General features: G+C 45.8%; 59 protein-coding genes (2 of these 59 only partly in view). 24 read left to right on the top strand and 35 right to left on the bottom strand.

The features are described from left to right. The 3 genes in view from acs to ACOBQJ_RS08540 are tightly spaced (at most 39 nt apart) and all read right to left on the bottom strand, a layout consistent with a single transcriptional unit that may run on beyond the window. On the bottom strand, positions 1–699 hold the start of the coding sequence (acs, locus tag ACOBQJ_RS08530) for an acetate--CoA ligase alpha subunit (protein ID WP_421071324.1). Its footprint begins 1,407 nt before the window's first position; the window shows 699 of its 2,106 coding nt (coding positions 1–699); its start codon is at positions 697–699; its stop codon lies beyond the left edge, outside the window. A 39-nt stretch (positions 700–738) separates the two neighbouring features. Continuing rightward, the gene (gene gltA / locus ACOBQJ_RS08535; protein WP_421071325.1) at positions 739–2,157 is read right to left on the bottom strand and encodes an NADPH-dependent glutamate synthase; all 1,419 of its coding nucleotides are present in this window, start codon (positions 2,155–2,157) and stop codon (positions 739–741) included. Beyond that, positions 2,157–3,035 (bottom strand): sulfide/dihydroorotate dehydrogenase-like FAD/NAD-binding protein, encoded by an 879-nt coding sequence (locus ACOBQJ_RS08540; protein WP_421071326.1) that lies wholly within the window; start codon positions 3,033–3,035, stop codon positions 2,157–2,159. The genes gltA and ACOBQJ_RS08540 overlap by 1 nt, the downstream gene beginning before the upstream one ends. Positions 3,036–3,425: 390 nt before the next feature. Here ACOBQJ_RS08540 and ACOBQJ_RS08545 point away from each other — a divergent pair, with 390 nt between their 5' ends. From ACOBQJ_RS08545 to ACOBQJ_RS08595, 11 genes are all read left to right on the top strand, one after another. After that, positions 3,426–5,381 (top strand): sigma-54-dependent Fis family transcriptional regulator, encoded by a 1,956-nt coding sequence (locus ACOBQJ_RS08545; protein ID WP_421071327.1) that lies wholly within the window; start codon positions 3,426–3,428, stop codon positions 5,379–5,381. 487 nt (positions 5,382–5,868) lie between these two features. Further along, positions 5,869–7,308 (top strand): 4-hydroxyphenylacetate 3-hydroxylase family protein, encoded by a 1,440-nt coding sequence (locus ACOBQJ_RS08550; RefSeq protein WP_421071328.1) that lies wholly within the window; start codon positions 5,869–5,871, stop codon positions 7,306–7,308. 5 nt (positions 7,309–7,313) lie between these two features. Next, entirely contained in the window at positions 7,314–7,622 is a 309-nt protein-coding gene (locus ACOBQJ_RS08555) for a hypothetical protein (RefSeq protein WP_421071329.1), read from the top strand. Between the two features lie 33 nt (positions 7,623–7,655). Beyond that, a complete protein-coding gene (locus ACOBQJ_RS08560) occupies positions 7,656–8,576 on the top strand; it encodes a CoA transferase subunit A (protein ID WP_421071330.1) in 921 nt (306 codons plus the stop codon). Between the two features lie 18 nt (positions 8,577–8,594). Then, positions 8,595–9,455: a CoA-transferase subunit beta gene (locus tag ACOBQJ_RS08565; protein WP_421071331.1), complete on the top strand. Its 861-nt coding sequence runs from the start codon at positions 8,595–8,597 to the stop codon at positions 9,453–9,455. A 63-nt stretch (positions 9,456–9,518) separates the two neighbouring features. Then, entirely contained in the window at positions 9,519–10,286 is a 768-nt protein-coding gene (locus tag ACOBQJ_RS08570) for an SDR family NAD(P)-dependent oxidoreductase (protein ID WP_421071332.1), read from the top strand. 60 nt (positions 10,287–10,346) lie between these two features. Continuing rightward, positions 10,347–11,537 (top strand): thiolase family protein, encoded by a 1,191-nt coding sequence (locus ACOBQJ_RS08575; RefSeq protein WP_421071393.1) that lies wholly within the window; start codon positions 10,347–10,349, stop codon positions 11,535–11,537. Between the two features lie 26 nt (positions 11,538–11,563). Further along, entirely contained in the window at positions 11,564–12,406 is an 843-nt protein-coding gene (locus ACOBQJ_RS08580) for a 3-hydroxybutyryl-CoA dehydrogenase (protein ID WP_421071333.1), read from the top strand. Between the two features lie 17 nt (positions 12,407–12,423). Next, positions 12,424–13,203 (top strand): enoyl-CoA hydratase-related protein, encoded by a 780-nt coding sequence (locus tag ACOBQJ_RS08585; protein ID WP_421071394.1) that lies wholly within the window; start codon positions 12,424–12,426, stop codon positions 13,201–13,203. After that, positions 13,169–13,342, top strand: coding sequence for a hypothetical protein (locus tag ACOBQJ_RS08590; RefSeq protein ID WP_421071334.1), 174 nt, complete (start codon positions 13,169–13,171; stop codon positions 13,340–13,342). Before ACOBQJ_RS08585 ends, ACOBQJ_RS08590 begins: the two co-directional genes overlap by 35 nt. 122 nt (positions 13,343–13,464) lie before the next feature. Beyond that, entirely contained in the window at positions 13,465–14,040 is a 576-nt protein-coding gene (locus tag ACOBQJ_RS08595) for a DUF1097 domain-containing protein (RefSeq protein WP_421071335.1), read from the top strand. A 142-nt stretch (positions 14,041–14,182) separates the two neighbouring features. Here the strand turns inward: ACOBQJ_RS08595 and ACOBQJ_RS08600 are convergent, their stop codons facing one another. After that, on the bottom strand, positions 14,183–16,234 hold the full coding sequence (locus tag ACOBQJ_RS08600) for a thioredoxin domain-containing protein (protein ID WP_421071336.1): 2,052 nt from the start codon (positions 16,232–16,234) through the stop codon (positions 14,183–14,185). A gap of 132 nt (positions 16,235–16,366) precedes the next feature. After that, positions 16,367–16,501: an ATP-binding protein gene (locus ACOBQJ_RS08605; RefSeq protein WP_421071337.1), complete on the bottom strand. Its 135-nt coding sequence runs from the start codon at positions 16,499–16,501 to the stop codon at positions 16,367–16,369. A gap of 318 nt (positions 16,502–16,819) precedes the next feature. Here ACOBQJ_RS08605 and ACOBQJ_RS08610 point away from each other — a divergent pair, with 318 nt between their 5' ends. Together ACOBQJ_RS08610 and ACOBQJ_RS08615 are read left to right on the top strand one after the other, a co-directional pair. Further along, positions 16,820–17,341 carry a CBO0543 family protein gene (locus tag ACOBQJ_RS08610; RefSeq protein WP_421071338.1) on the top strand — a complete coding sequence of 174 codons (522 nt, stop codon included), beginning with the start codon at positions 16,820–16,822 and terminating at the stop codon, positions 17,339–17,341. 147 nt (positions 17,342–17,488) lie between these two features. Further along, positions 17,489–18,055: a CBO0543 family protein gene (locus tag ACOBQJ_RS08615; protein ID WP_421071339.1), complete on the top strand. Its 567-nt coding sequence runs from the start codon at positions 17,489–17,491 to the stop codon at positions 18,053–18,055. Positions 18,056–18,266: 211 nt separating this feature from the next. Here ACOBQJ_RS08615 and ACOBQJ_RS08620 read toward each other — a convergent pair whose 3' ends face one another. Then, a complete protein-coding gene (locus ACOBQJ_RS08620; RefSeq protein ID WP_421071340.1) occupies positions 18,267–20,582 on the bottom strand; it encodes a PAS domain S-box protein in 2,316 nt (771 codons plus the stop codon). Between the two features lie 464 nt (positions 20,583–21,046). Here ACOBQJ_RS08620 and ACOBQJ_RS08625 point away from each other — a divergent pair, with 464 nt between their 5' ends. Beyond that, positions 21,047–22,357 (top strand): S8 family peptidase, encoded by a 1,311-nt coding sequence (locus tag ACOBQJ_RS08625; RefSeq protein ID WP_421071341.1) that lies wholly within the window; start codon positions 21,047–21,049, stop codon positions 22,355–22,357. 16 nt (positions 22,358–22,373) lie between these two features. Here the strand turns inward: ACOBQJ_RS08625 and ACOBQJ_RS08630 are convergent, their stop codons facing one another. Together ACOBQJ_RS08630 and spoVT are read right to left on the bottom strand one after the other, a co-directional pair. Then, on the bottom strand, positions 22,374–22,820 hold the full coding sequence (locus ACOBQJ_RS08630) for a CBO0543 family protein (protein WP_421071342.1): 447 nt from the start codon (positions 22,818–22,820) through the stop codon (positions 22,374–22,376). A gap of 80 nt (positions 22,821–22,900) precedes the next feature. Beyond that, positions 22,901–23,437: a stage V sporulation protein T gene (gene spoVT / locus ACOBQJ_RS08635; RefSeq protein WP_421071343.1), complete on the bottom strand. Its 537-nt coding sequence runs from the start codon at positions 23,435–23,437 to the stop codon at positions 22,901–22,903. A 124-nt stretch (positions 23,438–23,561) separates the two neighbouring features. Between spoVT and ACOBQJ_RS08640 the strand changes: the two genes are divergently transcribed. Next, the gene (locus ACOBQJ_RS08640; protein WP_421071344.1) at positions 23,562–24,086 is read left to right on the top strand and encodes a hypothetical protein; all 525 of its coding nucleotides are present in this window, start codon (positions 23,562–23,564) and stop codon (positions 24,084–24,086) included. Between the two features lie 62 nt (positions 24,087–24,148). Here ACOBQJ_RS08640 and ACOBQJ_RS08645 read toward each other — a convergent pair whose 3' ends face one another. From ACOBQJ_RS08645 to ACOBQJ_RS08655, 3 genes are all read right to left on the bottom strand, one after another. Continuing rightward, the gene (locus ACOBQJ_RS08645; protein WP_421071345.1) at positions 24,149–24,352 is read right to left on the bottom strand and encodes a cold shock domain-containing protein; all 204 of its coding nucleotides are present in this window, start codon (positions 24,350–24,352) and stop codon (positions 24,149–24,151) included. Positions 24,353–24,598: 246 nt separating this feature from the next. Further along, positions 24,599–24,844 carry a thioredoxin family protein gene (locus tag ACOBQJ_RS08650; RefSeq protein ID WP_421071346.1) on the bottom strand — a complete coding sequence of 82 codons (246 nt, stop codon included), beginning with the start codon at positions 24,842–24,844 and terminating at the stop codon, positions 24,599–24,601. A 118-nt stretch (positions 24,845–24,962) separates the two neighbouring features. Further along, complete coding sequence (locus ACOBQJ_RS08655) at positions 24,963–25,793, bottom strand: AraC family transcriptional regulator (RefSeq protein WP_421071347.1); 831 nt, start codon at positions 25,791–25,793, stop codon at positions 24,963–24,965. Between the two features lie 217 nt (positions 25,794–26,010). Here ACOBQJ_RS08655 and ACOBQJ_RS08660 point away from each other — a divergent pair, with 217 nt between their 5' ends. From ACOBQJ_RS08660 to ACOBQJ_RS08670, 3 genes are read left to right on the top strand one after another with little or no spacing between them, the layout of a single operon-like run. Further along, positions 26,011–26,451: a C-GCAxxG-C-C family protein gene (locus ACOBQJ_RS08660; RefSeq protein ID WP_421071348.1), complete on the top strand. Its 441-nt coding sequence runs from the start codon at positions 26,011–26,013 to the stop codon at positions 26,449–26,451. A 60-nt stretch (positions 26,452–26,511) separates the two neighbouring features. After that, entirely contained in the window at positions 26,512–27,327 is an 816-nt protein-coding gene (locus tag ACOBQJ_RS08665; RefSeq protein ID WP_421071349.1) for a CoA transferase subunit A, read from the top strand. A 1-nt stretch (position 27,328) separates the two neighbouring features. Beyond that, on the top strand, positions 27,329–28,057 hold the full coding sequence (locus ACOBQJ_RS08670; protein ID WP_421071350.1) for a CoA-transferase subunit beta: 729 nt from the start codon (positions 27,329–27,331) through the stop codon (positions 28,055–28,057). 114 nt (positions 28,058–28,171) lie between these two features. Here ACOBQJ_RS08670 and ACOBQJ_RS08675 read toward each other — a convergent pair whose 3' ends face one another. From ACOBQJ_RS08675 to ACOBQJ_RS08685, 3 genes are all read right to left on the bottom strand, one after another. Further along, on the bottom strand, positions 28,172–30,373 hold the full coding sequence (locus ACOBQJ_RS08675; protein WP_421071351.1) for an adenosylcobalamin-dependent ribonucleoside-diphosphate reductase: 2,202 nt from the start codon (positions 30,371–30,373) through the stop codon (positions 28,172–28,174). Between the two features lie 127 nt (positions 30,374–30,500). Continuing rightward, the gene (locus ACOBQJ_RS08680; RefSeq protein WP_421071352.1) at positions 30,501–31,667 is read right to left on the bottom strand and encodes an aldo/keto reductase; all 1,167 of its coding nucleotides are present in this window, start codon (positions 31,665–31,667) and stop codon (positions 30,501–30,503) included. Between the two features lie 336 nt (positions 31,668–32,003). After that, positions 32,004–32,291, bottom strand: coding sequence for an ArsR/SmtB family transcription factor (locus tag ACOBQJ_RS08685; RefSeq protein WP_421071353.1), 288 nt, complete (start codon positions 32,289–32,291; stop codon positions 32,004–32,006). Positions 32,292–32,668: 377 nt separating this feature from the next. Here ACOBQJ_RS08685 and ACOBQJ_RS08690 point away from each other — a divergent pair, with 377 nt between their 5' ends. From ACOBQJ_RS08690 to ACOBQJ_RS08705, 4 genes are all read left to right on the top strand, one after another. Continuing rightward, positions 32,669–34,144, top strand: a complete 1,476-nt coding sequence (locus ACOBQJ_RS08690) for a sigma-54 interaction domain-containing protein (RefSeq protein ID WP_421071354.1) — start codon at positions 32,669–32,671, stop codon at positions 34,142–34,144. A gap of 423 nt (positions 34,145–34,567) precedes the next feature. Then, the gene (locus tag ACOBQJ_RS08695) at positions 34,568–34,936 is read left to right on the top strand and encodes a DUF6864 domain-containing function (RefSeq protein ID WP_421071355.1); all 369 of its coding nucleotides are present in this window, start codon (positions 34,568–34,570) and stop codon (positions 34,934–34,936) included. A 32-nt stretch (positions 34,937–34,968) separates the two neighbouring features. After that, on the top strand, positions 34,969–36,090 hold the full coding sequence (locus ACOBQJ_RS08700) for a C45 family autoproteolytic acyltransferase/hydolase (protein WP_421071356.1): 1,122 nt from the start codon (positions 34,969–34,971) through the stop codon (positions 36,088–36,090). A 22-nt stretch (positions 36,091–36,112) separates the two neighbouring features. Continuing rightward, positions 36,113–36,508, top strand: a complete 396-nt coding sequence (locus tag ACOBQJ_RS08705; protein WP_421071357.1) for a hypothetical protein — start codon at positions 36,113–36,115, stop codon at positions 36,506–36,508. Positions 36,509–36,626: 118 nt separating this feature from the next. Here ACOBQJ_RS08705 and ACOBQJ_RS08710 read toward each other — a convergent pair whose 3' ends face one another. The 17 genes from ACOBQJ_RS08710 to ACOBQJ_RS08790 all read right to left on the bottom strand — a co-directional run bounded on the left by ACOBQJ_RS08710 (position 36,627) and on the right by ACOBQJ_RS08790 (position 51,390). After that, positions 36,627–37,496, bottom strand: a complete 870-nt coding sequence (locus ACOBQJ_RS08710) for a hypothetical protein (protein ID WP_421071358.1) — start codon at positions 37,494–37,496, stop codon at positions 36,627–36,629. Between the two features lie 85 nt (positions 37,497–37,581). Then, on the bottom strand, positions 37,582–38,325 hold the full coding sequence (locus ACOBQJ_RS08715; protein WP_421071359.1) for a class I SAM-dependent methyltransferase: 744 nt from the start codon (positions 38,323–38,325) through the stop codon (positions 37,582–37,584). Positions 38,326–38,551: 226 nt separating this feature from the next. Next, positions 38,552–39,292 (bottom strand): Qat anti-phage system TatD family nuclease QatD, encoded by a 741-nt coding sequence (gene qatD, locus ACOBQJ_RS08720; protein WP_421071360.1) that lies wholly within the window; start codon positions 39,290–39,292, stop codon positions 38,552–38,554. Between the two features lie 25 nt (positions 39,293–39,317). Beyond that, the gene (gene qatC / locus ACOBQJ_RS08725) at positions 39,318–40,691 is read right to left on the bottom strand and encodes a Qat anti-phage system QueC-like protein QatC (RefSeq protein WP_421071361.1); all 1,374 of its coding nucleotides are present in this window, start codon (positions 40,689–40,691) and stop codon (positions 39,318–39,320) included. Positions 40,692–40,694: 3 nt separating this feature from the next. Next, a complete protein-coding gene (gene qatB, locus ACOBQJ_RS08730) occupies positions 40,695–41,261 on the bottom strand; it encodes a Qat anti-phage system associated protein QatB (RefSeq protein ID WP_421071362.1) in 567 nt (188 codons plus the stop codon). A 62-nt stretch (positions 41,262–41,323) separates the two neighbouring features. Further along, entirely contained in the window at positions 41,324–41,524 is a 201-nt protein-coding gene (locus ACOBQJ_RS08735) for a hypothetical protein (protein WP_421071363.1), read from the bottom strand. Next, positions 41,521–43,461 carry a Qat anti-phage system ATPase QatA gene (gene qatA / locus ACOBQJ_RS08740; protein ID WP_421071364.1) on the bottom strand — a complete coding sequence of 647 codons (1,941 nt, stop codon included), beginning with the start codon at positions 43,459–43,461 and terminating at the stop codon, positions 41,521–41,523. The genes ACOBQJ_RS08735 and qatA overlap by 4 nt, the downstream gene beginning before the upstream one ends. A gap of 442 nt (positions 43,462–43,903) precedes the next feature. Next, the gene (locus tag ACOBQJ_RS08745) at positions 43,904–44,506 is read right to left on the bottom strand and encodes a superoxide dismutase (protein WP_421071365.1); all 603 of its coding nucleotides are present in this window, start codon (positions 44,504–44,506) and stop codon (positions 43,904–43,906) included. A 95-nt stretch (positions 44,507–44,601) separates the two neighbouring features. Continuing rightward, a complete protein-coding gene (locus tag ACOBQJ_RS08750) occupies positions 44,602–45,192 on the bottom strand; it encodes a Fe-Mn family superoxide dismutase (RefSeq protein ID WP_421071366.1) in 591 nt (196 codons plus the stop codon). Between the two features lie 105 nt (positions 45,193–45,297). Then, on the bottom strand, positions 45,298–45,987 hold the full coding sequence (locus tag ACOBQJ_RS08755; protein ID WP_421071367.1) for a response regulator transcription factor: 690 nt from the start codon (positions 45,985–45,987) through the stop codon (positions 45,298–45,300). A gap of 2 nt (positions 45,988–45,989) precedes the next feature. Then, the gene (locus tag ACOBQJ_RS08760; RefSeq protein ID WP_421071368.1) at positions 45,990–47,558 is read right to left on the bottom strand and encodes an MASE3 domain-containing protein; all 1,569 of its coding nucleotides are present in this window, start codon (positions 47,556–47,558) and stop codon (positions 45,990–45,992) included. Between the two features lie 302 nt (positions 47,559–47,860). Next, positions 47,861–48,679, bottom strand: a complete 819-nt coding sequence (locus tag ACOBQJ_RS08765) for a hypothetical protein (RefSeq protein WP_421071369.1) — start codon at positions 48,677–48,679, stop codon at positions 47,861–47,863. Between the two features lies 1 nt (position 48,680). Beyond that, positions 48,681–49,541 (bottom strand): epoxyqueuosine reductase, encoded by an 861-nt coding sequence (locus ACOBQJ_RS08770; RefSeq protein WP_421071370.1) that lies wholly within the window; start codon positions 49,539–49,541, stop codon positions 48,681–48,683. A 246-nt stretch (positions 49,542–49,787) separates the two neighbouring features. Then, positions 49,788–49,928, bottom strand: a complete 141-nt coding sequence (locus ACOBQJ_RS08775) for a hypothetical protein (RefSeq protein ID WP_421071371.1) — start codon at positions 49,926–49,928, stop codon at positions 49,788–49,790. Positions 49,929–49,969: 41 nt separating this feature from the next. Beyond that, the gene (locus ACOBQJ_RS08780; protein ID WP_421071395.1) at positions 49,970–50,722 is read right to left on the bottom strand and encodes a M48 family metallopeptidase; all 753 of its coding nucleotides are present in this window, start codon (positions 50,720–50,722) and stop codon (positions 49,970–49,972) included. Positions 50,723–50,821: 99 nt separating this feature from the next. Continuing rightward, entirely contained in the window at positions 50,822–51,073 is a 252-nt protein-coding gene (locus ACOBQJ_RS08785) for an FmdB family zinc ribbon protein (RefSeq protein WP_421071372.1), read from the bottom strand. 47 nt (positions 51,074–51,120) lie between these two features. Beyond that, the gene (locus tag ACOBQJ_RS08790) at positions 51,121–51,390 is read right to left on the bottom strand and encodes a TIGR04076 family protein (RefSeq protein ID WP_421071373.1); all 270 of its coding nucleotides are present in this window, start codon (positions 51,388–51,390) and stop codon (positions 51,121–51,123) included. 273 nt (positions 51,391–51,663) lie between these two features. Between ACOBQJ_RS08790 and ACOBQJ_RS08795 the strand changes: the two genes are divergently transcribed. After that, a complete protein-coding gene (locus ACOBQJ_RS08795) occupies positions 51,664–51,861 on the top strand; it encodes a hypothetical protein (RefSeq protein ID WP_421071374.1) in 198 nt (65 codons plus the stop codon). A 37-nt stretch (positions 51,862–51,898) separates the two neighbouring features. Here ACOBQJ_RS08795 and ACOBQJ_RS08800 read toward each other — a convergent pair whose 3' ends face one another. The 3 genes from ACOBQJ_RS08800 to ACOBQJ_RS08810 form a co-directional block, all read right to left on the bottom strand. Next, positions 51,899–52,897 (bottom strand): tetratricopeptide repeat protein, encoded by a 999-nt coding sequence (locus ACOBQJ_RS08800; RefSeq protein WP_421071375.1) that lies wholly within the window; start codon positions 52,895–52,897, stop codon positions 51,899–51,901. Between the two features lie 87 nt (positions 52,898–52,984). Then, the gene (locus ACOBQJ_RS08805) at positions 52,985–54,907 is read right to left on the bottom strand and encodes a diguanylate cyclase domain-containing protein (protein WP_421071376.1); all 1,923 of its coding nucleotides are present in this window, start codon (positions 54,905–54,907) and stop codon (positions 52,985–52,987) included. Between the two features lie 3 nt (positions 54,908–54,910). Continuing rightward, complete coding sequence (locus ACOBQJ_RS08810) at positions 54,911–56,077, bottom strand: FIST signal transduction protein (RefSeq protein ID WP_421071377.1); 1,167 nt, start codon at positions 56,075–56,077, stop codon at positions 54,911–54,913. A gap of 184 nt (positions 56,078–56,261) precedes the next feature. Between ACOBQJ_RS08810 and ACOBQJ_RS08815 the strand changes: the two genes are divergently transcribed. Beyond that, positions 56,262–57,002, top strand: a complete 741-nt coding sequence (locus tag ACOBQJ_RS08815; RefSeq protein ID WP_421071378.1) for a histone deacetylase family protein — start codon at positions 56,262–56,264, stop codon at positions 57,000–57,002. Between the two features lie 262 nt (positions 57,003–57,264). On the opposite strand, the gene ACOBQJ_RS08820 is transcribed toward ACOBQJ_RS08815, so the two are convergent. Next, positions 57,265–57,671, bottom strand: the 3' end of a protein-coding gene (locus ACOBQJ_RS08820) for an MFS transporter (protein WP_421071379.1). The gene runs 709 nt beyond the window's last position; the window shows 407 of its 1,116 coding nt (coding positions 710–1,116); its start codon lies off the right edge, out of view; the stop codon is at positions 57,265–57,267.

The following is a 57,671-nucleotide window of genomic DNA, read 5'->3' on the forward strand; positions in this document are numbered from 1 at the left end:
TTTCTTCGTGGCCCGTCTAGTTACTTCAAGAAAGCGGGGACCGTCAACTATATCTTCAAGATAGCACAAAATAACTTTAGTATAAGGATCATTGGCGGCATCTTCGATAAAATCAATTTCAGAGAGGTCTGCCTTGTTTCCGAGGCTGACTACTTTACTATAACCTAGCCCGACAGAACTACTCCAGTCCATTATTGCCAGGAGCATGGCGCCGCTCTGGGAGATTAGGGCCATTTCTCCTTTTTTGGGAAACATGCCGGCAAATGAGGCGTTGATGGGATTATAAGTATCCATTATACCCACACAGTTTGGCCCCAGCAGGCGCATACCAAATTTACCGCAGATTTCAATCAGTTTCTTCTCTATATCCAGTCCCTCTTTACCAATCTCCTTAAACCCAGCTGTTATGACGATTATAGCCTTGACTCCTTTTTGGCCACAATCCTTTGCCGCCGCCAGCACATGTGCCGCCGGTACTGATATAATGGCCATATCCACTTCACCGGGAACGTTGTTTATATTGGAAAAACAAGCCATTCCCTCAATTTCACTCTCTCTTGGGTTAATTGGATAGATTATCCCCTTGTAGCCGCTGTCTATTATATTCCTTACAATTGCGTTACCGATTTTGCCTGGTGTTTTTGAGGCACCGACCACGGATACGGATTTAGGCGCAAAAAAGCTAGTTAAATCGGACATTGCAAAAAATCACCTCTATTTAAAAAAAGAATTACAGTCTCAATATTTTCCGGTCAAATACGCATGTATGGATTTGGCTGCGGTCCGTCCGGCGCCCATGGCCAGAATCACAGTGGCCGCGCCGGTTACCACATCGCCACCCGCATATACGCCTGGCTTGGAAGTAGCTCCTGTTGACGGATCGGCTACAATATTGCCCTTTCTGTTTAGCTCCAGACCCTGCGTGGTCCTGGGCACCAGTGGGTTTGGGCCCTGGCCTATGGCTACGACCACGGTGTCAATATCCATAAAATATTCAGAGCCCTTGATGGGAACGGGACTGCGACGGCCGGAGGAGTCCGGCTCGCCCAGTTCGCACCTGATACACTCCATCCCGGTCACCCAGTAGTTGTCGTCATAGGTAATCCGGGTCGGATAGGTTAGAAAAGCAAACTTGACGCCTTCTTCTTCGGCGTGCTCGACTTCTTCATGGCGCGCCGGCAGTTCCACTCTGGAGCGACGGTAAACTATCCAGGACTCTTCGGCGCCCAGGCGCAAAGCCGTGCGCGCGGAGTCCATAGCCACGTTGCCGCCACCAAGTACAGCCACTTTCCGGCCCACCCGGATCGGGGTGTCGCATGCGGGAAAGCGGTAAGCCTTCATCAAGTTGGTGCGGGTGAGAAATTCATTGGCTGAATATACCCCGCAAGCGTTTTCGCCCGGTATCTGCATAAAATAAGGAAGCCCCGCGCCAGTGCCGATAAATACCGCATCAAAGCCTTCTTCTTGGATTAGCTCGTCAACGGTGGCAATCTTGCCTACTACTGCATTAACCTTTATCTCTACACCGAGCTTTTCCAGGTTCCCCACTTCAGACTGAACCACGGCTTTGGGCAGCCTGAACTCCGGTATGCCGTACATGAGCACGCCGCCGGCCACGTGAAGGGCTTCAAATATGGTTACTTTATGGCCCAGCTTGGCCAGATCCGCGGCGCAGGTAAGCCCAGCTGGTCCTGAGCCTATTATGGCTACTTTTCTTCCGGTGGCGGGGGTTCTGTCCTGTACCCGGACTCCTCTGGCCAGCTCCCAGTCGGCGACAAAACGCTCGATCCGGCCTATGCCCACGGGCTGGTGCTTCCTGCCCAGGGTGCAGTATTTTTCACACTGGTTTTCCTGTGGACAGACGCGGCCGCAAACGGCGGGCAGAGCGTTCTTTTCTTTAAGCTTGCTGGCGGAACCGGCAAAGTCACGGCCGGCGGCTAGCTTTATAAACGCCGGTATGTCAACTTCTACGGGGCAGCCCTGGCGGCAGGGCTCGTTTATACACATCAGGCACCGGTTGGCCTCAGCCACAACTGCTCCTTCACTGTAACCCAGGGCCACTTCGTTAAAGTTTTTGGCCCGCTGGGCGGGGTCCTGAGCCGGCATGGGGTTTTTCCAGGGTTTGATTTTTCTCTTTTCCTTATTAGCTTCGGACATTAACTGTCACCTCCGCAATTGCAGCTGCACTTGTGAGCGCCCTGGCTGTTGTACCTTTCGAGGGCGGTCTGTTCTTTCGGCTTGTATATAACTGAGCGGCGGGCCATTTCATCGAAATCTACCTGGTGGCCGTCAAACTCCGGTCCGTCAACACAGGCAAACCTGGTCTCGCCGCCTACACTCACACGACAGCAGCCGCACATGCCGGTGCCGTCTACCATAATTGAGTTAAGGCTGACGAAGGTTTTCAAATTGTACTGTTTGGTAAGGCCGCACACGGCGCGCATCATGGGCAGGGGACCTATTGCCAGGCAAAGGGCAATATCGCCTTTTTCCTCAATTACTTCTTTTAGCAGGTCAGTAACAAAACCTTTACGCGCGTAGGATCCGTCATCGGTAATTACCCGCAGTTCGCTGCAGGCCGCGCGCATCTTATCTTCCCAGAAAAGCAGCTCTTTAGTGCGGGCGCCGATAATGCCTGTCACTTCATTTCCAGCTTCTTTCAGGGCTCTGGCAATGGGATGAACGGGGGCGACTCCCACGCCTCCCCCGACACAGGCGATACGTCCGTATTTTTCGATGTGGGAAGGCAAGCCCAGCGGCCCGACAAAGTCCTTAATAAAGTCGCCCTCGCCCAGAGCGCCCAGCTCTTTGGTGGTTTTCCCGACTTCCTGGAAGACACAGGTAATGGTGCCTTTTTCCCGGTCAAAATCGGCGATAGTCAAAGGGATTCTCTCGCCCTCTTCGTGGATGCGCAATATCACAAACTGCCCTGCTTTTGCTTTTTTTGTCACCAGTGGCGCCTCTATTTCAAACATGTTCAGTGTGGGCGCCAGTACTTCTTTTCTTAAAATCCTGTACGTTGTAACCACCTCCACACTTTTTTAAGCATTAACAGTTATCTTGCAAAAACATTGCCATTAGGTTTTGCGAGCTTTTGTTAATGTGTCGGGTTACTTTCTTGAAAAGTCAAAAAATGGCCCGTACCGTATGACTTGGACATATGTGCTTCAGTTTTCCAAGAAAGACTAAGCAGTCAAGGGAGGTAAATTAATCTTAACTATAGAAAGCTATAAAACACACTTTATATCTGCTGCCCGGTAACTCTGCTTTCCAGGAACACATGTATGATAATATTCTGTAGGTTTTAGTTAAAAAGCAAAGTTCCAATTAATCGGCTGCAAAAACGAATTATACCTTTACTGAAATTGTATATGGACAGTGTTTTTCAAATACATTGACAAGATTTTGAAGGGGAGTTTCTATTCATGCCACATGAACAAGCGGGATTACGAAATGCCTGGAAGTCTTTTGTTAATGGAGACAAAAAAGATATTACAACTGTAAGGCCCGTCATACAAAAATCATGGGAACGTTGTCAGCTCTTAGGGGTTAATCCGTATCAAAAAAAAGTCCCCAAAGTACTTGGCAGCGAAGCTCTCAAAAAGCTTATCTATAAGAATATGGATTGGCTGAAAATTGCTTTTCCTGTGGTGGAATCATTATATAAGTTTGTAGCAGGGTCTGGTTTTGTAGTTACAGTGGCTGACCAAAATGGCTATTTACTTAAAGTTATTGGCGAAACTGAAGTTGTTGAAGCGATTGCTCATGGGAATTTTATTCCAGGATCGAATTGGAGTGAGGCCAGCGCCGGTACAAACGGTGTAGGCACACCGCTAATTGAGGGGATACCTTTACAAATCTTTAGTTTTGAACACTATTGTATTTGTTCCCACCGCTGGACATGCTCGGCAGCACCAATTCGCGACCCGGATGGGAGAATAATTGGTGTGCTTGATATGACCGGTTCCTATGAAAAAGTCCATCCACATACTTTAGGCATGGTAGTAGCAGGCGCAGAAGCTATTGAACGTCAGATTAAAATGCAAAGAGTTTGGCAGGAACGGGACATAGCCAACAAATTTCGGGAAACTTTAATGGAGTCGATTTCAGAAGGTATCCTGGCGATAGATACGAGCCACAAGATTATTCATATTAATAGTGCAGCTAATCTTCTATTGGGTGTAAGCCAAGAACAATCTGTTGGAAAAGCCATAACGGATATTATTGACGCCAGAACAGATGATTGGAGAGAAATCATAAATGGTCAGAAGTTCATAACAGATATGGAAGTTAATACCGCCACACCGTTTAAAGACAAAAAGTTGCGCCTTACTGTAACTTCCCGCCCCATCCGCAGAGACGGCAAATGTGAAGGAGTCGTAATCGTCTTGAACGAAATAACCAGGGCCCGTAGATTAGCCCAAAGGATGAGTGGGTCGGTTGCGAAGATGACATTTGATGATATGATAGGCAAAAACCACGATTTCAGGGATTCCTTAAAGTTAGCCAAAGCTGTGGCCATCAGTGACTCAACAGTGTTATTGCTTGGGGAAAGCGGTACCGGCAAGGACATCGTGGCCCAGGCTATTCATAACTCCAGCAGCAGAGCGAAAGGCCCTTTTGTGGCTATCAACTGCGGCGCTATCCCCCGGGATCTTATAGGGAGCGAACTCTTTGGTTATACGGAAGGCGCTTTCACGGGCGCCAAAAAGGGAGGAAGTCCGGGCAAGTTTGAACTGGCTGATGGAGGAACCATTTTTTTAGATGAAATCGGTGACATGCCTACAGAACTACAAACCAACCTTCTTAGAGTAATAGAGAATAAGTCCATTAGCCGTATCGGAGGCACATCGGTAATACCTGTGGATGTGCGGATAATAGCAGCAACAAACCGGGAATTAGAAAAAGAGATAAAATTGGGAAATTTCAGGGCGGATTTGTATTACCGATTAAATGTAGTTACCGTCTGCATGATCCCTCTCAGAGAAAGACAAGACGATATTGAGCTTCTTTTTTTATATTTCCTTGAGAAGTTGGGCAAGCAAATGGGAAAAGATATTATTAGGGTAGAAGATAAAGTATGGGATTTGCTAAAAGCCTATTCCTGGCCTGGTAATATACGTGAGTTGCAGAATGTCGTAGAAAGAGCTCTACATCTGAGTGTCGGTCCGATATTATTGCCAGAACAACTGCCGGAAGAGATCAGGCAGCCTATAAATAACATAAAGAAAGGACTAATGCCCGTTGAAGATTTTGAAAAGCAGGTAATAATACAATTGATTGAAGAGTACCATGGCAACCTCTCCCGCGTAGCTGATCATTTAAATGTTGCCAGGACTACTTTATATCGGAGGATGGCTAAATATGGAATAAGCAAGTGAATACATTACATTGCTGTTAAATGCGTACAGGCTTTCCTTTTATATCTTAATGTATTGTTGTTAAATAATACATTGTAGCGTTTATGGACAGGTAAGCTGCCCCTGTATACCGGCCGGAACTGATCACCTATTCGGGGTAACTGGATACTCTTTCCGAAGGAATGTGAGTACCTGGTTTTGAGCCAAACTTATAAAGCCGCCTGCCATCAAACCTTTGCCACTCACCCGGTTCGAGTTTCTTATCTCACCACGTTTAATGAACGCCCTTTGGTCGCGGTCCTCTTATTAGGATCGCGATTTTCTTTTTTAGAATGTCGTTTTCATCCCGCCGGTCCTGGTTTTCTCATTTAACCATCTCCATAAAAAAACCTCCTGCTGATTAAATTTCACCAGAAAACCGTTTCAGCGGCTTAATTACGTGTTTCACAAAAGTGGAACGTGTCTTGCTAATAATAATTAAAAATTTAATCCAGGAGGAGATTTGGCTATGATGAATGGTTCTGAGTACATTGAGAGCCTGCGCAAACTCAATACGAAGGTATATGCCTTCGGAGAGGAAGTAAAGGACTTGGTGGATAATCCTTTGTTCCAGCCTCACATCAACTCAGCAGCATTAACCTATGACATGGCACATGATCCCATGTTCGAGGATCTGGTAACAGCTGTGTCTCACCTTACCGGCAAGAGGATAAATCGCTTCACACACATTCACCAAAGCACCGAAGATCTTGTTAAAAAAGTAAAAATGTTGCGTATGATTGCTCAGCGTACTGGTTCCTGTTTCCAGCGGTGTGTTGGATTTGATGCATTAAATGCTGTATATACGACGACTTATGACATGGATAAGAAACTCGGGACAGATTACCACAAAAGACTAGTAGACTTTCTATTATATGTCCAGGAAAACGATGTTATGGTGGCCGGCGCCATGACCGATCCCAAGGGTGACCGCAGCTTACGTCCGTCCAAACAAGCGGATCCGGATCTTTTTGTCCGTGTAGTTGAAAAGAATGAAAAAGGAATTGTCATCCGCGGCGCCAAGGCCCACATGACCGGTATTGTAAATTCCCATGAGATGCTTATAATGCCGACCACAGCTTTGACTGCGGAGGATGCTGAATATGCTGTGTCTTGTGCTGTACCTGTAGACGCCCCCGGTATTATTCACATATTCGGCCGTCAGAGCAACGATTCACGAAAAGCCGGTAAAATTGACCAGGGCAATGCACGTTTCGGAATTGTCGGAGGAGAAGCTCTGACCATTTTAGAAGATGTTTTTGTCCCATGGGAAAAAGTATTCATGTGTGGTGAGTGGGAATTTGCCGGCAGCATGGTAGAATTTTTTGCCTCATACCACCGTCAGAATTATGGCGGCTGTAAAGGTGGCGTAAGTGATGTGATCATCGGCGCTACGGCAGCCATAGCTGATTATAATGGGGCCGCTAAAGCATCTCATGTAAGGGATAAGGTCACGGAAATGATCCATCTTACTGAAACCCTTTATGCCGGTTCTATAGCCTGTTCAGCGGAAGGACGACCGACTCCTTCAGGAGCCTATTTTGTTGATCCTATGCTGGCCAACATTACCAAACAAAACGTTACGAGATTCATTTACGAGATATGCCGTTTAAGCCATGATGTCGCTGGCGGGTTCATCGCAACATTGCCTTCAGAGGATGATCTGTTCAGTCCGGAAATAGGACATTATGTTGATAAATATTTCAAAGGTGTAGCAAATATCCCCTCAGAAACCCGGTTTAGGATGGCCAGACTTATAGAAAATATAACCGCGGGCACAGCCTTAGTCGAAAGTATGCATGGCGCCGGCTCACCTCAGGCGCAGCGCGTAATGATTATGCGTCAAGGCAATGTGGAACAGAAGAAGAAATTAGCCAGGGATTTGGCGGGAATACCTGATAATAGCTAACAGCCATGACCCGTAAACTAAGGGTCGGTGTAAAATATTGCGGACACTGCAACCCATATATTGATGGCCCTGCATTAGTCCATAATTTAGAGCAACTGGTTCAAAATGTGGAATTGGTTAGCTGGGATAACCCGACATATGATGTTCTCTTAATGGTAAGCGCATGTATGTCAGCCTGCCTTAGCCGGCCATCCTTCAACGGTCCCTGGATAGAGATTGTTGTAAATGAAATAAGGAAATATCAAGTGACCGATGGTAGTCCAGCAGAGCTTTTTCTAAAAGTTCTGCTGGATGAAGGGATAAAAGCGCAATAAAAAATATGCAGAAAATGGTGAGAAACAGAAATCATGAACTCAAAGAAAAAAACAGATAAAAGAATGACTTTAAAAGAAGCCATCGCAACCTTTCTAAAGGACGGAGATACCATTAGCTTTAGTGGAATGGGAGGCGCGCAGTGTGTAGCTCAAACCCATGAAATTATACGGCAAGGCAAGAAGGATTTGACATTAATTGGTGATAGTCCCTGTGAGGCCGGCGATATGTTAGTTGGCGCCGGGGTTTTAAAACGTATGGAGATTGCCTGGTGCTCATATGCAGTTGCCGGCTTGGCATATAACTTCAGGCGGGCTATAGAACAAGAAATTCCTAACCGTGTGGAACTGGTGGAGTACTCAAATTTCACCATAGGATTGCGGTTTTTGGCAGGCGCTTTAAACTTGCCTTTCATGGCCACTAAATCCTTACTGGGTTCTGACCTGCCAAAATATAACGCAAGCATTAAAACCATGGACGATCCATATACAGGAGAAAAAGTAGCCTTGGTTCCCGCAGCTAAACCAGATGTTGCTATTGTCCATGTCAGCAGGTCCGACAAAAGAGGTAACGCTCAAACGTTTGGTTTTTCTTCAAATTCAGAAAACTTGGTTCGGGCTGCTAAATATGTAATAGTAACCTGTGAGGAAATTGTTTCTACCGATGAAGTGCGCCGGTGCCCCAATCTTACTATTGCGCCGGAGTATGCGGTAGATGCCGTGGTGGAATTACCATTTGCTTGTCACCCCTGGAATATGCCTTATGCTTATGCTTATGATATTCCGTTTCATATGCAGCAACTGGCCGTTTTTAAAACACGTGAGGGGTATCTAAAATGGTTGGAAGAATGGTGCTTCAGCGTGGGAGACTGGAATGGATACTTGAAAAAAGTTGGATGGGACCGGTTGGAAAGGCTGCGTAAAGTAGAAAAACGATTCACGCATGTTAACTATTAGGGAATGAGGGAAAGCGTAATGAACAATAATGGCACTGGATATAACCTTCAGGAACTGCTGGTGGCGGCTTCCGCAAGGGAAATTAATGATGGTGACGTGGTTTTTGCCGGAGTGGGAGTTCCGTTGTTAGGTGCTCTCGTGGCTAAACTAACCCACGCGCCGAACCTGATTATGGCTATGGAATCAGGCAGCATAGGACCCTTTCCTTACCGAATCATACTGGGTATCGGGGACAATTCCTGTGTTGAGAACTCTATCTGTACTACTTCCCTGTGGCGACTCTTCTCAGACCAACAGTGTGGTTTTTTTGATGTGGGAATGATTGGCGGCGCTCAAGTTGATAAATACGGCAATCTAAACAGTACAGCTATTTATGGTGAAGGTGACTATCATAGACCTGCGTCAAGATTGCCGGGCAGCGGCGGGGCAAACGACATTGCAAGCTCGGCCAGAAGAACCATCATTACTTTGCCCCTAGAAAAAAGACGCTTTCTTGAAAGGGTAGATTACATCACTTCTCCCGGCTACATTGACGGATATAACTCACGGGAAAAAGCAGGTTTGCCCAGTGGGGGTCCGGCATCGATTATCACCAATAAATGTATATTCCGTTTTGACCCGGAAACCAGGGAAGCATACCTGGATAGCTTGCACGAGGGGATAACCGTAGACGAAATTAAGGCGAATGTGTCATGGGATCTAAAGGTGGCCCCTGTTGTTAAAACAACTCCTCCGCCCACTGATGAGCAGCTTATTATAACCCGTATTGTGGACAGGGCTGGGATTTATACTAACGGTGGTCTTAAAAACCTTACTTTTGAAAACTATATGGATCTTTTAGAAAAATCCCATGATGATTTGCAGTTATTTTTTAAATAGCGGTCAGTTAATTCGTTAATTGATGTGATTCAAGTCCAAATAAATCAATACAAAGGGAGGATTATGATGGATGTTTCATCATTTAGCTTAGAAGGCAAGGTAGCGCTGGTTACCGGTTCCACGAAAGGAATAGGTTATGGAATCGCTATGGGACTGGCTAATGCCGGAGCGGATCTGGTAATTGTCAGCCGTCACCAGGCTGATTGTGACCGTGTAGCCGAGGAAGTTCGAAGCAGGTTGTGTGATGCTATTGGTATTGCCACAGATATAACCAAAAAAGACCAACTGGAAGCATTAATAACAAAAACTATTGCCCAATATGGCCGAATCGATATTCTAGTGAATAATGCGGGTACTGCTATTACTAAAAAAGCGGAAGACCTTACAGAAGAGGATTTTGACAGGGTAGTAAACCTCGACCAGAGGGCAGTTTTTACCATGTCTCATGCTGTAGGCAAAGTTATGATCAAGCAGGGCGGCGGCAAGATTATCAATATTGCTTCCATCCTCGGGTTGGTGGGTGATCGCCAGGTACTGCCTTATTGTGTAGCCAAGGGTGGTGTTATCCAAATGACCAAAGCCCTGGCTTTAGAATGGGCTAAGTATAATATTCGGGTTAATGCCATTTGTCCGGGTTATGTCATTACTCCGATGAATGAGGCTGATTTGAAAAATGAGAAGATTTACAATCACATTATTAAAAGCATACCGATGCGACGTCTTGGACAAGTTGAAGATATATCGGGTGCAGCGGTATATTTAGCCTCGGACGCCTCCAATTATATGACCGGACAACACCTGGTTATTGATGGAGGATGGACTGCCCAATAACAATTAGTTAATATTAGCAATCAAAATTTAAAGAGGTGTTAAATTTTGGCTGGTGCTCATGTGCAAAAATTAGAAAATGTCTATATCGTTGGTGCTGCCCGAACTCCTATTGGGGATTTTTTGGGTACTTTAAAGGACATTTCAGCGGTAGACCTGGGAGTAGTTACAGCACAGGCTGCTATGGAGCGCGCTGGTGTAAAGCCGGAACAGGTGAACGATGTAGTAGCGGGGATGTGTTATAAACAGGGAGTAAAAGGTAACCCGGCCCGACAGATACAATTAAACAGCGGAATCCCGGTGGTCGCCCCTGCTGCGACCATAGACCAGCAGTGCGGTTCTGCAATGCGTGCACTTGAAATCGCAGCTAATCAGATCATGCTCGGGAAATCCAGCGTGAGCCTGGCTGTGGGCATTGAAAACATGTCTCAAGTGCCCTACCTGTTAATGGGGGCGCGCACAGGATACCGCATGGGTCAGGGTCAGGTAGAAGATGCGCTGCTTTATGATGCGTTAAATGACGCGTTTTTCGGTTATCATATGGGGGTAACTGCCGAAAATCTGGCAGAAAAGTACGGTATTACCCGTCAGGAACAAGATGAACTGGCCCTATTAAGCCACCAGCGTGCGGTAGCTGCCATTCGTGAAGGAAAGTTCAAAGAGGAAATAGTCCCTGTCGAAGTCAAGATTAAGAAGAAGAAGGTATTATTTACAACCGATGAACACCCCAGAGAATCCGCCTCCTTGGATAATCTTGCGAAACTTCGGCCGGCATTTAAAGACGATGGAACCGTAACAGCCGGAAATGCCAGTGGAGTAAATGATGCCGCGGCGGCAGTCATTTTGATGTCAGAATCAAAGGTATTAGAAACAGGCGTTAAGCCATTGGCAAAAATTATTGCCACCGCTTCCTACGGGGTGAATCCTGAAATTATGGGAATCGGGCCTGCTTACGCTATTCCCAAAGCACTGGAGCTTGCCAACTTAGAACTAAACGATATTGATTATTTTGAAATTAACGAGGCCTTTGCCGCTCAGTTCCTTGCAGTTAACCGTAAGTTAAGACTAAACATTGACCGTGTTAATGCAAATGGATCCGGTATTGCCCTGGGCCATCCGGTTGGATGCACAGGTATCCGCCTTATTGTCACTCTTCTTTCAGAGATGCGCCGGAGGGGAGGACAATTCGGAGTAGCATCTTTATGTGTCGGCGGCGGGCCCGCAATGGCCACAGTTGTTGAAATGGTTAATTAACTTATTAAAGAAGGAGAAGGATAAATATGGAAAGGATAATGGTTTTAGGAGCCGGTACTATGGGCTCTGCTATCGCTCAGGTAGTGGTCCAAGCGGGATTCTCCGTTACCTTATGTGATGTGGAAGACCGCTTTGTACAGAAGGGCCTGTCCAATATCGAAAAAAACTTAAAGCGCCAGGTAGATAAGGGGAAAATGGCAGCCCGGGATAAAGACGCTACTCTTGAGCGTATTAGTACTACTGTTGATTTAAATTGCGGGGCTGATAACGACCTGGTTATTGAAGCGGTTATCGAGGATCAAAAACTGAAGACAGAAATCTTTAAAGAATTAGACCGAACCATGAAAAAAGGGGCCATTCTGGCTAGCAATACCTCAGCATTAAGTATCAGCGCCCTGGCCGCTGCCACCTCCCGGCCGGATAAGGTTATTGGTATGCACTTCTTTAACCCTGTCCCAGTTATGCAGCTTGTGGAAGTTACCAAAGGACCTGCTACCAGTGAAGAGACTTTTATTTTAATTAAAGCTCTGTTAGAAAAACTCGGAAAAACTTTGGTAACAGTTAATGAAGCGCCGGGGTTCATCGTAAACCGCATGTTAGTCCCCATGATCAATGAGGCGGTTTACACACTCATGGAGGGTGTGGCCAGTGCCGGGGATATTGATACGGCGATGAAACTGGGCGCCAACCATCCGATTGGGCCTTTAGCCCTTGGTGACATGATCGGCCTTGATGTGTGTTTGTCAGTTATGGAAACTTTATATGCTGAATTTGGAGATCCTAAATATCGCCCCTGCCCTCTTTTAAGAAAGCTGGTTCGTGCCGGATACCTGGGGCGTAAAACCGGAAAGGGATTCTATTCCTATTAATCTGAGAGGTGAAAAAAATGCCAGTGCATCTTGAATGTACAGAAAAAACAGCTGTAATACGCTTTGATAACCCCCCCGCCAATTCACTGAGTGCAACAGTATTAAAAGAGCTTCGGAGTAAGTTGAAAGAACTACAATTAAAAATAACTGCTGGGGAAATCAGGGCCGTGGTAATTACCGGCACGGGGCCGAAATTCTTTATAGCCGGAGCAGATATTAGCCGTTTCCCCGAATTAGATTCAAAAGGCGGTTATGAATTAGCCCGGGAGGGACAAGTAATTTTTGAGGAACTGTCTTGTCTGCCCTGTGCTACAATTGCTGCCATTAACGGATACGCCTTAGGGGGCGGGATGGAGCTCGCTATGGCCTGCGATATACGTTTGGCGTCAGCCAATGCCCAACTTGGACAACCTGAAATAAACCTGGGGCTGATTCCCGGTTACGGCGGCACCCAGCGATTGACGCGTTTAGCTGGGACGGGGATAGCCAAGGAACTCATTTTTACCGGTAGAAACATCTCAGCAGAAGAGGCTCTGCGTATTGGAATCATCAATCGGGTAGTTACGGAGGGCGAGGTTTTGGATGAGGCTTTAAAACTGGCTAAATCTATCGCCGGCAAACCCCCCTTAGCATTGCGGGCGGCCAAAGAAGCAATAGATAAAGGTCTTGAAATGACATTGGCTATGGGTGTAGAAGCTGAGGCAAAACACTTTGGCGATCTTTTTTCAACGGAGGACCAAAAAGAAGGGGCCAGGGCTTTCCTTGAAAAAAGAAAACCTCAATTTAAGGGTATTTGAGTCAAACGGGATCCCTGAAACCCATCAGACAAATTATGCAAATCTCCTGCCCCTTAAAATTATAACTGCTGCCAGGGATAACCTGCAATTTTACATGCCAGACAGGGTCATATACTACAAAAAGGAGGGACGTAAATAATTTTGATTACGCCGTTTGTTTGGAGTGCTGGAGGAGCAAGGTTATTGCAAAAAGGCTGTACTGTGCAAAGTCAATATTAAAGCTGTTTAGGCAAAGGGGTGATTATTGACCGTACCTTGTAGGTGTTTATAAAGGTAGTAAAAACCATAAAAAAAGGAGATGAATTTGTGGATAAGAAATATTTATGGACCTGGAGTGTTTGGATTGGTATAATGACTTTTATTTATGTATTTATCTATGCTTTACTGCCAGCATTCGCAACTAACGTTCTTTGGATGACTTTCGTGGCTCTTCCTATATTCTTCGGTGGCGGCGCGCTTGTAAAAGAAATTCCTCATTACTTTTGCAGTGCTGTTGCCGGTGTTCTTTGGGGTTGGCTTATGCTGCAAACTGCCGGTTTCATGACCCAGGCTGGAATTAATGCTGCCCTCTCCCTAGGTTTTGCAGTTGGATTTGGTACATTTTTAGCTATCGGGATCCATATGATTCCACTGGGTAATACATTGCTTGGCAAGGTAACAATTGTTTTTGGATCTGCCGCTATGTGTTTTGCAACCGGAGGAGAAAACCTGGTAACGGTAATCGGCACTCTTCTCGGAGGCTTAGTTTTAGGGGCGATTTTCACTGTGGGTGGAGACCTCCTTCAGAAATACGTTTTCAATAAAAAGGCTGAAGATTTAGAAGAGGTTAAGGCCTAATTAAAAATGTGATACATGTTCATGAGGACACCTCTCCTTTTGGAATGGTTGTGGCTAACTCACCAATTCCAGATAAAGGATCGGTGTCCCTCTTTTTTTTGCTATATAGTTTTGTGCCTCTTTAGCAGTATAAATGTATAAGTTATTGCTGAAGCGCTTCAACAAACTGCCGGTGGTCTGTAACCGGCGCCTGGCAGGCATAGTTTTCACAAATATAGGCGGCTGCTTTCCCATCGACTAAGCGCTGCTCCTTCAGGAAAGGGACCAGCTTTTCAATCTGCCGGCCTGCTTCACCTTCCGGGTGATAAGCCACCACCGTGTTCGGCATAAAGGTCTGGCTGACGGCCCTTAACATCGCCTCAGTATCTGCGTCTCCCGCTCTCCCGGCAATTACAATCCCGCGGGCGGGGCCGAGCAAGAGGTCAACTCCCATCAGGAAGTGAGTGTATCCCCACGGGTAATCCCCGATACTTCCCGCAAACGCTTTCACCTGCTTTTCAGCCATATCCGCGAATGACTGGCCGGCAGTCAAAAGGGCCAGTCGCAGCAGGTTAACCAGCGCCACCGAGTTGCCGGACGGCAGCGCCCCGTCATAAATTTCCTTCGGGCGGGAAATAAGCTGCTCCGCGTCCTTACCATTAAAGAAAAACCCCCCGTTTTCTTCATCCCAGAAGAGATCGATCATCTGACCGGTAAGTTCAATGGCTCCCTCCAGGTGGGTTGCGTCAAACGTGGCTTCGTACAGTTCCAGCAGCCCCCAGGTTAAAAAAGCATAGTCGTCAAGATACGCCGGGTAGGCTGATTCTCCATCGCGGTAACGGGCCAGCAGCCTGCCGTCCGCCCGCCGCATTTTATTAAAAATGAATTCAACAGCGCGTGCCGCCGCATCCCGGTAAACATCTTCACCAAAAACTGCCGCCCCCCTGGCCATGGCGGCGATCATCAGTCCGTTCCAGGAAGTGAGGACCTTATCGTCCTTGTACGGGTGCACCCGTTTTTCACGGGCCTGGAAAAGTTTCTCCCGCATAGATTCGTTATAAACGGCAGTTTTCTCTGCTGCTAATTCCCCGGCTTCGTCAAACGTTGGAGCTGCGATCAGGTTAGGGATGCTCCGGCCCTCGAAATTGCCTTTTACTGTTATGTCAAACAAACGGCAGTATGTTTCGCCATCCCGATCACCTAAAATTTCTTTAATTTCAGCGGGAGACCAGACATAAAATTTCCCCTCCTCACCTTCGGAGTCAGCATCTTCCGCTGAATAAAAACCACCTTCGGGAGAGGTCATGTCTCTCAGTATGTATGTGAAGATCTCTTTTGCCGCCCTGGCGTACAGCTTCCGTCCCGTTGCCTGGTAACCTTCTATGTACGCCAGTGCCAGCAGCGCGTTGTCATAAAGCATCTTTTCAAAATGAGGGACCAGCCACTGCTTGTCGGTTGAATAACGGGAAAAACCATAACCGATATGGTCGTATATCCCGCCCCTGTACATATGCTCAAGAGTGAGTTCCACCATATCCAGGGCTTCCTTATCACCGTTGCGCTTCCAGTAGCGCAGGAGAAAGGCCAGGTTATGGGGAGCAGGAAATTTAGGCGCTGTCCCGAATCCGCCGAATCCATTATCAAACATTCCTCTGGCTTGAAAAAACGCTTTAAGCAGAGTTTTTCCATTCAGCTCTTTACCTTGATCATCGCTTCTTTCTGTAAAAACAGAAAGGCTCACCTTTTCGGCGGTTTCAACCAGCAAATCCGTGTCCTGCCTCCACTTTTCACTTACCTGGATCAGTATTTCCACCAGGCCTATCCTGCCCCATTTTTCATGCTTGGGAAAATAAGTTCCCGCGTAAAAAGGTTTTTTATCAGGAGTCATTAAAATGGTTAGCGGCCACCCCCCCTGACCGGTCATGGCCTGGCATACAGACATATAGATATGGTCTATGTCCGGCCGTTCTTCCCGGTCTACCTTTATGGATACGAAGTTATTATTGAGGATTGCAGCTACTTCCTCATCTTCGAACGACTCTCTTTCCATGACGTGGCACCAGTGACAGGTAGAATATCCCACACTTAGAAAAATAGGGCAGTCCCTTTTCTTTGCTTCTTCAAAAGCCTCATCAGACCAGGGATACCAGTCTACGGGATTATTGGCATGTTGGAGCAGGTAAGGACTTTTTTCTTTTAACAGTCTGTTAGCCAAGAGCTAACCTCCCCAATTTATCTTGAAACATTATGGTTATTGTAACAAATAAAACTGATTATTATTAAAAATAGCACAAATGACCCAATATTTGAGCCTGTGCTGATTTGCTTAAACCCATATCACACCCTCTTAACCTTTAAATCTTACAAAGAAGGTCGTACCCTCCGTTCCTGTATCAATGTCAATCCTGGCGTTGTGCATTTCCGCTATGCTGCAACAGACAGCCAACCCCAGGCCAGTGCCATTATCTTTATCCTGTTTCATGGCATCTGCCTGGAGAAGAGGAAATGCTGCCCTGGTATCACATAATATCTTGTTTATTCCATGGATCACAAGACGCGCTAGAATCGTTTCTAATGCGTTAAAATTCTGCGGGCAAGGTATTATTGGTATATATTACCTTTTTATCCTAGGTGGGCTTGGTGATAGTTTGGCAATCTAGACCGCTAGCCGTCACCCTGTCCCTGGCAGCTGTGAGAGCGGTCAAGTTATTACCATATATTTAATCAAGTAAAGTAAAACACTATTAAAAATGTTTTTACAGGAAATACTAATTAAGCCACATAATATTGAGGTGTTCAAATGGATTTTAATATCTTGAAATTAGCTGAAATAAATTTAATAGCTGCCTTTCCCTTCTTAGCAGCTGCGTGGAAATGGGGTGACTGGCGTAACTGGCGAAGGTACTATCCCACAGTTCTGTTTTTTATAGCTATAGACTTTGCATACGGATATATAACCAAGAATCAACCACTCTGGCAATTCGAATCACTAGTAATAACGAGTACTTTCAGTTTTATTTTCGTTGCATTGGTTGGACAACCACCTGCGATATTCCTCTTTTTGTCTCTTTATCCAAATAAATTACATAAACAAATTGGATATATTTTAATTTGGGTTGCGATTTTTTCAATAATTGAAATAATAGCTTTCAAGATTGGCTCAATTTCGTATCAAAATGGTTGGAATATTTGGTTTTCAATTTTATTTAACTGTATTATGTTTACCATAATTCGTCTACACTACAAAGAGCCATTGCAAGCATGGATTATTACCATTGTTCTAGCTGTTATAATAATGTTTCTTTTTAACATATCTCTTTAAAAACATTGGAAAAATATACTCATTTCTAATATTTATTGTAACCTATTTAATAAGTTTTCAAAAAATATAATATAGAAGGCCTTGATATTTAAAACTGTAGTACCCCAATCAATATTTTTTATAACCAAAAGGTGGTAAATTAAGAATATGTTTAATTCAGTTATTAATCACCCTCTTTGGGGAAAACAGATAGAACTTCGTGCTGCTTTAAGAGATGTTAATATGGATCATTACTTGCAAAATAATGTATTTACTTTTTCTTGGTGGTTATCCTTAATTTTTGTTATCTTAGTATGGTGCATATGGTGGAAACGTGTTGATAAGTATAGGTTATTGGAAATAGTTTGTTATGGTCTTTTAGTTTCGGTTGTGGTAATAATCATAGACATACTTGGCGTTGAATTGGTATTATGGGGCTATCCTAATATGTTAATACCACTTATGCCCCCTTTATTTTCAGCCGATATCGCTTTATTGCCTGTAACATACATGTTAATATATCAATATTATGCTGAATGGAAAGAATTTTTTATAGCTATTTTAATCACCTCCTTTGTTTTGGCGTTTATCGGAGAACCAATAGCTATATGGTTAGAGCTATATGAAATGAACAATTGGAAACACTTATATTCCTTCCCAATTTATATTATCATCGGTCTTTCACTAAAATGGGTTGTGATTAAAATAAATTTAAAACAAGTGAGTTATAAGTAAAAAAATTATTCAAGCCCTCCTGTTCGTAACCAATTTGCCTACCAGTCGGTCGGCTACGCTAACGCTTCGTATCTACGATCTTTACATAATGGCGCATTATCCGTCGATCTGCTCCCGCAACAAAGATGTGATCGTTTGATGAAATAAACGATCAACCGATAAAAGGAACTCCCTATATTTATTTACTGTAAAAAATTTACCTCAATACCTTTTATTCTTTAAATCTAACAAAGAAGGTAGTCCCCTCAGGTCCTGTGTCAATTTCAATCCTGGCATTGTGCCTGGCTGCAATACTGTAACAAACAGCCAGCCCCAGGCCAGTGCCGTTATCTTTGGTTGTAAAAAAGGGTGTCCCAATTTTCGCAATGACTTCTGGGACTATTCCGCTGCCCTGATCTGTTACAGCCAGGACTACCATATCGTCCTCCTGGAATGTTTTAATAGTCATTAAACCGCCTGGCTGCATGGCATCCAGCCCGTTTCGGACAAGGTTAAGGATCAGCTGCTGGACCTCATTTCTATCAATCTTGATATGGGGAATGTCACCGAGTACCAACTCAATGTTTTTATCCTGTTTCATGGCATCTGCCTGGAGCAGAGGAAACACTGCCCTGACCTTTTGATTAAGGCTTTGACTCTTTAATTCAACAGCCTTATTTTTAGCCAGAGATAGAAACTCTGAGATAATCGAATTTGCCCTGTCAAGTTCCTCCACCATTAGGTCCATTATGTCCCTATCCTGGTCATACCTTTCTTTTTCCTTAAGCAGCTGCAGAAATCCCTTAACCGTGGTCATGGGGTTTCTGACTTCGTGCCCTATACCAGCCGCCATTTCGCCGACCAGGTTCAACCTGTCTAATCGCTCCAATTCATACTGGTATGTTTTAAGCTCGGTTATATCATTCTGGATGGTAATCAAACACTCTTCACCGTCCAGATTTACTTTCCCCCCCGTGAACATTACATCAAATACCCTGCCATCCTTATTCCTCAGCTTTAATTCCTTGTTATAAACTTCTTCTTCATTAAGTTTTTTTAACATTTCAGCCCTATCACCATCACCAGGATTAAACCACAAGTTTAGTTCAACAGTTGAGCGCCCAATGACTTCTTCCTCTGTAAAACCGTTTTTCTGTAAAAATACTTTGTTAGCCTTTTTAATTTTCCCCTCCTTTAAAGAAGTAATTAATAACGAATAAGGCGCATGATCAAACGCTATGGCGAAAAGTTCCTGGGATTCACGCAAAGCCTCTTCAGCTTTTCTTCGTTCGGTTATATCAACTGCGGAAATAAGTGAAAATTTCTCGCCATTTATATCTAAAATATCGATAGATGTAAGGAAATAACAAGCCTCTCCTGATTTTTTTATTATTTTTTCTTCATAATTCCTTATACAACCATATTCAAGAAGAATTTGCTTTATTTTTTGTCTTACTATTGGCTCGACCCGTATACCCAGTTCTTTAGTAGTTTTACCGATCATCTCTGCCCTTTTGTAACTAATGGAATTTGCCCATATATTGTTAACATCAACATAAGTGTCATCATCGAGCCTTGTAATAGCCATCATCGTCTGATTATGGTAAAAGGCCTTGGAGAACTTCTCTTCAGATAAACGCAATACTTCTTCCGATTTCTTGCGTTCCGTAATATCCCGAACTATTATACTGGATAAAATACGGCCATCCTTATCTTTAAACAGGTTTGAAGTAGCCTCGCCAGGAAATTTAGTCCCATCCTTTCTAATCAGTGTAGCTTCGGTATTAAAGCATCCTGTTTTTTCTCTTCCCTGAACAGCCATAATAACCCCCGGGTCGTTCATGTCAACAATTCCGTTCCTGCCAACAGCACACAACTCTTCTTCTGTTCTGCCAAACATGAGACAAGCCGAGGGATTGGCTGACAGTATTGTCCCGTCTGGAACTGTTAATAAGATACCGTCAATGCTGTTATCAAAGATGCTTCGATAGCGTTCTTCACTTTCACATAGTTTTTCTTTAGTTCTGACATGTTCGGTTACATCATTTAGAGTAAAGATCAATGATTCCACCTCTCCATATGAATCCAGGACAGGCACAAGTGTCCAGTCCCAATATGTAGTCCCCCATTCAGGATGGTCGGTGTAAACAAATGGCCTTGCCCAGGCCTTATAGCTTTCTTTTGTCATGACGACCTGATCAAAGATTACTTTTACGTCGGAAGGGTAGAATTCAAAGTGGTTATGGCCAGGAAAATCAGAGACTTGTCGGGAAAATGCTTTAGCGTATACATCGTTAACGCAGATAAAGTTGTAGTTACTGTCCAGAATAACAACTGCGAAGATTTTGTTGTCAAAGAGGGCTTCAAAAGTATTTTTGTCTTTGTTTCTTATATCAATTTCTGCTTTAAGCCTTTTTATCTCCGCTTCAAGCCCTTTGACATCTGGCTTATTATCCTCGGTTGATTCGGTGCTGTACTGGTTCACTGTACTTTCATGTTCGCCACTTTCCATACGCTGCACAGGATTTTTCTCTTCTGTTGTGGCCAAATTATTCATCCTTTCGGTCAATATTTATGCCGTTTCTTGTTATTAAACAGATTTTATATATTTACCTTTGGGAATCATGTCGCTTTGTGTCACATGCTAAATATTTTTACATTAAGTTAAGACTTTAAAACAAAATAGGAAGCCCTTAAAGGAACTTCCCAATATTCCATCAACTTTGCTATGATAATGGTTTGGTTGCCTTACTATTATGCGTATAGGAAAAATGAATAGTCAAAAGTGGCTGCTGGCAGGCGCTTTATGTGATACTGAAAATAAAATTAAATTCAAATAAACAAAATGCGAGGGAGCTAAACAGCTCTCTCGTTTCGTTATATTGACAGGTGTCCACTTACTGTGAACTTTAATTTTACATGACAGAACCGGACGCGGTTGAGTGAACTTTTTTGCAGGGCAGCCATATTATGGCATATGAAGGAATAATGGAAAAAACCGGAGGGATGCTTATGATATTCAAGGAATCAGGCTGGATCCGCTCCCACGCCGCCCGGTTATGCCCACAGACAAAGAAGGCAGCGCTGAAGTGGTATCGCCCGGTTAAATATTTGCCCTGTTTTTTGTATAAACCCTTTAATTATTTAAGACAGCGATTTTACAAAATACCGGTTATTGTCCAGGCAGCAGAAACCCGACAGGGAGAGCACTCTTTTAAAGACCTGGCGGTTTGGGCAAACTGCCGGGTCCACCGGGAACTCCCGCTGATTAACTCGTTTGCCACTAAAGTGACAGCGGGTCAGATGGAAAAACTGCTGCAAAACAATCTCGTCAAGAAAATATGGTACGACCGGGAAGTGAAGGCTGTCCTGGACATGGCGTCCTCGACCGTCCGGTCTGCCCCCCTATGGGAGCGGGACATTACGGGCAGGGGAATAGTGGTAGCTGTACTGGACACGGGTATTTATGCTCACCCCGATCTCGGCGGTCGGATTGTGGGGTTTAAAGATTTTGTCAAGAACAAAACAAACCCTTACGATGACAATGGTCACGGCACTCACGTCGCCGGGGACATCGGCTCTGACGGAAGTCAATCCGGTAATCTCTACCGGGGTCCCGCTCCCGATGCAGGCCTGGTCGGAGTTAAGGTGCTGGATAAAGAAGGCACAGGTACTCTTTCGACAGTTATTGAAGGTATCCAGTGGTGCATCGACAACAAGGAATCACTGGGCATCAGGGTGCTGAGCATGTCCCTGGGCACTACAGCCATAGAGGCTTATAACGACGACCCGGTCTGCCAGGCGGTGGAGAAAGCCTGGACAAACGGTATCGTGGTCTGTGTCGCGGCCGGAAATGACGGGCCGCAGCCAAAAACTATCACTTCTCCCGGCATTGATCCCCTGGTCATTACTGTGGGCGCGGTAGACGATATGGATACGCTTACCTTGGACGATAACCAGGCGGCCTGGTTTTCCAGCAGGGGGCCTACCATTGACGGTTTTATTAAACCGGATGTACTGGCGCCGGGAGTAAACATAATATCACTTCGTTCGCCAGGATCGACTCTTGATAAGGAGAATAAGAAATCAAGGATCAGCAATTGGTACATTCCGCTGTCCGGCACATCAATGGCCACACCTGTGTGTGCCGGTGTGGCGGCGCTGATGCTGCAGATTGACGGTACCCTGCCGCCGGACCAGGTAAAGAAAAGGCTTATGGAAAATACAAACACACTTGTCAGCCTTGATCCGAATATTCAGGGAGCGGGGGTAATCGACGCTGTAAAAGCTGCAAATGCGGGCGCAGGACAAAAAAACAAATAGATTAATGGGATGACGGTCAAGAAAGCTTTTCAAACCTGAATAACCTGTGGTAGTAATAAAACAACGCGAATAACAACCAGTCCGCCAGGTAGGAGCACCATATATTCCACCACTGGTGATATATCAACCTGCCTGTCCTGTCATAAAATAATTCCAGACTAATTGCCGCGCCGGTCCAGACAAACCAGTATGCAGCCATGCGCCAGAATGTCTGCCGCTTCGGCAGCCATTGGATAAACAGGTAAGTCACAACTACAAAAACACCTATATCATTGGCCAGGTGTATGCACATGGGATTCCAGCCCAGATATTGCCACAGTGGGTAGTACTGCCCAAGCATGTCGGTAAGACATCCGAGAAATGCAGCCAAAAAACACACTGGGAATATTTCTCGCCAGCGTTTTTTATCCGAAAAAATTATCCAAACAGCCCAGCTTATAAAAAAAACAACAAGGTGAAACAATTGACAGTCACCCCTGAAGGGACGTTGTTAGCATACAAAATGCCTGTAAAAAGCAGAAGCCCCTCCAGGGGGCTTCCCTTTTAAGACTCCATTTGTTTTGCCAGGAAACCCGCGGCAGTTTCGGCTAGTTTGGTTTCCAGGTTGCCCATCTGCACGCCGGCCTCCTTGGCAGCGATTATGACGGCGCCTAACGTGTCCCCTTCAGCTATAATCGGGGCTATAACTGCAGAATTAAAACTGACATCTTCGTCAATAGTAAGGTAACAGGGCTCATTAAAAACAGCCATCTTCCTGTCGGCCATTACTTTTTCGACGTCAGGGCTTATCTGCTTGTTCATTAGCTGTTTCTTAGGCGCGCCAGCTATTGCGATAATCGTGTCCTTGTCCGCGATACAGGAGATGTGACCCAGTGATTCGTTTAGAGAATCCGCATATTCGGAAGCAAATTCCCCCAATTCCCCGATGGGGGAATACTTCTTCAATATGACTTCTCCTTCCCTGTCAGTGAAGATTTCAAGAGGATCTCCTTCCCGGATTCGCATTGTCCGCCTTATTTCCTTCGGTATCACCACTCTACCAAGATCATCGATACGACGCACGATCCCTGTAGCCTTCAACCTACTTCACCCCTTTTTATTAGTATGCTTACCCATATATGCTTATTCGGATCCATTGAGGCCTTTAAGAGGATTTTTTCGCTTCATCCAGAATGAATACGTATCAAAAACCAGGAGACTTACCATGGTAAAAGAAACTTCTGTTTTAGAAAAATCTGCCCGGTGCCTGTCAGCAAAGTGTCACTTCTTAAAGTTCTCAAAATGCTCATCCCTGGACGTGCCGCTGGAGTCGGTCACAGATTGCTCAAACTGGCAGGGCAGGGAAGGTTTTATTGAAATAAGAGGTCAAAGAATAATTACCGATCCCTATGGATATCTCCATAATTACCCGGAAACTGTTATTAGTTTTCACAAAAATGGGATTTATATTAATAAAAATGTTACCAATTTATTAGACTACTGCAAAACCAACTACCCCCCCATGTGCTGGAAAAATTTCAAACAGTATAATCAGCATATTTACCAGGACGAATATGATATGAAAGAGTCCTACGAAAACACCGATGTTTATATTTCACCTCAGAAGGTAGGATTCTACGACGAAGGAAAATTTATTCGGCTTGACAACATTGATATAAAAAGCTTCGTGGAAAATTACCTGCGCTTTATCAATTATGATTTTGGAAAAGACACGCCGCCAAAAAAATAACAGCCGGCATTGCCGGCTGTTATCATGCGAATCGTTAAATTATATTAAAGAAACCACTTTTTTTATAATTTAACAACATTTGCGGCCTGAGGGCCGCGTACGCCCTGGACAACGTCAAATTCCACGTCCTGGCCTTCGTCCAGAGTCTTGAAACCGTCTGTTTGGATTGAAGAAAAATGCACAAAAACATCTTTGCCTTCCTCGGTTTCAATAAAACCAAATCCTTTACCCGCGTTAAACCATTTTACCTTACCTTGCATGCTCAAACCTAACCTCCTAAATTTACCTTTCGGCGAATCATACAGATATTACTATATACCTTTATGGCGCAAGATACAAGCAATATCTTACACCCTTATATTTTAACCACCCGCTGTCGTGATTATACGTTCCGTTATTATCTCTAAACGATAAGCATCTGGCTGCTCAGAACTTTATTCAACTGGTCCAGGGTGGAGCACTCGAACATGCGGCAGTAACAAATCCTCCCCTCTCATAATGAGATCCAGGCACTAAGTTTGCGCTACTTCAAGAATAAGTTTTTTTATTTCTTGCCGGGTGGGGATTTTTCCGGCGGTCTTGACCTTGCCGTCAATTACTATTGCCGGCAGTGACGTAATCTTGAGTGACTTAATCACCTGGCTGTCGTCCACCATGTCAACGCCTGCCTCCAGGTCCAGCTCAGCAAGCGCGTTGATCACTTCCATCAATAGTTGGTGGCACCGCGGGCAACCGACCCCGAATACCTTGATATCCAAAAAATCACCTCCCACAAATAGAATCTAATTGTTGAACTGAGTACATTCCTGATTGATATGATATATGGTGCTGCAGCCGTAATATCGTATTTTCTTGCTTAAATGAAGTCGGCGGGGGCTATATAATGGAGTATTGGCCCGGTGTTATACCAAACTTCTTCTTAAATGCCCTGGTAAAATGGCTTTGATCAAAAAATCCGGTTTCCAACGCGACGCTTGATACCGGTTTCCCGGAGCGAAGGAGTTCCAAAGCTTTATTTAGGCGAAGCTGCACCTGGTAAACATGAGGCGGCACCCCTATTTCCCTGGTGAACAAACGCGCCAGGTGGAAAGCGCTCAAGTACCCTATGCGGGCCAGTTCCTCCAATGACACGTTTTCGGACATATGGTATTTTAAATAATCACAAACCAGGCTCAAAGAGGTATCGCTGTTACCGGTAGGGAGATCTTGCGGTTTCTCCCGGGCATGGTTCTGTATAAGTTGGGACAGCGTCTCCAACAAAAGGTATTCTTTCTCCAGTTTTGTCCTTTTTTCACCCAGTAATTTGTGGAGGCGGATAATCTTCCGATACAGGGGAGGATCAGTAAATACCCGTTCCGGGAAATATGGCGCCTTGTCTGACAAACCGGTTATCTGATATACAAGCGAAAAATAATAATCCTTTTCTAATCTTATGGTACGCACGGTGTATCCTTTTTCTTCAGCGGCACTGCCGGAATGCACCTCGCCCGGGCTGATTACTTTGACCATACCAGGCTGTATCTCATACTTACAGCCCTGGAAATCCAGGATCCTGGTCCCTTCTTCTATTACTCCCAAACTAAAAACCCAGTGGACATGGCGGGAGAAGACGCGTCTGACATTGATACCGTAAAAGAGTTCTATTTGCGGTAAATCTGAAACACGGTACAGTTTTATTCGCTCTTTTTGATTTAATTTGTCTTCCATCCGGGAGTTCCTTTCCTGCCGGCATAAAGGCATTTATTATAACAGCAAGAAAATACAATATTTGTTTTAAGGAACGTTTTATAATAATGAATAGAGACCTGCAATTCCCTCACCGTATTATATTACTTGTCATCATTATAAGGAAAAAAAAGTCTTTAAAACAATATTAAATCGTCATTCCTTAAAAGTAATTTAAAAATAAGGAGAGTGGTTAAAAATGTCCGACAATGCCAATCAAGTTGTTTCACTGCACAAAGAAGGCGGGCTGAACTGTGCTCAAGCCATGTTGTCAGTCTACGGGGCGGGTTTTGGACTTGACAAAGAAACAGCAATCAAATTAGCCTCGTGCTTTGGAGCGGGCATGGGACGTATGGGCGAAACTTGCGGAGCGGTAACCGGAGCTTTCATGGTGTTGGGCTTAACTTATGAACCTGAGGATCCAAAAGCTCGTGGTAAAGTTTATGACCTGGTAAGAAAATTCAGGGATAAGTTTGTCGCCCGCAACGGTTCCATCCGGTGTAAAGACCTTCTCGGTTATGACATGGATACTGAGCAAGGCATGAGAGTGATTAAGGAGAAAAAACTTACCGCCGCCATATGCCCTAAAATGGACCGTGACGCAGCGGAAATTCTGGAAGAAATACTCTCAGAAATCTAAGTTTTGTATTTACCTCATACCCAAAGAGTTTAAATTCATAAGGGAAAAGGAGGTTTTTAGATGCACAGTAAATTGATGCCTTTGTCTTCAGCGGTAAGCCTGATCAAGGACAGCCAGACCCTGGCTGTTGGCGGCAGTTCTTTACACCGTACGCCTGCAGCGTTTTGTCACAAATTGGCTGCAATGAATAAGACGGCTCTTAAGATAGTCAGCGTATTTCCCGGATACGCGGCAGATGTTTTATGCGCGGCAGATTGCGTTGACACAGTATATTTTAGCTTCTTTGGTTTTGAAAACGAGTTTGGCCTTGCACCCGGATTCCGTAAAGGCTGCCAGGAAGGAAAAATAAAAGCTATTGAAGGTTCATGCATATCAATAATCGCCGCCCTTCGCGCTGGAGCGTCCGGAGTACCTTTTATGCCTGTCGGCGGTTTGTTGAAAAGCGAGCTGTTGGATATGAGGCCTGACTTCTTCCAGGTGATGACCTCACCGTTTAACGGCGAAAAAGTTGCGGCGGTAAAAGCTCTGGTTCCGGACTGGGCAATAATCCACGTCCAAGAGGCAGATGAATTTGGAAACGCGCGTATTATCGGTTCAGGATTCCAGGACGGCCTTCTCGCCAGGGCGGCCAGAAAAACTATTATTACCGCTGAACGGATTGTTGATAATGAAAGTTTTCGTAGAAACCCGGAATTAACCGCTGTACCGTACTTTTTGGTGGAAGCTGTATCATTGTCGCCACAGGGTGCTAAACCAGGTATTTGCTTTAACGAATACGAGATTGCTGATGCCGGTATGCTGAAGGCCTACACAAAAGCCGTTAAAGAAGGTACCTTAAATCAATATCTCACAGGCGACCTGGAAGGGAGGGGATAACATGGAATACGGACAGGCGGAAATGATGTGTGTGGCACTTGCCCGTGAAATTAAAGACAACGACGTTGTTTTTCACGGTGTGGCCTCTCCTGTTCCAATGACAGCAATCAAGCTGGCCAAGGCACTGGGAAAGGACTTTACCTATATCAATGTAACAGGCGGCGTTGACCCCAAATGGGAGGACCCCGCATTCGTAGGGTCAACTCTATCTTCAAACTTATATCTGGGTTCTGTTGCCACGTTCGGCGCTGATGAAACTCTTGACTTTGCCTGCTCGGGCAAGTTGGACATTGCTTTTTTAAGCTTTGTACAGTTAAATCAGAAAGGCGAAATCAACATGTCATATATCGGGGGAAACTATGATAAACCCAAGGTCAGGCTGCCCGGTGGAGCGGGAAGCGCTACGCTTTCTCAGGTTGCCAAGAAAACTTTAGTTTGGAGAACAAAACACGACAAGAACTCCCTGGCAAGAGAGGTGCAATTTATAACTGCTGCGGCAGACCCCGGTAAGCAGTTTATAGTGTTTACCAACCTTTGTGTTTTTCGTTTGGTAAACGGGTTGTTGGAACTGGACAGCATTTTCCCTTACACTACATTGGATGAGGTAAAAGAAAATACCGGCTGGGAAATTACTCAAAAAGAAATCCGGATTTATCAGGAGCCGACACCCGAGGAACTGGCTGCCCTTGAAAAGGTTGATCCAAACCGGATTCGTTACATTGAGTTCTAATTATCGTTAACGGGGTCAGGCTAGACTTATTCATGTATTTGACTTGTTTGCTGGTATTTAACTGCCAACTGTCGAAAATCAATTGTCAATAAGTCAAGCCTGACCCCCCCAAGACTAGCACCTAGACGCACCGCAGTTCCTGCACACGAGGCAGCCTTCCGCCCTTTCCAGGGCCGCTTCACCACACACCTCGCAAATTTTCCCCGTATCAGTGCCTTTTTTATCAGGGCAACCGCCGTTGCAGCGCTGGTCCAGCTCCGCCCTGACCTGGTTAAGCTGCTTGGCGATCGCCGAGGCGCAGGACTTGCCCGGAGAAACCTTTTTGCCCTGGCCCCGGGCCAGCATGTATGACGGGCACGAGTGGGTGCCTTCAAGCTGCTCGGTAATAGTTTCCACAGGGATACCTCCCCGGATAGCCAGGCTGATCAGCCGGGAGGCCGCCTCGGTATAGACCAGGCAGCCGCCGTCAGAGCCGGTGGTGATAAAGGTCTCCAGTATCTCCCCGCTGTCAGGCTGGTAGTTGATAGTCAGGTAGATCTTGCCGCAGCCTGTGTCAAGCCGGTGGGTCATGCCCTGGGCGCACACCGGCCGGGGCAGGATCTCGCCGCGCCGCAGCTCCGCGGCCGGCCTGGCGGCCTGTCCGCCGCCTACCGTTACTGTCCCTTTCTTGCTTCCTTCCCTGAATACTGTGACCCCCTTGAGTCCCAAATCAAAGGCGGTCTTAAAGCAGCAGCCGATATCCTCCGCGGAGGCTTCTTCCGGGAGATTTATTGTCTTGGAGACCGCGTTGTCCACATGTTTTTGAACCGCCGCCTGCATCAGGAGGTGATCTATGGGGGCGATCTCCCGCGCCCCCTTAAATAATACGGCAAGCTCCTCCGGTATGCCTTCCAACCCCTGGCAGGAACCTCTTTCTGCGACGGAGGCCAGTGTTTCCGCCGGAATGTTGTAACCTTTTACGTATTCCAGGAACAGGGGCGAGAACACCTCCAGGTCGCCGGCCACGTTGGTGGCCTTGGTATAAGCCACGGCAAATATCGGCTCCACCCCGTAACCCTCGCAGCCGGCCATAGCGGTTACCGAACCTGTCGGGGCAATGGTAATGCAGGCGGCGTTCCGGCGCCGCGCGTCTGGGTAAAAGACGCTCTTATCCCACAGCGGAAAGCACCCTTTTTCTTCTGCCAGTATCTCTGAGGCGGCATGCGCCGCCTTGCGCATCAGCCCCGTGATTGTCCCGGCCAGTTCCCGTCCCTCAGCTGAATCATAAGCCAGCCCGGCTTTGATCAGCGCGTCCGCCAGCCCGGTAAAGCCCAGCCCAATCTTCCTGGTCGCCCTGGTCGCAGCGGCAATGGCAGGCAGGGGATATTCCGCCGCATCTATGAGGTTGTCCAGGAACCGCACAGCTACGGTGACGGTATCTGCCAGCAGTTCTTTGTCCAACCCACCGCCCGCGGAAATCATCCGGTCCAGGTTGACGCTGCCCAAAAGGCAGGACTCGCCGGGGCTAAGCGGAAGTTCACCACAGGGATTAGTAGCGTTAATAGGGTTCCCGGGGACGGGGTTGCCTTCCTGGAGCCTGTCCAGGAAAATCACACCCGGGTCGCCGCAGCCGTGAGCAGATTCAATAATCATCTCCCACAGCCGGCGGGCCGGCAGTTCCCGGCGCACACCGCCATTGAAAACAAGCTGCCACGGCAGGTCTTTTTCCAGCGCCTCCATGAACGCGTCTGTGACCCCGACTGAAAGGTTGAAGTTGGTGAGGCCGCCGTCTTTTTTGGCCTGAATAAAGTCTGCAACCTCCGGGTGGTCGATGTTCAATATGCCTATAATAGCGCCGCGCCTCACGCCGCCCTGCTTGACCATACTGGCTGAAGCGTCGTAGAGCCTGATCAGTTCAACTACACCGGACGCCTGCCCCTTGGTGGAGCCGACCAGGTCTCCTCTCGGCCTGATCGACGAGAAATTAAAGCCTACACCGCCGCCGGACTTGAATACCAGCGCAGTGTCTTTAAGGGTATCGTACATGGACTCAAGGGTGTCCTCCACCGCGAGCACGAAACAAGCCCCCGGCTGCCAGGGGCGGTCCGTTTTACCCATGTTGGCCCAGATGGGGGTGGAGGGGATGAACAACAGCTCACCAATAACATGGCTGAATTTTTCTTCCCAGGCTTCTTGATTTTCTTTTTCGGCGCCCGCGGCAGTCCTGGCCAGGCGCGCAACAGCTTCCGCAAAGGTTTCATTGACTTGCCCGTTTTCATCTTTCCCGGCGTACCGGGCGTCAAACACTTTTTGGCCGGCCGGAGTCAGCTGCCGCATAAGATTACCACCTTCAGCCATTTTTTTGTTTTTATATATAGAAAAAAATATTGATACAATATGTATTGGTAAAATTATACCAGATAACTATATATTGTGGTCAATATTTTTTTCAAGCTATATTGTATTACTTATTAACCGGGTAAGGCTTGCCTTCCCCTAACACCGCGTGAGCTTTGGGCATCCATTCGCTGATGCTTATTTTCTGGGGACATTTTTCCTCGCACGCTTTACATTGGACACATGAGGCGGCCCGGTTGGCCTCCGCCATATAATTGGCGTATGTGCCGCGGCTGGTTTCAACATCTCCATAGGTAAAGCCATCGTTAAACAATTTAATAATTCTCGGTATGTTAACCTTATTGGGACACGGCAGGCAGTAGCCGCACTTGGTGCAAGGGATCAGGGTCATATCTCTGTAAGTATCCCTGGCACGCTTAATGACCTCTAATTCCTCCGGACCCATAGAGCCTATGCCGGACACGTTCGCTGAGGCGATATTTTCCTCAACCTGGCCCATGGTGTTCATGCCGCTCAGCAGCAGTGACACTTCCGGCTGGTTCCATACCCACTGCAGCGCCCAGTCGGCAGGGGTTCTTTCTCCCCGGCTTTTAAACACATCCAGTACCGGCGCGGGCGGGTTTGCCAGCCTCCCTCCCAGCAGCGGCTCCATGATCACCACTGCCAGCCCCTTGGAGGCCGCGTACCGCAGTCCTTTGGTCCCGGCCTGGTGCTCGGTGTCCATGTAATTATACTGGATCTGGCAAAAAGTCCAGCCATTATACCCGTCAATTATTTCCTGGAAAACTTCATAACGGTCGTGGAATGAAAACCCTATATGACCTATTTTACCGTCCCGCAAAGCTGATTCCGCTCTTTCCAGCAGGTTCAGTTTGAGGACCACGTTGTCCCACCTTTTTTTATCCAGGCCGTGAAACAGGTAAAAGTCTATATGGCCGGTCTGAAGCTTGTTAAGTTGTTCATTCAAATACAGGTCGAAATCCTCTGTTTTTTTTATCGACCAGATTGGTGACTTGGTAGCAAGTTTGACTTTCTCCCGGTATCCGTCTTTTAGTGCCTTACCGGTAACAATTTCACTGTTTTTTTCGTGATATGGATAAGCCGTGTCAACATAGTTGACGCCACGGTCTATAGCGTAACGGATCATCCGTATGGATTCATCCACGTTTATGCTGCCGCTCAGAGGTTTTCCGTCAAGAGTCGGCAGGCGCATACACCCGAAACCTAACGCCGAAGCCTGCCAGTCGAGCCTGCCAAATTTTCTGTACTGCATTCAAAAAGGCTCCTTATTCTAACACGATTTTTTCTTCAGGGTAGCCAACTTAAAGAAATATTATGAACGGGCAGTTTTAGGTCTTGCCCGGGACCAAATTCAACAGCCGCCTTTGCAATGGGCTACCGCCCGGAGCATGTACCTTTTCTTAAGCATTTTATCCCTCCTCTCATAAAATCTGTTTTATTACTTTCCGCCTTCGCCAAGTATAGCATGATCAACTTTGACGTCCATTATTTCACCAATAAACCCGGCATGCAATCCTATTAAGCATTTATTTTGATTTTTGCAGAAATATCGATGTTTAAGGCAGAATTAACGAAAAATTAAACAGTCTTATTTATCGTTAATCACCCCCGGCGCGTAGAACTTTAATATGTCAACCTGCAGGCGGTAGATATGATAAGTCCCTTCTTTTCTGAGTTCCAGCAGCCCGCAGTCCGTGAGCAGCCTGATATGGTGTGAAAGGGTCGAGCAGGCTGTAACGTGAATATGTTCAATAATATCCGAACAGCTCAGTTCTTTGTGCTCAAGCAAAAGCTGGATAATTTTCAGGCGGGTCGGCTCTCCCAGCGCTTTATACACTTTTACGGCTTCCCGAAATTTACTATTTTGAAAAACCATTACACCCCACCTAAATCTATATTTCTATATCTATCGAAATAACTATAACACGATCCGTTAAGGTTGGCAATTATTGTTTTTAAAATTTGCTTTTAAAATTTGTTTTTTACCTCTCTTTTTCGTCATAAATGTGTATTTAGTGCTAAAATAGAATAAAAACGAAAGAATTTAATATTTTACCTTTAATTTTTCTATACCCTGGTCCTAAATGTAAATTTATTAATTAAAACTATTTTGGGAGGTCAAACTTAAAGCTCTTATTATTTCATTTGAATATATAAGCCGTGCTTGCCTAAAAGAGCAGATAAAATGCCGGTGCTGGCACGGTTTCGCTAAAGAGATTGTTTGTTTTTTGTTGTAAAGGGAGAGAGAGAAGCATGCATAAAAAGAGGGAAGTCCCGCATCCTTTCGCTCTGGAAAATATGGGGGATTTAGAGGCGCGCCGTTTTGCCATTGAACTGGAGAACATTCTGGAAGCCTCCCACGACGGTATCTTTATCATTGACGGAGACGGCCTGATCCTGCTGGTAAACAGCGCCTGGGAGCGTATCAGCGGCATCCCCCGGGATTTTGTCCTGGGGCATAATGTCCGGGACATGATTGAACAGCAGTTCTGGTCCGATTCCGCGGCTATCAAGGCTCTGGACGGCAAGAATAAAGTCACCGTCATGTTCACAATGAACAGGGGCAGCAATGTGGGACAGAGGATTATGGCAACAGCCATACCGGTGCTGGATAAAGGGGGGCAGATCAGCCGGGTAGTATGCAATGTCAGAGATATAACCGAAATTGTCAGCATAAAGAACCAGCTGGAAACCACCCAGCAGCTGAATGAAAAATACGCTGCCGGATTGGCGCAAATATGCCTGCACAAGACATTATCTAACGACCTGAAAGGAGTTGTCGCGAGCAGCCCTGCAACCAAACGGGTCCTTGAAATGGCCGCCCAGGTGGCCAAAGTTGACTCCACCGTTTTTCTGACAGGTGAATCCGGAGTAGGCAAGGAAGTTATCGCCAATGTCATCCACCACCTCAGCCACCGCAGCCAGGGGCCGCTGATAAAAATAAGCTGTGGGGCCATTCCCGAGTCTTTGCTGGAGTCCGAGCTGTTCGGCTATGAAGCGGGCGCTTTTACCGGAGCAAGGAAACAGGGAAAACTGGGTATGTTTGAGCTGGCCGACAAAGGGACCCTGTTTTTAGACGAGATCGGTGACATCTCCACAAACCTGCAGGTTAAGCTGTTAAGAGCGCTGCAGAGCCGCGAAATTATGCGGGTGGGCGGCCTGAAAATGATTGGGGTTGACGTCCGCATTGTGGCTGCCACCAACAAGGACTTGTTGAAAATGGTCAAGGCCGGGGATTTCCGTGAGGATTTTTACTACCGGCTCAATGTGGTTTCCATCCATATACCTCCCCTCAGGGCACGAAGGGAGGACATCCCTTTACTGGCCCAGAACTTTTTAGAAACTCTGAACCAAAAGTACCATCTGAGAAAGAGTTTCTCTGACGGAGTTATCGACAAGTTTATAGTCTACAACTGGCCCGGCAACATCCGGGAGTTGGAAAACGTAGTCGAGCGCATGGTGGTTATGACTGATGACAATGAGCTACAGGTAAATCACCTGCCGGATTCCATCAGGATGTACACTGATCAGGACGAAGAGGTTTCCTATTTTCAGGAACCGCTGCCATTAAAAATCGCGGTTGAAAGGTTTGAGAAGGATTTAATCAGAAATGCCCTGATTAAATACAAAAGCACACGAAAAGCCGCCCGCTCGCTCATGGTCGACCATTCCACCATAGTACGCAAGGTGAAAAGATATAACTTGACCAACTGGATGAAACAGGATTGAACTGCCGGCAGCATATTGCCCAAGGGCGGTTTTTTTTATGTAATTTTTAAATTTGCTGATAGAATATGACCCTTTTTTTAAAAAAGTGGTGCGTTTACCCACCGGGTGGTGCATTTAATTAAACTTAAAAAAGGCCAACCGGTATCAATATCAAAGCACTTCCAAGCATAAGGTCCCCCCCTTGGTGCATTTATACAACTTTTATGCATGCCCGGCTAATATTTAAAGCCGTTTGAGGCCCTAATTCGGGGCGATCAGGCTGGCACGGGATTTGCGGCATAAAACTGCAGCATAACTCAAGGGGAGGTGGCGCCTTTTTAAAAAAGACATTTATTAATGGGCGGGCTGTACTCTTAACTATCGGCTAGAGTGTACCCGTCAAGCAGTTTCTTGCGGACTATCTAATGAAGGCAGGTATTGCGTGTGAAGATTTGGGTCGGCGAATATGAAGTCCTGTCCAGCGGTATGCTGATTGCCTTAAAAAACCAGCCGGTTGTTTTTCAACTAAATGACCAGACAGTTCAGCTTATGGTCAGGTTCTTTTTTGAGGACACCGAATATGCCGGGGAACCGCAAATTAACATACGCTCCTGCGGAACCGACAGACTGGATATTGTTTTCCGGAACTTCACCGACATGCTGGGAGACGGGCCTTCGGAGGCCTGGGAACTGGGAGGTATAAACCACAGAAAACTGTACCTGGCCTGCCGTGTTTCCTCCATAAATGAAAACCGGGATAAAATTGTGTATTACACCTGGTACCTGGGAGAGCGCCTGCCGGAAAAAGATTAGATTATTTTTATTGTTTTGTTTAAGGGAGAGAGATGAGAGAGAACAAAAGATTAACTATTGTTGACTGCAGCGGTACGCCGTATCAAATCGGCCTGCAGTACGGGCGGGCCTGCAGGAAAAGCATTATCAGATCTATCCGTATGAATGTGGGAGGATCTGTTTACAACGGCAAGGTCGGCAGAAATGAAATTTTAGCCAACGCCAATCAATTTTTTCCTCTGGTAAAAAAATTTGATCCATATTTAATTGAAATGCTGGAAGGGGTAGCTGAAGGCGCCGTCGTCCCCCCTGCAGAGGTCTTTGCTCTCCGGTGCATGCTGGAACTGGATTCTTTCTATAACAATATCGCCGGCTTTTGCACCTCTTTTGCCGCTGCCGGCAAGGCTACCAAAAACGGCAAGACCATACTCGGCCAGAACATTGACTCATTTCCGGGCACCCCGCTGGACCTGCTGAGAATACGCCACTCGGACGGCCTGGAACAATTGACCCTGTCCCTGGGCGGGGTAGTGGAGTACACCTTGAACTCCGCCGGCTTCGGCATCTGCGCCAATTCCCTGCTCACAGCCCTGAAAAAAGAGAAATACCGCCAGGTAATACCTGTTGGCTGCTACCTGCCCAGGGTGATGAGGCAGCACAGTATCAAAGACGCCCTCGGCATGCTGGGCCGCTGCGCGCGGGGTACGGCTTATTATCACCTGGCCGGCGCGGAAGGCTGTATGGCAGGCATTGAAAGTGTATTTGACGAGATCAATATATTGGTGCCGGAAACAGACATGCTGGTCCATACCAATCACTATCAGACCAGCCGCTTCAAGCAGGACGACCTGGCAAATTTAATGCTGCCGGACAGCTATTTGCGCTCGCGGAGGATGTGTGCGCTGATGCAAAAAAACTACGGCAGCATTACAAAAGAACTGATGATGGAAATACTGGCCGACCACGACAATTACCCAGACTCGATCTGCCGCCATACGGATAAAACAAAGCCGGCTTTTATAAACTCTGAAACACTGGCCTCCATTATCATGGTCCCCGAGGACGGGACAATGTATATTTCATGCGGAAACCCTTGCCGTTATGAATATGAAGAATACAGACTGAAGGGGGACATGGCGGTGCTGTCGGATTTGCCCGCAGCCGCCCTGCAATAAGTCCCCGGGGAAGAGGTTGACCATGATAAAAGAAAAAGGAAATCTCCTTGTTACCTTCAGGCCTGGAGAAGTTACCGGCTCATACAGCAAAAAAGAGGGCGCCCTCAGGGACATCTGCTGCAAACTGGGGGGGCTGGACTATAAAATTTTTGATCCCTACCTCCTTTATTCAAGCCTGGCCGATACCGGGTTCCTGGTCAGGGCTGAAGAATACAGTTCAGATGGATATTGGACCGTATCCTTTTATTATCCAAGCGGCAAAAACGAAAACAGAATAAGGAGGACGATCATAAACTTTATTCTGGATGAAGCTAAAAACGACCCCAACCTTTTTGACAACGGCTACGCTGTCGTAATTGACGTTGACGGCAGCCAGAGCCTCCGTTCTGTAAGAAAGCGGGATAAAAAAATAATTTAGCAAAAAAAACATATTCCGGACAGATAACCGGGGGTGGTACTTCAGCCACCCCCGGTTCTCCGGATTTTTGTGTGAAACAGGTAAAAATGTTGCGTAATAGCTATTTATAGTTATGCTCTTATGCGCGTATATCAAATTTTACAAAGAACGTGTTAATTACAAGGCAGGACAAAAAGAATACCGCCACATCTATACCGCTTCGCAAAAGCATCTGTGGCATGACACCACTAAGAATCAACCCCATAAAGCTATTAAAAATTATCCAGTTTACTCCTATAGTCAGTACAGCAAGTTTGAAGGACAGTAATAATTTGTTCTGTTCTCCGGCTAATACCGGATATAAAACCACATAACAACATCCCAGCACCATCCCAAATAATATTGTCCATATGTAACACGGAATAGGATATGTATTGCAATTGCTCGTTATTATACCTGTTTCATAGCCAATTGCCCGCTCAGCCAAAAAAGCAACCGTAATTAAGGCAACCGCTTTAATTTTTTCTGTCCCGCTTAAGGTTTGCACAGGTAAACGGGTTTTCCAATTGTCCAATGTAAAATAAGCGACTGCCACGCATAGCAACAGCGCGGGTATTGCATCGCCCACGCCTATGAAGAATTGATAACTGACGAACGCAAACCCCCATTCGCTGAAAGGAGAGGCCTCCACAGCTACTTCCTGCATCCCAAAGAAATAAAGGATTGCAAAGGCTAACCCAAAACAAATTCCAATTTGCAGTTTGGGGGCATTTGACTGCTTTCCAATATATCGCATTACAACGACACAGTGTGTAAACAGCAACACAAAGTAGGAAGCCGCAACTACAGGAAATCCTAAAAGCTTGACCAATACGCTGTCAAAATTCTCTTCATTTACACCAGCGGGCAAAACGGCATGAACTATTATCGTAATGGACGCTGCAAGAATAATAGCTAGTGCGCTAACAATAATTGCCCTTTTTGCGTCGGCAGCTTTTTCTATCATCACATCATGATCCCTCATTGAATATGCGGATTATATAATAATCGGAATATCCACTTACTAGCAAACTCCCATTATGCTCATAACCGAATTATGTAGCAGTTTCAGCAACAACAATTAGACGCCAACTGTTTTTGCTATATGCACTCATATCATAATCGCCATAAATCTGAATGTTGATAAAACCCGCTTGTGAGAGCAATCTCCTATAATCTTCATCAAGCAGTATCCTATAAACAATGTCATATTGATTGGTTTCCAACCGATGTACACTATGAAACAGGTCCAATATATGAATCGTTTGAAATTGATTATCATGTTCTTTAACAAAAATTCGAGAGAAGTCTTCCCGGTTTACGACCACCTCTATTGATGGCAAAGATAATGTGAAATGTGTTGTGCCCTGCGTCAAAACTAGCAAACCATGTTTATTTAATCTGTTTTTCATAGAACGTAGAGCCAGCAATAAATCTTCATCTGTATGTAAATGGGGTAATGCTGTTGTTAGACATACAATTGCATCAAAGGATATATCAAATTTATGTTCCAAGAATCGAAAATCACACTGACATAATGGAATATTATGGTTTCTCTCTCGCAGATTTCTGTTTGCTACCTCAAGCATAGATTCCGAATAATCTGATCCCAGAACATCGCAACCTAACTGTGCTAACATATAAAGGTGCTGTCCTGTCCCACAGGCACAATCCAAAACGGTTTTGACTCCATATTCAGAAAAGATTTTATTTAGGAAAGTTTTTTCATCACCTAAATACTCTTCTATTGGGCCGAACTCATCATAATCATAAGCAAATTTTTCATATATATCTTTCATCTCATCCCTCCTATCAAACATCAGGTTTCTATCACTATAAGGCCTGCAAATTCTATTTTATAAACAATAAGAAATTCACTTGTGTTCGTTCAGATTCCCATTATTAGCCTTATCAGAAGCTTAAGTATAAGCACTCAATTAAAGTGTACATTAACATTATAGAACTGTGACAGCATACTGAGATGGCCAAAGCAGAAGAGGTAGATCCTTACGAAACAATTTAGTGTCATAAATATATTTCAAGTAATCTACGGCTTGTTTCAAAAATACGCCTCGATACTTCGTTTCCCTTTATCAAATTTAACCCATTCAGACAGTGAGTTAAACTTCTCTTGAGTTTCTCAACCGTCTTTATATCTGAAATGAACGGAGCATCAGATTCTAATAATAATCGGTCGACAGGAACTTTCTGTACTATCGACCGCCCATTTGGAGAATTAAGCATATACTCATTGACTGAGAAAAAGCAGCCAAGTTCTATGGCTCTATCAAGTTGTTTTAATGTCCCTGAATACCAATGCAAGATACAATTATTATGTTTTGTGCAATCGTATTTTTCCAAAATATCCAGTACTTCTTTACCTGATCGGACGGAATGGATTGATATAATTTTCAACGGTGATCTTTGGCACCACCCGATTATTAGTGAGAAAACATCAATCTGACGTTCTTTGGAATGATAAAACTGTTTGTTGAAATCTAGACCTATCTCACCAACAAATCTGGTTGAGTGTATATATTTTTCAACAAGAGCGAGCTCATGGATTCTATCGAAGACAAGCTGCGGATGTAATCCTAAAGCAACTTGGACATTAGAAAAACCAGCGAGCTTTTTCTTTTCAATCTCATATGCTTTTGGCGTTGTTGTCATCGTCAATAGATTGATTCGTTCCTCCAGAGCCGCATTGCTGAATTCTTCCATGGATTTCATTAAATCTACATGGCAGTGCATATCATAAATATTCATAATTGATCACCACACCATATCTTCGCTATTCTTCTTTTTGTTTTAAACTCTCACTTTTGGAGCTTTTTGTAATGAAATTATCAACTTCCAATAGCCCTCTATGATATACATCCGATAACTCCTGCAAATAATCGTTTTCGCCAGAAAGAGGACCACTCTTGTGTATCAAAATTTTAGCTAGTTGCGGTTGCCTTTTGATTTTACTAATAGCAACTTGGAAAGAACGAAGCTGCGCACCTTTTCCTTTTGAGTGATTAGCGGCTATTTCTAAAACGCTTTCTATTAAATAAGGGGTGCTGTCTTTTCCCTCTTGGAATGCCTTATTCATTGCTGCCCGACGGATGATACAGGGAATGCAATACCCGCAGTGTTGAGGAGCAGCGCCACTCCATCGAGCTTTCTGCGGGGAAGAACAGGAAATTGAATCTTGTATCACCTGCAGGAGAAAATCCTTATTCAAACACGCGACAGCCATTTCGCCTTTTGTCATATTCCAGTATGGATTTCGAACAGATAAATCAAGCCCTAATCCATTTAATACCTGATTCCACGAATCCAAGTAGAAAGGGTGTGTCGTCCGTGTACTGTGCGAGCCAATACGTAGTTCTTCCAATGGGACATTCAATGCTATCAAGCCATTTTCAGGAACTTCCAGGGTCGATACACCCTTCATCCCACTTATGGCAAATACACCAAACGCCATGAATAGAAACGACCGACTCCTCGTTGTGTTTTCATTCCCCCCGCCTGGAATAAGATTTTTCCTAAAAACCATCCATAAATCGAGGTAAAGCGGATCAAGATCGGGATATTTACATTGGAACTGAGTTAACAACTTGCTTTGGGCATTTTTTGTATGAGCTTCACTTGCGTGACTTATTAGAGCGGTTTTATGATAATTTTCCAAGTGATTGATCGTCCCAATCAGGCTATCCATTCCGCCGGAGAAAAGGGTAACCGCGTCAAATTCCGGTAGGGGGATTTCAACTTCAGGTTTCTCCGCAAGTTCCTCGTCTCTTTTTCTGAACGATATTATCCATCTGTCTCCTGTCAGGAAATTGAGCATCCTTGTAAACAACCCTTCAAGAGGCGTCCATTTTTCAAGGTTATAAACAGGTAATTCAATTGCGATTTCTCTCGTCCAGCTGTCTTGCGAGTGGAGTCTCCGAGAAATCCGAGTATCGGCGAGATAGACTAAACCTGCGAGGCTGAGAATATCGATCCCATCTTCGGTTGGATATATACTATTTTCCTTCATCTTTTTCATGGCTTGACTAATCCCATATTGAAGGTTGTCATCATCATCCCTGAAAGGTACGATAACAGCTATATAATCCGCTCTATTTGTCGACGCGACTTCTTTGTGAACATAATCGCCGACAAGAAGATAATTATTCATACGCTATTCCTCCAGTCCTGATAAAATATCATAAGCTGTGCGATAAATTGAATCCACTATGGCTTTTGTTTGTGATGTATCTATGGAACGGATATCTATATTCAGCTTGGAAACCGAATCTGAAACCGCTCCCTTTATGTAATCCTTGAGTTGTCCCTGAAGGCTCTCGACTTGAGCGACATCCTTGGGTAAGGCGAATAATTTGTTCCCGATGTCATTGACAAGCCTTTCCTCAATAACATTAGCCATATAGATTTCCGTAAAAGCAAGAAACTCAGGCGGGGTGAGAGATTCAATCGTCCTATTCTCCCAATCAGGCAATGTGGAAAGCGCTTCGATATAAGAGTTTCTTGTAATTCCTTCATCAGTACTCCCACCGTCAGGACATACAAAGTCCATTATACGGAGCAAAACATCAGACGCGCTTTTCCCGATAATATCCCCAAGCTTATAATCTCTGCTTGTTTCCGCTACGCCGCGATTTACTAAACTGCTGAATACGGAAACCAGTCGGGCAGTGCTGTTTCGTGCCGAACCCAACCGGGTAGTCGCGTTTTGCGATCCCCCCAACGAGTGCCGAACGTAATTAGATGTAGCCCGATGTAAATTTCCGCCTCCACTGCCACCGCTATTTACATATCGCGTAAAATTACTGCGAGGAGCTGAAAAGCGTTTGGGGTCAGCCGGCTGAGGTTGTGCCGGTTGGGGCTGCGCTGGGTGAGATTGCCCTGGCTGTTGATCGCCATCATTATCACCCAACCAGGAAGGTACCAGCGGCGTATTGCCGTTTTGTCCACGGTTACTTGTTGAAGTTCCCATATTTCACCCCTCACTTCCGTGTATTATTCAAAGCCGCCTTCACCAAGACGTTACCTTCTTTTGACAGGCTTACATAATACTTACTTAAGCGTGATTTCGAATTTTCGGTAGTTACGCATTTATCCCATCCGCTGCAAATCCAAACTCCAACTCTCTTACAATCAAACGTTTCGATTAATGCAATTAAGGACGGCTCTAAATCGCTATGGTGTAAAACAAGCGCCTTAATGCCTTCAATACCTTTCGGCATCATAGCAATATCACCATTCTTTAGAATCTTTGATGATAGAACCTCAAAGACTTTCCTGGCATCTGCAGGAGACAATGCCTTAATCTCATCATTGGCACTTGCTATGTTCATTGTACCGCCCATGAGCTTACTAATGAGAATCCGTAGCTGATCGGACTTAACCTGATCAAAGAAAAAGTCTTCTTTTTCTTTACTGGCAAAAAAGTATGGACGTAAATCAATTTCACCCAATAAGGGTTCACTGGACACCCATGCAGTAAAATCCGCATTATTTTCCCAGGGTTCTAAGTCTTTGTTTTTTTCAGGCTTAGGCACGACAGCCAGGGGTTTGGGTATTTCTGATTTTGGTTTTTCCGTATCCTCAGCCGATATTTCAACTTCTTTAGTAGGTTCCAGGAGCTGTATTTCAAAAGTGTGAAGCAAATCACACCTTCCGTTGTCATCGGTTAAAGCGGCTATTTTCTTATATTCGTCGAGGAAGAAATATTCCGCGAGCATCATTTTGGCCAAAATGGGGATTTGAATGGAATCTCCAAAACCTCTTGCTTTAGCAATTTTATCCCGTAGCAGCAACATGTTGATAAAACGCTTGACTTTTCGCGGATTACCTTGGGTGTTCTTCGCCAATATATCCGCTATCTGGTTCGATACGGTTATTTCATTTGATACATAAGAATATGTTTCGCCAAGAGCTTCTTTAAGCTGTTCAATTGTGAAGCCTAAATTCTGCCACGGTTTCTTCATTTTATCAACCGCAACGGATAAGAGCTTTTTAAACTCCGCGCTATCCTCTTTTAGACATGATCCTATCAAAAGTAACGTTATGTACATTCCAGACTCGATTTCACCCAGGGCGGGAATACGAAACGGTACTTGAATCAATTTCTCTAAGTAACGCTTCGAGTATTCAAATCCCGTCCGGATGTCGCCGTCAGCGGGCAAATCATGAAAGTGATTGCGAACCGCGTACTCGATCATTGCTTCGTCCGCAGCTATTACGAAAGCTGTGGAGTCAGAGAACATAAACAGACGAACAGCCTCCAATGTTTCGATTGTGACCTTGGGCAGGCATCTGTCCAAATCATCTATGAGCACCACAAGCTTTTTAATCTTTGATTCTGTTAACAGATCTTCAAAAGATTTTTGGAATTCGGAGAATTCCTTTGCAAGTGAATTGTCCTCAAATACTTTGGCGTCCTTGAGATATTCGCCCACGCTTTCAATTGCGGTTGTTACTTTTTCTTTATCGGTCACTGAACCTTTCAGATTATCCATCAAGTTGTTTAATAAGCCAATGGGGGGAATGCCAGTAGCGGCAGAAAAAGCTACGCTACCTGCGGCTTTTGCCACGCTGAGCCAGTTGATGTTCTTCCAGAGTTTTTTTAATATGATCTTTGCCTCTGCGGATGGTTTGCGCTTTTCCGTTAATTCGGAAACAATCGCGCTCATCAAGGCGATCTTGGCATCTTCGAAACCTTGATGTTTCCAACCGTTGAATCGTATACACTCGATGCCATCTTTTTGCTTTGAAAGCTCATCCTCAACCATCGCTAAGATGCTCGATTTTCCAGCGCCCCAATCACCATGAACCCCAATAGATATAGGACGGCCGTCACACTCTTTAATGAGTTCGGCAACTGTCTTTGCAATGGCGTGATTATTTAGCATATCAATTTTGGTTTCATTATCTGATAGAATCATACCGAAATTTAATATCCTCCCTTTTATTGATTAACCTCATAAAGTTTTAAATTGCAATAATTGGTGTTTTCAACTTCACCTAATAGACATTAAGGGTATGGATAATGATAACTAAGTTTCTTGCTTCTACCTTTTATGCCATATTTCCTGCAGAACTTTGTCGTAAATTATTCTGTTGTAACTACTCTCAGCACACTGACTATAAGATGAACACTAACGTTTAAAGACGTTCATTTTTGCTTTCTGATTTGGTCGAGAGCTACACATGGGGTTTAAACTTGTATCGGTTATAACACTATCTACCTGCAAAAAAAATTACAGGATCATTTCCTGTAATCATGCGGACAGCCTCCCTTGACAGTGAGCACTGCCCTTAGCACATATATTTTCCCCTCAAATATTATTTTCTCCTACTTCTTAATAAAGTCTTCAGTGTCATTGATCAACATTCGCAAGTGCATTTGCACCTTCCGTTGACTCCATCCCAGTCTACCAGGTTCCACCAGGCTTCCACCCAGGCGGCGCGCTTATTCTGATATTTCAGATAGTAGGCGTGCTCCCAAACATCCAGCGCCAGGATGGGCACAACACCCCACATGGTTAGGTTCTGGTGTTTTTCGGCGGTCAGGATCTCGAGCTTGCCCAAAGCCGGGTTGCAGCATAAAAGAGCCCATCCGGAACCCTCCACCGCTATCGCCGCGGCTGAAAACTGCTTCTTGAAATTGTCAAAGCTGCCGAAATCCCTGTCGATCATCCCTGCTATTTTACCGGTGGCCGGGCCGCCCCCGTTCGATTTCATGCTTTCCCAGAATAATGTATGTAGAATGTGGCCAGAGCCGTGAAAAGCCAGCTCCCTCTCCCAGTGCTTAACCAGGCTGAAATCTCCTTTTTCCCGGGCTTCAGCCAATTTTGCGTCGGCGTTGTTGAGCCCGTCCACATAAGCCTTGTGGTGGGCGTCATGGTGCAGTTTCACAGTCTGCTCGTCGTAAAAAGGTTCCAGGGCGTTATAAGCGTAGGGAAGTTCCGGCAATTGATATTTTGGCATTTTATTACCCTCCTAAAATATTTAGTAATATATTTACCCTTGAGGACAAAAACTTACTTATCTACCTCCTCTACTAAATTTCATCATTTATTTATTTATTTACTTTTATACATGTTCATGGCCGCATGCAGGCGCCTGCTTACTTCTGCCCAATCCACGCGCCTTAAAAACTCCCTGACATAATCGCTCCGGCTGGGGAAGGCCGTACAGTACGCATGTTCAAATACATCCAGGACAAGTAAGGGGAAAACCGACCACACGCCTTCCGCGTGGCTATCCGAGAAATAATTCCTGAGCGTTCCATCCTCCAGGTCAAAACCCAGCACTACCCATCCTCTGGCGCACATCGCCAGCGCAAAAAATTGCTTTTCCCACTCCTGCGGAGAACCAAAAACACGCTCCAGCATGCCCAACATTTCTAAAGACGGCTGTGTCGCCGCGCCTTGGGTTATGTTTTTAAAAAAGCATTTATGCAGCTTCACTGAATTAAGCGCGTGGGTATGCTCCATTTTCAAAGACCGGAGAGGACAGTAGGTAGTATTGGCCAGGACTGTATCGGCCTTGAGAAGCCTGGCTTCAATTTCCTTTATCTTGTTTTCATGGACCGCCGGGTAGCGCGCGTAGTGCTCTTCTAAAAGCTCCTTAGAAAATCCACAATGGATCTCATGTGAGATCTCCTTTTCCAAATTGCCCGACCCCCTGTCATTAAAGCCATTATAGCCGGAGTTGCTTACGGGCAAATTACGAAATCCTTAAAAATTTATTAAAAAAAAGACGTCCTTAGACGTCTTTCACTCAAGATGCTCAAATTTGTATCCTGTCCCCCAGACCGTCTTTATGTAGGCCGGCTTGGAGGGGTCGGACTCTATTTTTTCGCGCAGCTTCCTGATATGGACGGTTACTGTGTTATCATCACCGTAAAAAGAGCTGTCCCAGATCTTGTCCAATAAATGGGCCTTGGTAAAAACCCGGTTTGGGTTCGATGCCATTAGCCAGAGCAGCTCAAACTCTTTGGGGGTGAGCTCGACTTTCTGGCCGTTTATTTCTACCACGCGTTTGTCATAGTCCAGGGTCAGGCAGCCGTATTGCAGCGAGTTTTCGCTTTTCACCTTCTGCTCTTTGCTCCTGCGCAGGACGGCTTTTACCCGCAGGGCCAGCTCGGTGGGGCTGAATGGCTTGGTCTGGTAATCGTCGACTCCCATCCGGAAGCCCACTACCTTGTCTATCTCGTCGCTCCTGGCGGACAGTATAATGACGGGGACTTCCCGTATGGCTTTTAGCCGCTGGTATGTTTCAAAGCCATCCATGCCGGGCATCATAATGTCCAGCAAAACCAGGTCGGGGAACGCCTGCTTTGCGATCTGCAGGGCTTCCTCGCCGCTCGCCGCCGTTGTTACCTTGAACCCTTCCTTGCTTAAGGTGTGCTGCAGTATTTTCAAAATCTTGTGGTCATCGTCTACTACTAAAATGTTTTGGGACATATCTAGCTCACCTTCCCTTTTTCTTCAGTTACCCCTGTCGGCAGCATAAAGGTAAATGTACTGCCTTTATTTATTTTACTCGCCACTTCAATGTACCCGCCGTGCAGGTCGACCAGTTTCTTGGCGAGAGTAAGGCCTATCCCAGTGCCGCTGTATTTTCTGGAAGTAGTGCCGTCCACCTGCTGAAACGGTTGAAAAATCTTTTCCTGGTCGGCTGTATCTATACCAATACCTGTATCTGTCACTGATATATTAACGCCGCAGCCGGAATCGTCCGTCCCGACCTCCACAGCTACCCGGCCGCCCGGAGCGGTAAATTTTAACGCGTTGGAAAGCAGGTTTACTAATATCTGCCCGGTTTTTTCCCGGTCCGCCCAGACTTTTAGCGAAATATCTTCCCGGGGCAGTACGAGGGTTAAGCCCTTCTGGTTAAAAAGAGGCCTCATCTTGCTGGAAACATCGTCAATCAGTTCATAGACATTAAGTTCTTCTTTATATAACACGGTCTTACCGGCGGCTATTTTTGATAAATCCAGGAACCCGTTGATCCTTCCCAGAAGCTCCTTGCCGCTGTCGCTGATCTCGTCCAGATAATCTTTCTGCATATCGTTCAAAGTCCCGGTACTCTTATCCAAAAGCATTTCGGTAAAAGCGATGATGGCGGAAAGAGGAGTCCGCAGTTCATGGTTGGTGTTGGCGAGGAATTCATCTTTAAGACGGTCCGCTTCCAGCAGCTGTTGATTTTTTTCAGCCAGCATTTCCCACTGCCTGGCCAGGGTCCTGTTGGTCTCGTAGAGCATGCCCAGGGCGTCGTCTATGATCGCTTTAAAAATAAAAGCAAAAGAAAATACCTGGAATATGTGCCCGAGCAGATTGTAGGTGTCATACGGGCTTAAATAATAGGTAAAGGCGAGATCGCTCATAATTATGATAATAAGCGCCATGCCCAGGTAGAAGTCTTTGCTCCCAACCCACCTTTTCGTTAAAATCCAAATCGCGGCGAAAGCTTCAACAGCCATGACCAGGTATCCTAAAAAGACTTTGATGCCGGTCTGGCTGCCTGCCGCCGGGTCATACATAGGCGGCAGGAGTGAAAGGTTGGTTACTATTAAATAAATTGCGCCGACACCGATCAGGGCGGAAAAAGTTGGGATCAGGGCCGACCTGTGGATCACTCTTATTCTTTCGCCAAACACCACGGCAGTCAACAAGCCGGCGGCCAGCAGCAGCTTGGTGATAATAAATAAAGTGGATGCTTTATTGACCGTGTTTGGTGTGATAAAATCAGGCATGCCCATGTAAGAGAGAGCATGCGCGAATTCAAACGGGGCTACCAGGCTGAAGGTCAGGGAAAGGAACAGCATTTTCAGATCATGCTTGTATTTATAGTCATACCAGCTCATCAGGGAGGCGCATATGGCCACCACCACAATAGCAAACTCCATTACCATGTGGAATACCGGGTAAATTTCCGGCCTGATCACGGTATAATAACGTCCTGCTAAAAACACCAGGAAAATGAAAAAGATAAACCAGGCGGCTGCCCTGGGCAAAAGCCGCTCACCGGACAACAGGCGGTCTTTAAAAGGTTTTATGGACAGTACAGACGCCTCCCTTCCGGGTTTACCAAATAAAAAAACAATTCGACCAATATCTCAATAAACCTTCAAGAAGATATAAACACCCGAATTCTGGGTGTTTTTTCTATGATAATCAAATTATACCTGTTGCATTTTCTTAAAACATATTTTCACATGATTTACAGGATTATCAGGATTTACAAGATTTAAATAATCTTAATTAAAACAATATATTTTATCTCGTTTATAAATCTTGTTAATCTATTTTAATCATGTTAATCCTGTTAAATTGTTTATTTTAATATTTTTAACAGGTTTTCAAAATCCTCCGCCGGCTGTATTCCCCCGGCTATTTCCTTTTCCAGGCATTTTACTGCCGCCTCCCTGTCCAACAGCGCCAGGGCGCGGATGGCCTCGTATTTAATGTGGGGTTTCTTGTCTGCAGCGGCGGCCTGGCCCAAAATTTCAGCCGCCCAGTCCTCCCCGATCGCGCCCAGTGCTCTTAAAGCACAGGCCCTGCCGTACAGATAGGGGTTCATAATGCGGTAAACGCTGTCTTTCTGCAGGTCAAAAAATTCTAAAAAGCCCCTGCGTATTGACTTGCCGTAGAGGTGCAGGCTTATGGACGAGTACTCCTTAACCACGGCCTCCATCTGGTGGATGCCCTGGTCCAGCGGCAGTACGGTCGTAGTTTCGCCGGGCTTTAACACAGCCCTGGCAGACTCTTTTAGCTTGGCGCAGCCAGGCGTGCTTCCCCTTTCCAGCAACTTAAACCTGCGCTCCAGTATTTCCCCGGCCACACAGGCGACTACCCCCCAGGAGCCATGTGAGTGGACAGGGTATGAAACAGCCGGGTCCCATACATAAAGGCGCAGGGAGAAGTGACCGGCAGGATCTACATATATGGTAATCTCGTTGGGGTCTGCTGTCAGAAGGCGGTTTTTTAAAAATTCATCATCTGTTGCGAATCTCCTGAGCACTTCTTTTAAAAATAACGGCTTTAATGCCAGCCCGCTCAGCAGCTGCCTGCCCCGGTTAAATATCTCCGGCTGGCTGTCGGTTGACTTTAAAAGCTCCCTCAGTTCCGTGCAGAAAGAATTTATTAAATCCATCTTAATCCTTCCCTTCCCTGCCGAAGTTATAGATAAGGCCGTTTTTGACAGCCCAGCTGCCGTATCGCCTGATATGGTTCCACGATTTGTATTCGGGGTCGCCTATCCCGTTTTCAAGAGCCTTCAGTTCGGCCCTGTATTTTTTTGACATTTCCTTCTCCTGATAGAGGTCCCTGTCCTTCCCGACTGGGCATACTTTGGTGCAGATACCGCACGGGTAAGCCCTCCGCCTGGTCAGTTCCTCGTGCCAGCGGGCGCAGCCGATGGCGTCAAGTTTGTAATAATATCCTTCCGCGCTTATGTCGTCTTTCAATACCCCTGGCGGGCAGCACTGGGCGCACAACTTGCAGTTTATGCAAAGGTCTTTTTCCATAACCTGATCAGCTTCTATCTCCGCAGCTGTGAAAACAGACACCAGGCGCACCCTGGAGCCAAATTCCGGGGTTAAGAGGTTATGGCTGCGTGAAACCGTCCCGAGCCCGGCATATTTTGCCGCAAATGTGTGTGAAAAAGCGGCGCGGGGCTCCTCGATAAGGTTTTTAATGGAACCGTAGCCGTCCCTGGTAAAGAACATTGAAGCGTGGCCCTTTTGATTTAAGAAGCGGGTAAGGCCGTAAGCCAGCGAATCCAGTTCCCGGTTGCTGGTCTCGTAAGTTTCCCGGTGCAATATGGAGGGTGTCGTGTCAACTATTGGCAGCGGCATCTGCATCCCCATGACGATCACGGTTTTAGCCATGTTCCACAGGGATGTCGGCCAGAAATCCGGCGGGATTTCATTATATTGCGGCCACCTGTCCACACTGGCGAAACCGGTTATGTCCGCCCCACGGGAAGCTGCATACTTTATAATGTCTTCTTTCATTCCAGCATCCCCTCCCTAAACATAAAATGAATTATCACATGATTTACAGGATTATCAAAATTTACAGGATTTAAATTAACTTTAAAATAAAAAGCATATAAAATCTTAATAAATATCTTACATGCTTTTCATTAAGAAAAAATTAAAATTATAATAATTTTCATTTAAAAAACCCTGTTAATCGGTTTAAATCCTGTTAATCTTGTCAATTTGTTTTGACAAATTAAATAATTAGCTAAAGAAGGTCTAGAGTCCGGGGTCGGGCTTTTTCTCTTCGCTGCGGCGCCCCTTGCGTTTGTATATTTTTGCGCTCTCTTTAACTTTTGTCTCGGGTTTGCGCAGCCAGAGGCCGCGCGCGCCGGACAGCAGTTTCTTCCTTGTTTTCATACTATCACAACCGGTCAAATGTTTTACAAATATATAAAAATCTATATCTTCAGCCTGTGTCCGTTCTTTTTCAGCCAGTCCCGGCAGGACTTGTAATCGGGGCAGACATTCTCGACCAGGGCCCAGAATTTTTTGGAGTGGTTTGGCTCGACCAGGTGTAAAAGCTCATGGGCAACTATGTAGTCCATCACCTGCAGCGGCGCCATAACCAACCGCCAGTTGAAATTTAAATTGCCGAGCTGTGAGCAGCTTCCCCAGCGTGTCTTTTGCCCCCTGATCGCTACCCTGTTGAACCGGAGTTTTAAAACACTGTTTACGACCCTTATGCGCTGGTTGATAAGCAGGCGGGCCATGCTTTTTAACCAGCGCTCCAGTACTGCCGCGGAGTCGTTTCCGCTGCCTTCGTCCAGTGTAACCACTATTTTATCATCCACAATTTCCACTGCGCAAGCGGGGGTTTTCTGTATCTGTACTTCCACCCGGTACTCCCGGCCCCTGTAAAGGACATACCTGCCAGGCTGTTTGCCTGACGGGCTTTGCCGCTGCTGTGCGAAGTATTCGAGCTTGTCCAGGATCCAGCCCTGCTTTTCTTTTAAAATACTCCCTAAAATGCTTGAATCAAACTGTGAAGGCACTGTTACCACCAGGCCGTTTTCCATATCGACCTTGATCCGAAGATTTTTAGCCCTTTCACTTCTTTTTAATAAATAGGACACCTTTCTTCCGGCCAGGTCCACAGTACCCCCGCACGGCCGGACATCGCCCGTCTTTTTTCCGGCTGCCGGCCACACCATGAGATCCAATATACTACCCCCAGTTTGGACAGAGGAAATTTTCCGGTGGTTTTACAAAAAAGAGTAATGGCCAGGGGCTATTACTCTTTGTGAAAAATATCAATTGCCGCAGGCGCCTGGAACACCGCAGGCGTTTGACCCGGGGCAGGCTTTAGCGGCTGTGCTGTCGCAGCCCGGGCAGCTGGTGTCGTTGGCGGGTTTCCCCACGGAACTCGGCAAAAAGGGAGCGGAGATGAGCTTTGTTAAATTAGTGCTTCCACAGGCACATTTTTTTTCACTGTTATGGCCGGGCAGGTGGAGAATTTCAAAAACCTTTTCGCAATCGTTGCATTTGTACTCAAAAATTGGCATGTCAGGCACCTCCATAAAAAATTAATATCCTTGATTGTATATGTCAATCAAACAGGGATCCTTGTTAGTTCAAAGATAACAGGCCGGTCCGGGTCGGGGCAGGCCCAGGTTGTAACGCTACTGTCCTCCATCCAGGGAAAACTGCCTCCGTAAAGAAGCGCCGCCACCGCCGAGCGCAGGGAATCATAGGCGAACTGGCACAGCCCGCCCGGCGTGTACTCCGCAAATTCAAAAGTGTCTCCAATTTTATGGCCGTAGGAGCATTTCCCTTCGCCCCTGATCTCCACGATTTTCGCCACCACTTTGTATTTATACATTTTAACACCTCGAAAATCATGACAGTTTCTTAATCTTCGCAGCTCATAGTTTCTTATTCTTCAAAATCGCCGTGTTTCCTTTCATAGCCCCGGCGTCAAAAAATATAAGCCTGATTAAAATATTTTAATAAAAAATCAAGTAAAATAAAAGCTTTAATTGATCCCAACAGCGTCCCTAAAGCGTAAAAGTACAAAGCCCCTGCCTAAATATAACAGGAGCTATTTGCCTCTTGGTTAATGAATGATCCCGCGCTGCTTGAATATACTAATAACATGAGCAAACACAAATCGCATGTGGACAGAAAACGAAATGAATACGGCAACGCGGTGACAAAAATGCGCCTGGACAAGATGGAGCGCATGAATAAGTCCGCGCCGCTGGTCGAATACAATCTTGAAAGTTTTTCGGGAAGATTTGAAATATATGATCCGAACAAAAAAAAGGGCCGGAAAAACAACATATATATTTAAAGTCAGATAGCCCTCTCACAAAGGGGGCTATTTCTGTTTATAACAGGCTTTCCGTTACATAAATCAGCCTTTTAATGTCTTCATCAGAGGGATCAAGGTCCAGCGCCTTCTCGTAGCAAAATTTCGCTTCAAAAAAATTCCCCATCTTTAAGTTCGCATTGCCCATCATTTTAAGATAAAGTGGTTTAGCCTGGCTCTTTGAAGCCTGGCTGAAGCTCTCCAGGGCTTCTTCATACCGGGCAAGCTGGTAAAAAGCCATCCCTTTCCAGTGGAGCGACTGGTCGTCCAGAGACGTTTTATCCAGGTTTGCAATCGCTCCCATATAATCTTCCTGGTTATAGCAAATAAGTCCGGTATAAAAGTACACCACGTCCGTGCTTCCGCCTAATCTTCTGTACTTGGCCAGACTTTTTTTCGCTTTGTCAAAGTTCCGGATATTAAGATAACATATGGCCAGGTCGAGATACACCTGCTTTTCTTTGGGATAACTGGGGATGTAGCTGTTGAAACAAGCGATAGCGTCCTCTATATTGCCCTGGCCGTACAGTGACTTTCCGATCCAGTAGTGAGAAAGATACAACTCTTCCCTGCTTGACGTTTCCGAAAATATCTCTTTGAATGTCTTTAAAGCATCATCGTAATTTCCTAAATAAAAGTAACATTTACCCTCATAAAACTTTGTCTGGCTGTCCCAGGGTGATTGAAGAAAATCGCTGAGCGCTTCACTGTAACGGCCAAGGTGAAATAGGCATCTCCCCCTCAGCGGCAAAAATATATCCAGTAAAAACTGTGGTTTTATTCTGTCTAAAATATCCAGGCAGTCTTCGTAACCGCCATTTTTTTCGTAAATTGCGGCGATTTTTAAGTTAACTTCTTCCGCTTCCTCCAGTTTGTCCAGTTCTTTTTCAATCTCGGCCAGTCTTATACAGGCGTTAATATTTTCAGGCTCTGATTCAACCAGACGCTTTAAAATCCTTTCCGCTCTTAATATATCCCCCTGGTAATACAGGCGGATTGCCTCCTCCATCTCATTCATGCCCTAATATACCCCCCAGACAAGCCATATAAGTCAAAACACAAGTAAATCCCTGGCGTGAAAATCCGGGACTTTTATATATTTGAATTAAATATTTTCTCTTTCCAGTATCTCCAGGAAGGACGGGACCAAATTGGGATCAAACTGGGTGCCCGCGCACCTTTTTATCTCCGCGACAGCTCTTTCATGGGGCATGGCTGCCCGGTAGGGGCGGTCGCTGGTCATGGCGTCATAAGCGTCCGCAATAGACAAAATACGGCATTCCAGCGGGATCTCTTCTCCTTTCAGCCCCAGGGGATAGCCTTTGCCATTCCACCACTCATGGTGTTTGTGGATCCATTCGCCGATATCCATCAGCACCGAAGCCGATTGGGCAATATGGTAACCAATCTCGCAATGCTGTTTCATTACCCTGGTCTCTTCGGGCGTCAGAGGACCCGGCTTAAAAAGGACCCGGTCCGGTATGCCCACTTTGCCGATATCGTGGAACTTGGCCAGCAGGCACAGGTCGGCAACTCCTTTATTATTTATGCCAATTCTCCCGGCCATAGATTCTACCAGCCTTTGCAGCCTGTCCGCATGGCCCTCCGTAATAAAGTCCCTTGCCTCCAGCGCCTTCATGAGAGTTTTTACAATAGTGCTGCTGGCGCTCTGTCTGTGCAGCATTTTCTCCCGGTACATATTGTCGTCAGCTTCTTTAAAAAGGCTGCCCATATCGTTTGGAGACGCGTCAGCAACAGAATATCCCAGGGACAGGCTTAAAGTAAAGCCTGCACTGTTCGCGTTGAAGGTGTTAATCGAATCCCGGATCCTGGCGCAAATACTTTCAACATCAGCCACGTCACTGTTCGGGAGCAGTATGGCAAATTCATCGCCGCCTATCCTGGCTACCATGTCACCCTGCCGCATGGCTTTTTTAATGACATTAGCTGTTTCTATAAGCAAAATGTCTCCGGACTCATGCCCCAGGGTGTCATTCACCAGCTTCAGCCCGTCCACGTCACACAGGACTATCCCTACCGGGTTATAGCGCCCGCTTTCCAGGCGGCGCATTTCCTCTTCAAAGTAAACTCGGTTGTAAAGCCCCGTGAGGGCGTCGTGCAGGCTCAGGTGACGAAGCTGTTCCTCCATATTCTTTCTTTCTGTAATATCGATAAAGCTCTCCAGCAGGTAACTGCGGTTGCTTAAAGTTAATTTCCTCACAGTTTTGATAATAGGTAAAGGTTTGCCGTCAAACCTGATCATGGTGCGCTCCGCATGGTCTACCTTTTGTCCCAGGTCGGTTATGGGGCATTTATTTTCTTCGGCCGGACAGATATACCTGTGGCAGCGTGAACCGATAATTTTTTCTTTTGGCAGGCCGATTATTTCTATGGCCATTCTGTTTACATCTTTTATTACATGAGATTCCTCGTCTATTAACACCACTCCGCTGTGGATAGAGTCTAAAATAGTGCGAAGGTGTTTTTCACTTTCCTGCAGCTTTTCTTCAGCCAGTTTGCGTTCAGTAATATCCCTGATTACAACAAAAATTTTATTGCTGAGCAAAGGCAGCAGCCTGGCTTCGAAAAATTTTTTAATGCCTTCCATCAAAAACTGGTATTCAATACTTGTAGCGGTCCCATTTTCTTTTATCTGCTGGATAGCTTCATAAAACTTCTCCCCGACAAATTCCAGGCTGATATCCTGAATTTTTTTCCCAACCATGCTTCCGATTAAGGAAAGGTTAGTGGTGCTGCCCGCTTTGTAATCCAGTACTGTCCCTTCATAATCGATCCATAGAAACACGTCCGGAAAAAACATGATCACAGCCCGCATTTCAGAATTGGCCTGGAGCAGTTCCTGGGAGCTTAAATCGAGGGCACGCTCAAGCATACTGCGATCGGCATCTGATTCCCGGTAGGCGTCATTTACCGCATTAATAAAACTCTGCCACTCCCCGGGCACCAGAAAGTTATCGCCGAAATGCTGTTTGAGCTGGCGCCTTAATAAATTGTGAATCTGGTTCACATCCTACTCCTCCCGGAATGTGGTGACAGTCATGGTCTGGTTATGCAGTTCAGGGCTGGCGCCAAAAGTAAAAGGACAGATTTCTCCGTAAGAGTAAAACCCGGCCAGGACAGTATCGGCGCCCAGGATATCCCTGACTCCCTCGACTTCTTCCTCAGTCCTCTGTTTTAGAAGAAGTTTTCGTCCCACACAGCTGATCAGGATCGCCAGTTCAGGGGATACTGAACCGGCAGCTTCGAAACTGTTTTTAGCCGCCTCAGTGGCCCCGTCGATTAGCCGGTCAAAATTGGCTTTCATTAAACGGGCATATTTGCCCTCGGGCATATCACCGGCAAAGGTGAGGCTCTGTTTTTCCTCGTTTATTGATAAAATGGTACGGACCAGGCCTTTTTCGTGTTCTTTTACGCGGATGCTCAGAGGGAAAAGCAAGCCTGTCGCAGGCAGGCCGGCAGCGTGTTCGCCCAGGTACACCTTGTACAGCTCCAGTGCCGAACGTCCGTCCATTTCATATAAAACATTCCCGTCAGACCTGGTAATCAGGCGCTCCGGGCCAAAGGGATCCCAGCCTCCTACGGAACCGTATCCGATTTTTAAACGGTCTCCGTAAAAACCTATTACGGCAACCGTATCCTTTTGCGGAGGTTTATTTAAAAAAGTCAGCGTCTCGTTAAAATCGCTGCCGTCTCCGGCCAGGCCGCCTGTAACAGCCACATTTTCGGGCAGACAGCACATTAAACCCTTTACCAGTTCGCTGCCGTTTACCGCTAAACCGTCGGAAAGCACAAAGAGGTGGGACAGGTCCCCTTTGGGTATGGATTGGGCCAGTAATACACCCGCCTGGAAACTGTTTTTCACTTCGCTCAGTTTTATTTCTGTACCGTATAGTTTTGTATGCTTAAACTCTACGGCCGTGCTTACCAGCGAGTTGTCCAGCACCCTGGTGCCTGAAATCTCGCCGGCGGTGGAACAGCCCATTATATATGCGTCCGGATATAAATCTTTAATTTCCTGAAAGAATTCGCTGTGTCCAAAAGCTTTCCTGCATCCAAAAAGCAAAACCAGCTGTGCGCACAGGTCGTTTACTTCTGCAGTTTGCCGTGTCCAGCCGCCGGCCTTGGTCCATACTCTTTGCTCTACCCTCAGCTTAAAAACCTCCTTCCTGAATGTCATGAAGTTTAACAAGCTTCGTGGAAAAACATTCAATTACTCCCAAATTCGTCAAACATAACAAAAATTCCTTTTGGATAAACCATCATTCATTAATTATAATATCGGGATATTTCTAATTAATCTGAATACTGATTGAAATACACTTTTTCCTGTGTTATTATCACTTCAAACGGGGGGTGGAAAAATGAGGGTGGTTTTTCATGATTTGTTCCGCAGCGTGTATGATTACGACCCGGCCGCCGCGGCAGGCAGGATGGACTGTATCGTGGATGAGCTGAAAGGCCGCTACGAATTTGCAGTGCCGCACCCGGCGGCTGAAAAAGATATCCTGCTCGTACACAGCCAGGCTCACCTGGATTGGGTGAAACAACGGGACACACTCTATGAAGTCGCCCTGTTTTCCGCGGGTGGAGCAATCATGGCGGCGCAAATGGCCATGCGTGGTGACCCCGCTTTCGCCCTGATCCGGCCGCCGGGCCACCATGCCGGCAGGGACTCGTGCTGGGGCTTTTGCTGGTTTAATAACGTTGCCATAGCGGTGGAGAAAATCCGCGCTGAGGGAGCGGCAAAAAAGGTCCTCATTGTGGACACGGACCTCCATTTTGGTGACGGCACTGACAATATTTTCGAAGATGACTATGACGTTAAATACTACCACGTCTACAATGTGGAAGGCCTGAAACAATTTCTGAGCATTAACCGCGAATGCGATTTAATCGCGGTTTCAGCAGGCTTTGACAAGCATAAGTCCGATTGGGGATTGATCTACTCGACAGAGGACTTCCACACTATGGGCGGCATGATTTCCAGCCATGCGCGCAATTACTGCGGCGGCAGGTTTTTTGCCGTGCTCGAAGGCGGCTACAACCACCAGGTGCTGGGCAAGAACGTAAGGGCCATGCTGGAAGGATTTGATTCTAAATGATAGTAAAAGAAATTTTCACAGGATTAACTAGATTAAACAGGATTAACAAGATTAATTATTATATCAAATAACTAAGTTAGTGGAGTAACGGATTTGGCAGATAATCTAAAGATAAAGGCCCATATTTTTTTTATTTAATTGGTAAAAAATATTACATGGCAATCTTAAAGTTGCAACATTGCATTATAAATAATATTTTTACAAATCCTGTTAATCTTTAAAATCTTGTAAATCTTGTGATATATGTTTTCCCCCGAAATCTTCAGCCACTGGTGCCAGGACTGCCCTGCCTGGACGGCACGGCGGCAAACATCCCCGCCAGGCCCAGCGCGGCGGCAAAAAACAACACCCCGCGGTAACCCCATCCCTGGGCGATAATACCTCCAAGAAACGGCCCGAGGGCACTGCACAAATTCAGGGTAGCTTGAAAAATTCCTCCGGACGTCCCTTTCTCTTCCCCGCTCCGCAGGACAATCAGCAAAGCGCCGACATAAAGACAGGACCAGGCCACTCCTAAAAGCGCCATGATGATGACCAGGTGCGTCCGCCCTGTCAAAAAGGCCATGGCGGAGAATACCAGCACAGAAAGAAGCTGGCCGTAGAAAAATATCTTATACTCGGAAAACCCCCCTAAGATACGCATGACCAGGAACTGCACGGCAAAGTTGA

Origin of the sequence: Pelotomaculum propionicicum, assembly GCF_048984525.1 — a bacterium.
Lineage (GTDB): Bacteria > Bacillota > Desulfotomaculia > Desulfotomaculales > Pelotomaculaceae > Syntrophopropionicum > Syntrophopropionicum propionicicum_A.

Excerpts from the sequence above, each read along its gene's own strand:
- ACOBQJ_RS08625 (WP_421071341.1), top strand. The coding sequence starts at position 21,047 with ATGATATTCAAGGAATCAGGCTGGATCCGCTCCCACGCCGCCCGGTTA.
- ACOBQJ_RS08565 (WP_421071331.1), top strand. The coding sequence starts at position 8,595 with ATGAACAATAATGGCACTGGATATAACCTTCAGGAACTGCTGGTGGCG.
- ACOBQJ_RS08715 (WP_421071359.1), bottom strand. The coding sequence starts at position 38,325 with ATGAAAGATATATATGAAAAATTTGCTTATGATTATGATGAGTTCGGC.
- ACOBQJ_RS08605 (WP_421071337.1), bottom strand. The coding sequence starts at position 16,501 with ATGAAACAGGATAAAGATAATGGCACTGGCCTGGGGTTGGCTGTCTGT.
- ACOBQJ_RS08585 (WP_421071394.1), top strand. The coding sequence starts at position 12,424 with ATGCCAGTGCATCTTGAATGTACAGAAAAAACAGCTGTAATACGCTTT.
- ACOBQJ_RS08570 (WP_421071332.1), top strand. The coding sequence starts at position 9,519 with ATGATGGATGTTTCATCATTTAGCTTAGAAGGCAAGGTAGCGCTGGTT.
- qatC (WP_421071361.1), bottom strand. The coding sequence starts at position 40,691 with ATGAATAATTATCTTCTTGTCGGCGATTATGTTCACAAAGAAGTCGCG.
- ACOBQJ_RS08795 (WP_421071374.1), top strand. The coding sequence starts at position 51,664 with ATGAGCAAACACAAATCGCATGTGGACAGAAAACGAAATGAATACGGC.
- ACOBQJ_RS08810 (WP_421071377.1), bottom strand. The coding sequence starts at position 56,077 with ATGACATTCAGGAAGGAGGTTTTTAAGCTGAGGGTAGAGCAAAGAGTA.
- ACOBQJ_RS08765 (WP_421071369.1), bottom strand. The coding sequence starts at position 48,679 with ATGGATTTAATAAATTCTTTCTGCACGGAACTGAGGGAGCTTTTAAAG.
- ACOBQJ_RS08705 (WP_421071357.1), top strand. The coding sequence starts at position 36,113 with ATGATAAAAGAAAAAGGAAATCTCCTTGTTACCTTCAGGCCTGGAGAA.
- ACOBQJ_RS08690 (WP_421071354.1), top strand. The coding sequence starts at position 32,669 with ATGCATAAAAAGAGGGAAGTCCCGCATCCTTTCGCTCTGGAAAATATG.
- ACOBQJ_RS08780 (WP_421071395.1), bottom strand. The coding sequence starts at position 50,722 with ATGGTGTGGCCGGCAGCCGGAAAAAAGACGGGCGATGTCCGGCCGTGC.
- ACOBQJ_RS08800 (WP_421071375.1), bottom strand. The coding sequence starts at position 52,897 with ATGAATGAGATGGAGGAGGCAATCCGCCTGTATTACCAGGGGGATATA.
- ACOBQJ_RS08660 (WP_421071348.1), top strand. The coding sequence starts at position 26,011 with ATGTCCGACAATGCCAATCAAGTTGTTTCACTGCACAAAGAAGGCGGG.
- ACOBQJ_RS08580 (WP_421071333.1), top strand. The coding sequence starts at position 11,564 with ATGGAAAGGATAATGGTTTTAGGAGCCGGTACTATGGGCTCTGCTATC.
- ACOBQJ_RS08555 (WP_421071329.1), top strand. The coding sequence starts at position 7,314 with ATGACCCGTAAACTAAGGGTCGGTGTAAAATATTGCGGACACTGCAAC.
- ACOBQJ_RS08640 (WP_421071344.1), top strand. The coding sequence starts at position 23,562 with ATGGTAAAAGAAACTTCTGTTTTAGAAAAATCTGCCCGGTGCCTGTCA.
- ACOBQJ_RS08675 (WP_421071351.1), bottom strand. The coding sequence starts at position 30,373 with ATGCGGCAGCTGACTCCGGCCGGCCAAAAAGTGTTTGACGCCCGGTAC.
- ACOBQJ_RS08790 (WP_421071373.1), bottom strand. The coding sequence starts at position 51,390 with ATGTATAAATACAAAGTGGTGGCGAAAATCGTGGAGATCAGGGGCGAA.
- ACOBQJ_RS08670 (WP_421071350.1), top strand. The coding sequence starts at position 27,329 with ATGGAATACGGACAGGCGGAAATGATGTGTGTGGCACTTGCCCGTGAA.
- ACOBQJ_RS08770 (WP_421071370.1), bottom strand. The coding sequence starts at position 49,541 with ATGAAAGAAGACATTATAAAGTATGCAGCTTCCCGTGGGGCGGACATA.
- ACOBQJ_RS08785 (WP_421071372.1), bottom strand. The coding sequence starts at position 51,073 with ATGCCAATTTTTGAGTACAAATGCAACGATTGCGAAAAGGTTTTTGAA.
- gltA (WP_421071325.1), bottom strand. The coding sequence starts at position 2,157 with ATGTCCGAAGCTAATAAGGAAAAGAGAAAAATCAAACCCTGGAAAAAC.
- ACOBQJ_RS08665 (WP_421071349.1), top strand. The coding sequence starts at position 26,512 with ATGCACAGTAAATTGATGCCTTTGTCTTCAGCGGTAAGCCTGATCAAG.
- ACOBQJ_RS08615 (WP_421071339.1), top strand. The coding sequence starts at position 17,489 with ATGTTTAATTCAGTTATTAATCACCCTCTTTGGGGAAAACAGATAGAA.
- ACOBQJ_RS08545 (WP_421071327.1), top strand. The coding sequence starts at position 3,426 with ATGCCACATGAACAAGCGGGATTACGAAATGCCTGGAAGTCTTTTGTT.
- ACOBQJ_RS08745 (WP_421071365.1), bottom strand. The coding sequence starts at position 44,506 with ATGCCAAAATATCAATTGCCGGAACTTCCCTACGCTTATAACGCCCTG.
- ACOBQJ_RS08550 (WP_421071328.1), top strand. The coding sequence starts at position 5,869 with ATGATGAATGGTTCTGAGTACATTGAGAGCCTGCGCAAACTCAATACG.
- ACOBQJ_RS08655 (WP_421071347.1), bottom strand. The coding sequence starts at position 25,793 with ATGGAAGACAAATTAAATCAAAAAGAGCGAATAAAACTGTACCGTGTT.
- qatA (WP_421071364.1), bottom strand. The coding sequence starts at position 43,461 with ATGATTCTATCAGATAATGAAACCAAAATTGATATGCTAAATAATCAC.
- ACOBQJ_RS08815 (WP_421071378.1), top strand. The coding sequence starts at position 56,262 with ATGAGGGTGGTTTTTCATGATTTGTTCCGCAGCGTGTATGATTACGAC.
- ACOBQJ_RS08775 (WP_421071371.1), bottom strand. The coding sequence starts at position 49,928 with ATGAAAACAAGGAAGAAACTGCTGTCCGGCGCGCGCGGCCTCTGGCTG.
- qatD (WP_421071360.1), bottom strand. The coding sequence starts at position 39,292 with ATGAATATTTATGATATGCACTGCCATGTAGATTTAATGAAATCCATG.
- ACOBQJ_RS08755 (WP_421071367.1), bottom strand. The coding sequence starts at position 45,987 with ATGTCCCAAAACATTTTAGTAGTAGACGATGACCACAAGATTTTGAAA.
- ACOBQJ_RS08560 (WP_421071330.1), top strand. The coding sequence starts at position 7,656 with ATGAACTCAAAGAAAAAAACAGATAAAAGAATGACTTTAAAAGAAGCC.
- ACOBQJ_RS08685 (WP_421071353.1), bottom strand. The coding sequence starts at position 32,291 with ATGGTTTTTCAAAATAGTAAATTTCGGGAAGCCGTAAAAGTGTATAAA.
- ACOBQJ_RS08700 (WP_421071356.1), top strand. The coding sequence starts at position 34,969 with ATGAGAGAGAACAAAAGATTAACTATTGTTGACTGCAGCGGTACGCCG.
- ACOBQJ_RS08610 (WP_421071338.1), top strand. The coding sequence starts at position 16,820 with ATGGATTTTAATATCTTGAAATTAGCTGAAATAAATTTAATAGCTGCC.
- ACOBQJ_RS08680 (WP_421071352.1), bottom strand. The coding sequence starts at position 31,667 with ATGCAGTACAGAAAATTTGGCAGGCTCGACTGGCAGGCTTCGGCGTTA.